Below are 45663 nucleotides of genomic sequence, written 5' to 3'. Positions count from 1 at the left end.
CGGCAGGGCGCCGAACCATTTGGAACTGGCCATGTACTCGGTCATGTGGAGCGAACATTGCTCGTACAAGTCGAGCCGCATACACCTCAAGCGCCTGCCGACCACTGGCGAACACGTGCTGGTCGGACCGGGGGAGAACGCCGGCGTGGTCGATGCAGGCGGTGGTCTTGCGGTCGCTCTCCGAATTGAAAGCCATAATCACCCATCCGCCATAGAGCCATATCAAGGTGCAGCGACAGGCGTCGGAGGAATTCTCCGGGACATCTTCACGATGGGTGCAAGGCCGATCGCTCTTATGGATCCGTTGCGGTTCGGCCCCCCCGACGACCCGCGTTCACGGTGGATAGCGACCGGCGTGATATCCGGTATATCTGGATATGGGAACTCGGTCGGCGTGCCGACAGTAGGCGGGGAGATCGCGTTCGACGAGTGCTACGCCGACAACCCGTTGGTCAACGTCTTGTGTTGCGGCGTCCTGCCCGTTGACCGGCTGGTTTTCGGCCGGGCGTGCGGCGACGGGAACCTCGCTGTGCTTCTCGGGAGCACGACCGGAAGGGACGGGATCGGCGGTGTCAGCGTGCTCGCTTCCGCCGGGTTCACAGATGATGAGGCGGCGGAGCAGGCGAAGCGGCCCAACGTGCAGGTCGGGGATCCCTTCGAGGAGAAGCGACTGATCGAGGCGTGCCTCCAGCTGCTGGACGAGTCTCTCGTGATCGGCATCCAGGACCTGGGGGGCGCCGGCCTTACCTGCGCGACGAGCGAGACGGCTTCACGCGGGGGTGCTGGGATGGACGTCGATGTGACGGCCGTGCCTGTTCGCGAACCGGGCATGGAGCCCTGGGAGATCATGACGAGCGAGAGCCAGGAGCGGATGCTCGCGATAGTCACGCCCGATTCGCTCGACCGGGTGCTCGAGATCTGCCTGCGCTGGGAAGTCCGAGCGTCGGTGGTCGGCCGGGTCAACTCGTCGGGGCGGCTGAGGATCCTCGACGGCTGGGAAGGGGAGGTCCTCGCCGACGTGCCGGCGTCGACGCTTCACGACGACGCACCGCTGTACGACAGGCCGATGTCACCTCCCGCGGACCTCGACGAGCGAGCCTTGGACGACCCGGCGAGGCTTTCGCCGCCCGCCGACTGCAGGGACGACCTGCTCTCGATGGTGCAGGACCCGTCTTGGATCTACCGGCAGTACGACCACCAACTGTTCCTCAACACGGTCGTAGCCCCGGGTGCCGACGCGGCCCTCCTCCGGCTCGCCGGCCCAGGCGTACCCCAACCCGCCGGCGGACGCAGCGGAATCGCCCTCTCCACCGACGGGAACGCCAGGTGGTGCGCGCTCGACCCCAGGCTCGGGACCGCGCTGATCGTCGCCGAGTCGGCGCTCAACGTCGCGTGCGTGGGTGCGACGCCGGTCGCAGTCGTCAACTGCCTCAACTTCGGGAACCCCGAGCACCCCGAGGTGATGTGGCAGCTTTCTGAGGCGATCGACGGGATGTCCGAGGCTTGCCGGGCCCTTGGGCTTCCGGTGATCGGCGGCAACGTCAGCCTTTACAACGAGAGCCGGGGGCGCGACATCGACCCGACGCCCGTCGTCGGGACGCTCGGGCTGGTGAAACGCCTGGAGACGGCGCCGGCGGGACCGGCGCTGACTCCCGGGAGCAGGATCGTGCTCCTAGGCTCGGTGGACGGCCCGGTGTCGCTGGCCGGATCGAAGTGGGCCGTCGAGCGCCGGGGGCACCGGGGCGGGAAGCTGGCAGGGATCGATTTCGAGTTCCACGCTCGCCTCGTAGCGCTCGTGGCCGATATCGCCGGAACCAGCGGGCTCGTCGACGGCATCCACGACGTCTCCGAAGGAGGCCTTGGTGTTGCGCTGACCGAGATGGCCGTGCGCAGCGGTGTCGGCTGCAGGGTGGCGGGGATACCCGACCACGTCGCACTGTTCGGAGAGGGTCCTTCCCGGGTGCTGCTCAGCGTCCCTTCCGGAACCCTTCAGCGGGTGCTCGACCTCGCGGAGTCTGCCGGCGTGCCTGCCTCCGTCCTCGGCGAGGCGGGAGGCGATCGGGTCGTCTTCGAGGGGCTGGCCGATATCGGGGTCGCCGAAACCACCCGTGCCTGGAAGGGCGCGCTGCCTCTCGCGTTGACCGGAACGGCGGGATGACGGGTCTGGCCCCCGGAACCGGCTCTCCGCGTGCGACAATGGGGCACGTGCCCGGGCCCGAGCAGTTGAGCGTGACCCACGAGCCTCCGCGGGAGGCCTGCGGCGTTTTCGCAGTGTGCTCGCCAGGCAGCGAGGTGGCACACATGACGTTCGACGGCCTGTACGCCCTCCAGCACCGCGGCCAGGAGTCCGCGGGAATGGCGGTGAGCGACGGCGCCGAGATGATGGTCGTCAAGGACATGGGCCTGGTGACCAACGTCTTCAACGAGTACAAGCTCGCCGGTTTGCAGGGCCACCTGGCCATCGGCCACACCAGGTACTCCACCACGGGTTCCTCGACGTGGCACAACGCCCAACCGGTGTACCGGATCACCGCGTCGAGCCCTGCTCGCCCCGACCCGCTCGCGTTCGCCCTCGGTCACAACGGGAATCTGACCAACACGGAATCCCTCGCTGAAGGGGCGGGAATGCTGCCCGGGACCGTCACGAGCGACAGCGACGTCATCGCGGAGATGGTGGTGCGCCACCTCGACTCCAATCCGGCCGACGACCTGGTCGCGGCGCTCATGGCAGTGCTTCCCTTGCTGCAGGGCGCCTTCTCCCTGGTCCTGCTCGACCGCGACAGGGTGATCGGTGTGCGGGACCCCCGTGGTTTCCGGCCGTTGTGCCTCGGCCGGCTTCCCGAGGGGTGGATCCTTGCTTCGGAGACGCCGGCCCTCGACGTGACCGGTGCCGAATTCGTGCGCGAGATCGAGCCTGGCGAGATGGTCGTGATCGACTCGGACGGTCCGGTTTCGATGCGCCCGTGGCCCGAAGGCGTCGCCGAACCCAAGCTGTGCCTGTTCGAGTTCGTGTACCTGGCCCGCCCCGACAGTCAGCTCTACGGACAGGAGTTGCACAGCGCGCGCATCCGGATGGGCGAGATGCTCGCGGACCAAGCCCCGGTGGACGCTGACATGGTGATGGGAGTACCTGACTCGGGTCTCCCCGCGGCGGAGGGGTACGCGCGCCGGAGCGGCATCCGCTACGGGCACGGTCTGGTGAAGAACCGCTACATCGGCCGGACCTTCATCGTCCCCGACCAGGCCCAGCGGGCCCAGGGCGTGAGGCGGAAGCTCAATCCGCTCAAAGGGGCGATCGAAGGGCGACGGCTGGTCGTCGTCGACGACTCGATCGTGCGGGGGACCACAACGAGGGCGATGGTGAAGATGCTCCGCGACGCCGGTGCGAAGCAAGTGCATCTCCGGATCTCGTCGCCTCCCTACCGCTGGCCCTGCTACTACGGCCTCGATACGGGCACCCGTTCCGAACTGATAGCCGCCCGCATGGACCAGGACGAGATCTGCGCCTACCTCGGCGCTGACAGCCTGGCCTACCTGACCCTCGACCGGCTCAAGGAAGCGACCGGCGCCCCCCAGGCGGGATTTTGCGACGCCTGCCTCACGGGCGACTACCCCGAGGACGTACCCGTGGTGTTGCGCACTGGGTTGCCGGCGGAGCGAGTCGGCCTTCCTGTTGGCTGAGGGCACATCGGCGCCGGGCGGGCTCACCTACGCCGGCTCAGGTGTCGACATCGAGGCGGCCGACGCGGCAATCGAGGCCATACGTGACCTGGTGCGATCCACTACGGGAGTACCGGGTGTCATCGGCGCCATCGGCGGGTTCGGCGGGATGTTCGAGGTGCCGGCCGGTTACCAGCGACCGGTGCTCGTCTCGAGCACCGACGGTGTGGGGACGAAGATGGCGGTTGCGATGGCAACCGGTCGTTTCGACACGGTTGGCATCGACCTGGTTGCCATGTGCGTGGACGACCTCGTCTGCTGCGGCGCCAAGCCGCTCTTCTTCCTCGATTACCAGCTCCTCGGGCGGGTCGACCCGGGACTGGTGTCAGAGGTCATGAAGGGGATCGCCGCCGGTTGCCGCCAGGCGGGTTGCGCCATCGTCGGGGGCGAGATGGCCGAGCACCCCGGGCTGATCGCGCCGGGGGAGCTGGATGTGGCCGGTTTCGCCGTCGGCATCGTCGAGCACGACCGGATCCTCGACGGACCGGCCCGAACCGTAGCAGGAGACATTCTCATCGGGCTCCCGTCGCCCGGTCTGCGTTCCAACGGTTACTCGCTCGCCCGCAAGGCGCTGCTCGAGACGGCCGGGCGGGGTCTCGACGAGCCGGCCTGGGACGGGGCGGGAAGCTGGAGCCTGGCAGACGAACTGTTGAGGCCATCGGTGATCTACACCCCAGCGGTCCTCGAGTTGCTGGGCGTCGCGGAGGTCCACGCAGTCGCGCACATAACCGGCGGTGGCCTCCCCGGGAACGTGCCGAGGGTCCTTGCCAGCGGCCTCGACGCCGTCTTCGATCTCGGCAGCTGGGAGGTACCGCGGATCTTTGCCGAGATCCAGCAGGCCGGCAGCGTCGAAAGCGGCGAGATGCACCGGGTGTTCAACATGGGCCTCGGAATGGTCGTCGCGGTGCCGCCCGCGGAGTCGCCCAAGACGGTGGAGGTCCTGCGCGGTGCGGGACACGAGGCGGTGGTCGTCGGCTCCGTTGTCGCCGGCGCCGGAAGCGTTCGCCTGATCCCAGGCCGCTGACTAGTCCGATTTGCGCCAACAAAATGGCCCGCACGTGTCATGTGCGGCATCCCGGTCTTCTCGTACGTTGAGTGCTGAAACGGACAGCTTGGAAGGAACCTGTAGAGATGGCCGAAGACACCCACGCCGACGCACTACTGACCCCTGCAGAGGTTGCAGCTCTGTTCCGCGTGAACCCGAAGACCGTTACCCGCTGGGCTCGTGCTGGCAAGATCACCGCGATCCGTACCCTCGGTGGACACCGCCGGTTCAGGGCCTCGGAGATCCGTCGTTGCCTAGAGCAGATGGAGAGTTCCGAGCTCGGCTGATTGCCGGTCGCGGGGGCTGGCAGCCGGGGAGGGTGAGGCCCAACGGTGGGTGGCAGCGCCGGGGCCCAACCAGGGGGACGGGGCGTGCGCGTGCGATGATCTCGGGGTGGACGTCGACGTGCAAGGGGAGCGCCCCGCCCGCCCCGGAGCTGCAGCGCGGGTAGAGCTTCCCGTCGGGTTCGTCGCTCAGACCGGCCACGCTGGGCTGCGCGACGAAGGTGACGACGTCAGCGTCGTCGTCTGCACGGGGCCCTGTGCGAGCGCAGGGGTGTTCACCCAGAGCCGATTCGCCGGCCCGAGCGTCTTCCTTAGCCGCGAACGGGTCGCTTCGGGAGCGGCGAGGGCCTTCGTGGTCGTCGCGAGGAACGCCAATGTCGCCAACGGCGAGCAGGGTGATCGCGATGCCGAGGAGGTGACGTCGCTCGTCGCCGACGCTGTCGGCCTGAGCCCCCACGAGGTGCTCGTGGCGAGTACCGGCGTGATAGGGCGCCCGTACCCGATGCCCCTGCTCCGCAGCTACCTGACGGCGTTGGGAGGGACGCCATTCGGCGCCGACGCGTCGGCGGTCGCTCGTGCGATCATGACCACCGACACGGTGCCCAAGACCGCCGTCCAGACTGCAGGAGGAGCGCGCGTCGTCGGGGTCGCGAAGGGTGTCGGCATGATCGAGCCGCACATGGCGACCATGCTCGCGTTCGTGTTGACCGACGCCGAGGTGGACCACGCGACCCTGGACCGCATGTGGCGCCGAGCGGTCGACGAGACTTTCAATTGCCTGAGCGTCGACACGGATACCTCCACCTCCGACACGGCCTTGGTCATGGCGAGCGGAGCGGCTGGCCCGGTGCCCGAGGCGGCCCTCGGGGTGGCGCTGCGTGAAGTGTGCCTTGACCTGACGCTCCAGCTCGCCCGGGACGGAGAGGGGGCGACAAAGCTGCTAACGGTCACGGCGCGCGCGGCACGCGACGTGGCACAGGCGCGTCGCGTCGCGAAGGCGATCGTCAACTCGCCTCTCGTCAAGACAGCAGTGCACGGAGCGGACCCCAACTGGGGCCGGGTCGCGATGGCGATAGGGAAGTGTGAGGAGGACACCGACATCCACCCGGGTTCGGTCGTCATCCGCTTCGGCGGCATGGAAACGTATCCCGAACTGCCGGACGCCGAGGGCCTGAAGCGTCTCACCAAGATCATGTCCGCGGACCACGTGGAGATCGAAGTGGAGCTCGGGACCGGCCAGGCCGAAGCGACGGTCTTCGGATGCGACCTCTCAGCCGGTTACGTCCGGATCAACGCCGACTACACGACCTGAAGAGGTTCTGCGAACCTCTTTGAGGTCAGGCGGTGCGCGACCCCTCCGGGTCGGTTAAATCCCCCAGGACCAGTTCCGCCCCAGCCCACCGCGTCTCCACGCGGCCGAACCTCCACACGAGTAGCGCTACCACCCAGGTGACCACGAACAGCCCCACGATGAAGAAGCCGGCTGTGTTGATGTTGAAGCGGGCGGCGTAATCCCACAGCCCGCCGGTCAGGCCGAACTCGGACTGAAGGACCGAGAACACTTCGATCGTGCCGATGACGAACGCGACCACGACTGAGAGTCCCGTGATCGTGATGTTGTAATAGACCTTCCGAACCGGGTTGGAGAAGGCCCACCCGTAGGCGAAGTTCATGAAAGACCCGTCGGCGGTGTCCAGGAGTGACATCCCTGCCGCGAACAGGATGGGAAGGCACAGCACCGCCCAGTACGGAAGGCCGGAGACGACGCTCGTGCCCGCCAGGACGAGCAGGGCGATCTCTGTCGCCGTGTCGAACCCCAGCCCGAATAGGAAACCGATCGGGTACATCTTCCACGCGGAGTCGACTCGCCTCGCCAGGGGCCCGAAGAAGCGGTTCATGAGACCTCGGGCATTGAGGCGGCGCTCCAGTTCATCGTGATCGAACTCGCCTCGGCGCAGAGCGAAGAAGATTCGCACGATCGATACCAGGATGATCAGGTTGAGCGCGGCGATCAGGTAGAGGAAGGTCCCCGAAACGATGGTGCCGACCACCCCGCTGACGTGGTGGATCTGGGAGTTCGGCTGGCTTATCCCGAGGTTGAGCGTCCTGACGCCGAATCCGAGCACCACGGCCATCAGGAACACGACGCTCGAGTGGCCCAGGGAGAACCAGAAGCCCACCGACAAGGGTCTTTTCCCCTCGGACATGAGCTTGCGTGTCGTGTTGTCGATCGCGGAGATGTGGTCGGCGTCGAACGCGTGTCGCATCCCCAGCGTGTAAGCGAGGAGGCCGGTTCCGATCCCGAAGGTGCGGGTCCGGTCGATGTGGAAATGTCTCGGCGCCGCGAGGAACAGCAGGAAGAAGCCGACCACGTGCAGCGCCAACACGAAGCCGCCCATCCCTGCGGCGCGGCGCCACTCGGCGGGGGTCATCGACCGACCGATCCGCTCGAGGCGTCCGGCTGGCTTTTCGATGCCGACCGTCATGCCCGAGAACTTACCGGCTACTCCGCGCTACGGCGGATGGCTACGGTTAGGTTCGAGTCCATGCGCCGAACCGCCCGGACACCGGTCGCCTTCACCGCCGTCGCGCTCATCGCCGCGGCCTGCAGTTCTTCGCCGTCGAAGCGGTCCACACCGCCTACGACCCCGGTTGCCACCACGCTTGCGCCTGGAAGTAATACGCAGCCATCCACCACCGGCGGAAGTGTCACCACCGCCCCCTCGACTTCTGCTGCGGGGCCGGGACGCTGCACGCCGGTGTCGTTGAAGGGCACTTTCTCCCTTGTGCCCGGGGGTGCATCCGCCGGCCACGTCGAAGCACGGTTGATACTCACCAACTCCGGCACCTCGCCTTGCCACATGTTCGGGTACGTGGGGATGCAGCTCCTCGATTCGTCGGGAGCGCCGCTCCCCACCAACGTGGTCCGTGTCCCCGGCACCGAGCAGGACGTCACGGTGGCCCCTGGCGCGTCGGCTTCGGCCCTGGCGCAGTTCAGCCCTGATGTGTCGAGCAACGGCGACTCGCCGACACCCCCTTGCCAGCCAGAGGCGACGAAGACCGAGGTAACCCCACCAGACGACACGCAGTTCCTCGTCGTACCCGGGCCGAATTCCTCGGTCTGCGGTGGGGGGACGATCCAGATCCAACCGCTCGAGGCCTACACCGGCAGCGGGCAGTGAGAACCGGCCCGTAAAGGGCGGCGTTTAAGTACAGCGGTAGGATCGAAGGACCATGCACGACGAGCGACCCCCCCGCCGTCGAGCGCTCCTGCTAGAGAACATCCACCCCGGGGCGGCGGAGGCCTTGACCGCCGCGGGCTTCGAGGTGGAGACGGTCAAAGGCGCGTTCGACGAGAGCCAGCTGGCAGACCGGATAGCCGACATCGACCTGCTCGGAATCAGGTCGCGTACCCACCTGACAGATGCGGTTCTCGACAAGTCCAGGCGCCTGCTCGCGGTCGGAGCCTTCTGCATCGGCACCAACCAGATCGACATCCCGGCCGCCACCCGCCGGGGCGTAGCCGTGTTCAACGCACCGTTCTCGAACACCCGAAGTGTCGTCGAGCTCGTGATCGCCGAGATCATCGCCTTGACCCGCCGGCTCACCGACAAGAACCGTGACATGCACGCAGGCGTCTGGTCGAAGTCGGCTGCCGGAGCGCACGAGGTTCGCGGCCGTAGGCTCGGGATCGTCGGGTACGGCAACATCGGGTCGCAGCTGTCGGTGCTGGCCGAGAACCTGGGGATGTCGGTTTCGTTCTACGACACCGCCGATCGCCTCGCGCTGGGGAATGCACGGCGGTGCGCGAGCCTCGAAGAGCTCCTCGGATGGGCGGACGTTGTGACGCTGCACGTAGACGGGCGCCCCGACAACCGCGGCCTGTTCGGAGCCGCCGAGTTCTCGGCCATGCGCGACGGAGCGCTCTTCCTCAACCTGAGCCGTGGCTTCGTGGTCGACCACGGTGCGCTGCGCCAGGAGATCCTCTCAGGGAGACTGGCCGGCGCCGCGGTCGACGTGTTCTTCGAGGAGCCGTCGGGGGACGACACGTCGTTTACCTCTCGCCTGCAGGGCCTGCCGAATGTGATCCTGACCCCGCACATCGGCGGCAGCACGGAAGAGGCCCAAGCCGACATCGGGAACTTCGTCGCCGGCAAGCTGATCTCGTATGCGTGCACTGGGAGCACGTCGCTGTCGGTCAACATGCCGAACGTCGACCTGGCCAGCAGGGCCGGTGCCCACGGACTGGTTCACATCCACCGCAACACGCCGGGGGTGCTCGCTGCGATCAACGCGATCTTCGCCGAGCACAGGGTCAACATCGAGGGCCAGTCGCTCGGGACCAAGGGCGACGTCGGCTATGTGATCACCGACATCGCCAGCGACTACACCGAGGACATGCTCAGCCGCCTGGCGCACATGGACGAGACGATCCGCCTCAGGGTGCTCTAACGCGACCGGGCGTTTCGGGATCGGCGGTAGCGTCGCGTACGTGGATCCGAACTATCCGCCCGAGGCCCAGGCCTACCGAGAGAAGATCCGCGCCTTCCTGGGTGAGCACCTGCCCCCGGGATGGAAGGGGCTAGGGGCGCTCGATCACGAGTCGGTCCGGACATTCACCTCCGAGTGGCGCGCAACTCTCTACGAGAACGGACTGCTGGCCCCTTCGTGGCCCAAGGAGTTCGGCGGGGGCGGTCTCACGCCGCTGGAGCAGGTCGTGGTGGCGGAGGAGTTCTACCGGGCCGGGGTCCCGACCGGAGGGACCAACGACACGTTCAGCATCCAGATGGTCGGCAACACCATCCTGCACTGGGGCACGGAGGAGCAGAAGCGGCACTTCCTACCCCGGATCCTCTCCGGCGAGGACGTGTGGTGCCAGGGGTACTCCGAACCGGGGGCCGGGTCGGACCTGGGCAACCTCGGCACCCGCGCGGTGCTCGACGGGGACGAGTGGGTGATCAACGGCCAGAAGATCTGGACCTCCGCGGCGCACCTCGCGAACTGGATCTTCGTCTTGGCCCGCACCGATCCCGACGCCCCCAAGCACAAGGGGATCACATTCCTGTTGGTGCCGATGGAACAGGCCGGGGTGGAGGTTCGTCCGATCAAGATGATGACCGGCCTGTCGGAGTTCAACGAGACATTCTTCACTGACGCCCGTACAGCTAGGGACAATGTCGTGGGAGCGGTGAACGCCGGTTGGGCGGTCGCCATGACCCTGCTCGGCTACGAGCGGGGCGAGGCGGCCGCGACCTTCCCGATCATGTTCCGCGCCGAGGTAGAACGGCTGATGGAGCTGGCACGCGCAAACGGAGCCGCCCGGGTCCCGCTGATCCGGCAACGTCTTGCCTGGTGCTACTCGAAGGTCGAGATCATGCGATACCTCGGCATGCGAACCCTGACCAAGTTCCTCGCGGGCGGCCAGCCGGGGCCCGCGGAGTCCACCTTCAAGCTTTTCTGGAGTGAGTACCACAAGGTGGTCACCGAACTCGGCGTGGACATCCTCGGGGCGGCGGCGCTCACTCCGACCGGTCGCATGTCGACAGGCTTCCAAGCGGACGACGTCGGGGCTCCCAACGACAGCGCCTCCTGGACAACGGCGTTCCTGATGAGCCGCGCCGGCAGCATCTACGCCGGGTCGTCGCAGATCCAGCGCAACATCATCGGCGAGATGGTCCTCGGATTGCCCAAGGAGCCAGCCGGTCAGATCCACGGGAAGAGCTGGAAGGAGCTGCAGTCACTCGCTCCGTCCTGAGCTATGACGCTCAGGAACCCTGCAACGACGCGGCGACGGTCTTGACGAGGGACCCGAGGCGCCAGTTGTCCGGCACCACCGGATCGATGATCCCCTCGTCGCGGGCGACCGAGGCGCAGACAGGGCCTATGCATCCGGCAACAGGGCGCATCTGACCGAACGCCTCGGCGAGCTTGGTCGAGTGGCCGTGTTCTTCTGCGATGACGAACAGGTTCCGGACCTGGGGCCCTGCAGTGAAGGTGATCGCGTCAATCTCGCCGGCGCAGGACCGTTCGATCAGTGCCAGCGCGGCGTCGGCACCGTGCCCGGCCGGAACGGACCACTCGTACACCGGGACCGGGATCACCGTCGCGCCAGCTGCCTCCAGGCCGGAGACGAACCCGGCTTGCTCGTCGCCGTGCAGCTGAAAGGCGATCCGCTTGCCGGCGACCCCCGTCTCGACGAGGTGACCGGCTACCTCCGTAAGCTGCTCCGTCGGCGAGCGCCACCACACCTTCAGCTTGGACGACGAGATCGCGCCGGCCGCCTTTGGGCCCCGCGCCGCGACCTTCGACCGGCGGAACGAGTCGACGAGTGCGCCTTGCATGCCCCATTCGGCCGCCGCTTCCATCCAGGTGCGGATCCCCATTCCGGTGTTCGCCACCAGAAAGTCCGGAGGCTCGTCGATCAGCTGGACGGTCACCCTCCGAAGTCCATCGGGATCTGCCAGTGGCCTGGTGTGCATCGTCGGGGCTAGCACGACGTCCGCGCCGAGCCGGCGGAACAGCAATGCTTGATCCTCCGCACGCCGCTCGGCGGTGATGCCGACGACGCGACCGGCAAGGGGCTGATCGCTGATCATGCAAGATGCTCGCAGGCCTGCATGGGGCATGTCCACAAAAGCGGAGGTCAGTCCCGAACGGCGGTATTCAGCTCATAAACCGCATTAGCTACCAACTGCTCTGATCACGAAGAATTGGCCTTCCTCTCAAGGTCATTTGGGCGTAGAGTCCCGCCCGCATCAGGGGGTAAATCGTTATGAGGTCGAAGCGGGCCGGGCTAGTAGCCGTCGTCGGCGCATGCATCGTTCTCGCTCTGCTCGCAGTCTTCGCGTTGGAACTCTCCGACACGCAGACCCGGAACAGGAACGAGGTCAAGGGTCAGGTTCACGACAGAGCCGTGCTGGCAGCCGCGCTCATCGACAGCCTCTTCCAAACGGTGCAGCAGCAAGTACCGACGGACGCGCAGACCTATGGAGGGCAGACCGTCCCGAACCAGGTCCTCGACGCCAAAGCGGGGCAGGACATCTACCTGGTACTGCTCGATTCGAACGGCGAGGTGCTCGCCAGCTCCCAGGGATTCGACGCCCAGGCGAGCAGCGAGCTTCCGTCTTCTACTGCCCTCGCTCTCCTACGGTCCGGCCATCTCTATGGCCTCGGCGACTACCTGCCTTACAAGCAGACAGGCGTCATCGACTTCGCGGTGTCTTTTCCCACCGGCTTCGGGACCAGAACCCTGGTTACGGGGTTCGCCCCTTCGGCACTCAGCACGTTCGTCAACAGCGAACTCAAGAACATTCCGGGCGTCAGGGGCAGCTTCAACTACCTGCTTGACGGCAACGGTGTCGTGCTTGCATCCACGAACCCGGCTTCGAAGGTGGGGCACCCGATCAACGCGCCGGGTGCCACGTCGGCGCTGAAGCACACCGCCGGCGACTCGGCAGGAACCTACTTTGATCAGGCCCACCTCAAGAATTCGACTTGGAGAGTCGTCCTTTCCTCACCGGACGGCCCCTTGTTCGCGACCGTCACCGGCTGGCGCCAGTTGGTCCCTTGGATCATCTTCGGCGCGTTCGCCGTCGTCGCCATCGTCGCGCTCCTCCTTGGCCTGCGCCTCGCTCTCTCAGCGGACGAGCTGCGCGTGGTGAACCTCCAGCTCGCCCGGGTCAATCAGGACCTCGTAGACGCCAACGCGTCGCTGGAGCGCCGGGCGGCCGAGTTGGCACGTTCCAACGAGGAGCTCGATCAGTTCGCGTCGATCGCCTCGCACGACCTGCAGGAGCCGCTGAGGAAGGTACGGACCTTCACCGAGCAGCTCGCCGTCATGGAATCCGACCATGTTTCGGAGCTGGGACGGGAGTACCTCCGGCGGGCCAACGCCGCAGCCGAGCGGATGCAGCGCTTGATCGAGGACTTGTTGAAGTTCTCGCGGGTGTCGACACAAGGCCGACCTTTCACGCAGGTCGACCTTGGCGACGTGGCGCATGAGGTCGTCTCGGACCTCGAGACCCAGATCGCGGACGCAGGGGCCCTCGTGCGGCTGCACGAGCTGCCCGTGATCGAAGCGGACGCCCTGCAGATGCAGCAGCTGCTCCAGAACCTCGTGTCCAACGCCGTCAAGTTTCGCAAGGAGGGGGTCCAGCCCGAGATATACGTCTCCGGTGAGATCGAGGGTGACATCGTCCGCCTCACGGTAAGAGACAACGGGATCGGCTTCGAGCCCCGCTACAGCCTGCGGATATTCCGGGTGTTCGAGCGCCTCCACGGCCGCAGCGAGTACTCCGGGACCGGTATCGGCCTCGCCCTGTGCAGGAAGATCGCAGACAGGCACGGCGGGACCATCGAAGCCGACAGCGAGCCGGGCGCCGGATCGACGTTCACGGTCCTCCTCCCCGTCCATCAGCGCGACAAGCGGCAGAACCTCACGCTCGACGTCTCGAGGGATCCGGTTGGTGGCGACGTGCCAGGCGAAGCCGTGTCCACTGCTGCCGGCGCAGGGAGCGGGGATAACCACTCGGAGGTGACAGCCGATGCCCGGTAGCGGAAGGCGCCCGGTCGTCATCCTCATGGCCGACGACGACGACGAAGACCGCGAGTTGACGCGCGACGCTCTGCAGAGCTCGCACCTCGCGAACGAGATGCGCTTCGCAGTCGACGGTCAGGACCTCATGGACTACCTGCGCCACGAAGGAAGGTACGCGGGCGACCCATCTAGCGCGCCCAGGCCCGGCATCATCCTCCTCGACTTGAACATGCCGAAAAAGGACGGCCGCGAAGCCCTGGCGGAGATCAAGGCCGACGAGTCGCTGCGGTCGATACCCGTGGTGGTTCTGACGACCTCCAAGGACGAGGAGGACGTCTTCAAGACCTACGACCTGGGCGTGAGCTCGTTCATCACGAAGCCGGTGACCTTCGCCGGGCTGGTCGAGGTCATGAAGACTTGGCAGCGGTACTGGTTCGAGCTCGTCGAGCTTCCCGAACCCAGACACCTCTCGCACGGAGAGCGGTGATGCAAAACCGCCCCGAGGCTGTCCAGGTCCTCCTGGTCGAAGACGACGAAGACGACTTCCTGATCACCCGCGACCTGCTCGAACGTCAGGAGCGTGCCAGGTTCAAGGTCGAATGGTGCTCGGACTACGAAGGTGCGCTCGAGGCGATCGCCGATGCCCGCCACGACGTCTACCTCATCGACTACCGGCTCGGGTCGCGCAACGGCCTCGACCTGGTCAGACAGGGCTTTGCGTCCCGACCGAAGGCCCCGGTCATAGTGCTGACGGGCCAAGCCGACTACGAGATCGACCTCGAAGCGTCGGCGCTCGGCGTGACCGACTTCATGCTCAAGCAGGAGCTGAACCCCTATTCACTCGAGCGCGCGCTCCGCTACGCCATCAACCATCACCGGGCGCTTCGGGACCTGGCGGTGAGCGAGGAGAGGTATGCGCTCGCCGCCTGCGCCGTCAACGACGGAATCTGGGACTGGGACCTCGGGACCGACCTCGTCTACTACTCCCCGAGGTGGCAGGCATTGCTCGGGCTCGACGAGGACGCGAGGCTCGTCGAGGCCGGGGTCCCCGATACGTGGTTCGACCTTGTGCACGAGGACGACCTGCCCGGCCTCCGTCTCGCCATAGAAGCCCACCTCAGCGGGCGGACGTCTCTTCTGCAGTCCAAGCATCGCATCCGCCACGCAGACGGCACCTGGAGGTGGGTGCTCACGAGAGGGATGGCGGTTCGCGACAGTGCCGGCGAGCCGACACGGATGGCAGGGAGCCTCTCCGACATAACGATCTCGCGCCGGACGGAGCGGCAACTCCAACACGACGCCCTCCACGACACTTTGACGGGGCTTCCCAACCGCGCACTGTTCATCGACCGCGTCGAGCGTTCGATGATGAGCTTCCGCCGGGAGCCTTCCAGGGGTTGCGCGGTCCTCTTCTTGGACATCGACCGCTTCAAGCTCGTCAACGACACCTTCAGCCACACCGTGGGAGACTGGCTGCTGATAGCGCTAGCGGCCCGGATAGTGAGCGAGATCGAACCAGAGGACACGGTCGCCCGCATGGCAGGAGACGAGTTCACGATCCTCCTCGACGGGCGCCCTTCGGCGAACCTGGAAGCCAGAGCTCTGGAGGTGGCCGCCCGGATCAACGAGATCCTGCGGGGCCCGTTCAACATCGACGGCCACCGGCTCTTCGTGACCGCAAGCATCGGGATCGGAGTCCCGGAGCCGGACATCTCTGCATCGGACCTGATCCGCAACGCCGACATCGCGATGTACGAGGCCAAGCACCGCGACCGCGGCGGCTGCATGGTCTACCACGACAGCATGCACCGCCGTATCTCCGATCGGCTGTTGAGGCAGAACGACCTCCGCGAGGTCATCGAACGGGGCCTGATCGAGGTCTACTACCAGCCGGTGCTGGACCTGGCTTCTGGCCGGATCCACGGTTTCGAGGCGCTCGCCCGATGGCCCGAGGGTTGGCCGGCGTTGTCGCCGTCGGAGTTCATTCCGATCGCCGAGGAGACGGGACTCATCACGCCCCTCGGGTTGCATGTCCTGCGCACCGCCTTGGGCACGCTCGCCGCGTGGCGCACCGATCGTCTCGTCGGCCCCGACGTCCGTATGAGCGTGAACGTCTCGGGCCGCCAGCTCGACGACCCCCGGTTCCCCGAAGACGTCATCGACGTGATCGCGGCGACCGGCTTGCCGGGCAGCGTGGTGCGCCTCGAGATCACCGAGGGCACACTCATGCGCGAACCGGAGAGGATTGCACGGATCGTGTCCGAGGTCTGCTCGACCGGGGTCGGGCTGGAGCTGGACGATTTCGGCACCGGCTATTCGTCCCTGGCCTCGCTCCACCAGTTCCCGGTGAACGCCTTGAAGATCGACCAGAGCTTCGTAGCGGCCCTGACAGCCGAAGAAGGTGAGGTCATCGTCCGGACGACGATTGCCCTTGCGCACAGCCTGGGCCTGGAGGTCATAGCCGAAGGGATCGAGCGGGAAGACCAGATGCAAAGGCTCAGGTCCCTCGGGTGCGAGCACGGTCAGGGGTTCCTCTTCTCTCCGCCCGTCCCGCGCCAAGCGGCGGAGAACCTGCTCCGGGGGTGGTCGTCGCCGACGGGTACCGGCGAAAAAACCCCGGGCCTGCGGCTCCACGAGCACTCCCCGGCCTGAACATTGAGATGCCCGGCGCCGGGGATCCCGGGGCTCTAAAATCCCGGCTCGTCATGGAAATGGAGGGGGCAGTGGGCGGGGAAGCCACACGGTGCCTATCCGTCGTTGTGCCCTGCTACAACGAGGAAGCGACGGTCAAGGAGCTCCTGGTCCGCGTCCTCGAATCTCCCTGGGTCGGGGAGGTCATAGTCGTCGACGACGGCTCGTCCGACGGGACCCTGGCAGCTGTCGGCTCGGTAGCCGATCCGCGGGTGAGGGTCTTCGTGCAGCCCCGCAACATGGGCAAGGGCGCCGCTCTGAGACGCGGGTTCCAGGAGGCCAACTCCGACTTCGTCATCATCCAGGACGCGGACCTCGAATACGACCCCACCGAATACGGGCGGATGCTCGAACCCCTGATCGACGGCAAGGCGGACGTCGTGTTCGGGTCCCGGTTCATCACCGACCGCCCGCACCGGGTGCTCTATTTCTGGCACTCGATGGGCAACCGGATCCTCACGACGGCGTCGAACGCGTTCACGAACCTCAACCTCACGGACATGGAGACCTGTTACAAGGCGTTCCGGCGCGAGGTCGTCCAAGGTCTCGACCTTCGCGAGAACCGCTTCGGGATCGAACCGGAGATCACCGCCAAGGTGGCCAAGGGCGGATGGCGGATCTATGAGGTGGGCATCAGCTACGCGGGCAGGACGTATGCGGAGGGCAAGAAGATCGGGTGGCGGGACGGGATCCACGCCGCACGGTGCATCCTCCGCTACTCCGCCCTGTGGGGTCGCCTGACCCGGGTGCCACGGGGCCGATGAGCCAGACCGAGGTGGCCATCATGGCCACCTCCGCTCCCGCCCTACCGGTGGAAGACCCGCCCATCGCTCCAGGGCGCCGCGGGGCGGGGCTGCCATTCGCCCTCGACGCCGCCCTCACCCTCTCCGTCTGGGTGGCCGGTGCGGCGATGTTCTTCCGCCAGCAGCTCGGCAGCGGCTTCGACAAGATGATGGGCAACGACGGCGATGCGCGCCTGGCCATATACATCTGCGAGCACTGGTTCGGTGTCATGCACGGGCGGTCGTCCTGGCTGTCCCCGCATTTCTTCCACCCGGTCAAGGGTCTCCTCGGCTGGAGCGACACGTTCTTGCTCTACGAGGTCTTCTACGCGCCGTTCCGTGAGCTCGGCTGCGATCCGTTCCTCGCGATGCAGCTCACCATCGTGGCCCTGAGCCTCGTGGGCTTCGTCTCCTTCGTATGTCTCGTCCGCGTCGCGCTCGGTGCCCCCCGGCTCATCGCCCTCGCGGGTGCTCTCGTGTTCACCTTCGCGAACGACCTGTTCCTGCACGCCGGGTCGTTCCAGTTCAGCGGTATCTACTTCGTGCCGCTCGTGCTTCTGCTGGGGGCCCTCGCCTTTAGGTCGAGGTCGGCCCGCCCGACTCGGTCCTTGCTGCTCGGAGGATCGTGTGGGCTCCTCGCCGCGCTGCTGTTCCTCAGCACCTACTACATATCGTGGTTCGCGGCCCTTGCCGGCGCGGTCGCGCTCGTCGTGCTCGTGGTCTGCGGCCGGGGCCGCCGGACCGTGCGGGCCGCCGGCGAGTCGCTAAGAGCCCTGGTCGGCGCAGGGGTCGGATTCGCGCTCGGCATCGTCCCGTTCCTGATCGTCTACTGGCCGACGCGCGGCCATCACCTGACATACGCCCAGATCATCGGCTACGGCGGCCGGATGCGCGACGTCGTCAACGTGGGTGGCGGGAACCTCGTCTGGAGCCGGTTGCTCCAGCACTTCGACCCGTCCATGGTCGTCGCGAGCGAGGTGAGCTACGCGGTGACCCCCTTTGTGATGCTGCTGGTCGTGGCCGGCGGGCTTGCAGGCCTCCGGCTACTCGTAACCCGGAGCGCGGCAGGAGAGGCGCGCGCCGTAACGGCGGTTGTGCTCGCGGTGACCGCGGTCGTGCTGTGCGTCCTGCCCCTGCGGACCCGTTTCGCGACGCCGTGGGCGTTCATCTGGCACCTGCCCGGCGCGACCCCGATCCGCGCCATCGACCGGCTCGAGCTCGTGACCAGTCTGGTGGCTGCACTGGTCATCGTGGCGTCGGCAACAGAGGTAGCAGCGAAAGTGCGTACAGCGAAGCTGCGTGGCGCTCGGCACACGGCCCTCCTTCGCGTTGCCGTCACCGCCGTGCTGGCGTTCGCCGTGATCGAGCAGGTCAACACCACGCCGGTCTCACAAGTGAACCGGCCCCAGCAGGTCGCCCTCCTCCGCTGGGTGAGGTCTCCTGGCCCGCGTTGCCGCAGCTTCTATGTCACCGACGCCAGCCGGGCGAACGGGCCCTTCTTCGAGTACCAGATCGACGCCATGCTCATCTCGCAGGAGTTGGGAATCCCGACGCTGAACGGGTACACCGCGTACAACCCTGCCGGCTGGAACCTCGAAAATCCCGGCGATCCGGCCTACCCCATGTACGTCGCCAGCTGGGTGGCCGCAAACGGGATCGGGGACGGGGTCTGCGGGCTGGACCTGGGGACGATGAAGTGGAGCCCCGGCTTGCCCGGGACCACTGCGTCAACCGCCGCTGCCGGCTAGGCAGCCCTTTTCGTCCGCGGAGGGGTCCGAGCGGTCGGAGCCGCTGTCGCGAGAGGCAGGGCCGAAAGTCACATACGAAGCAGTCCTGGACCGGTGGAGGACCAACGCCTCTATGCCAGAGAGCTCGCCGGAGAGTTCGATCGGACTCAAGACGGCTGGCATTCGAGCCTGGAGGAGTTATGAGGATCAAGGTCATCGCAGTCATCGCCACGATGATGGCCATCGCATTAGGGCTGATTCCGGTGGCACCAACTGTATTGAGATCCGCGAACGCTGCAGAGCTGCCAGAGATGTGCAACGGCCGCAGCGACCCCAATCTCGAAGTCGTGGCTCAGGCCAACGGACCTTCCGTGCCGGGGTACTTCCTCGCTATCACGACAGACGCTTCAGGACGGGGGTCCGGCACACTCATCTTCAATGTCGGTGCGCAGAGGTTGGTAGTGACAGATTGGTGCCGGGTGTGGCAGCACATACCGGGTCAGCCCTCGAACGGCAACTGTGGGATGACCTACCCAGAAGGAGCAATCACCGCGCATGCGGTCGGCGAGGCCAAGCTTGATGGTGAAGCGCTTCTCGTGCGTACCGATGTCCGGCAACTCGCGAGCGGGGCGATGCTCTTCCGCGTCCGATATCGCCCATTGGCAGCCGAAGAGTCCACGACAGGCGATGATTGCGAGACCGGTTGGACGAAATACCCGTCCGAGGGTTGGTACTCGCTCGACAGCTTGAAAGTGCAGACACCCGCCAACCCCGTGAGCTACCTGCTGGCGGGAGCCGATGGTGGGGTGTTCACTTTCGGGAGCGCTGCGTTCTACGGGTCTCTGGCGGGTAGGCATCTGAACGCACCGGTGGTGGGCATGGTCGAGGATCCGGTGTCCGGTGGCTACTGGCTGGTCGCGGCGGATGGTGGGGTGTTCGCTTTCGGGGGCGTTGCGTTCTACGGGTCTCTGGCGGGTAGGCATCTGAACGCACCGGTGGTGGGCATGGTCGAGGATCCGGTGTCTGGTGGCTACTGGCTGGTCGCGGCGGATGGTGGGGTGTTCACTTTCGGGGGCGCTGCGTTCTACGGGTCGCTTGCCGGAAGGAATCTGAACGCCCCGGTCGTGGGCATGGCCTCTACCCCGACCGGTGACGGCTACTCGCTCGTGGCGGCCGGTGGTGGTGTGTTCGCCTTCGGGGGCGCCGCGTTCTACGGGTCGCTGGCCGGGATGCATCTCAACGCGCCGGTGGTCGGTATGATCCCGACCCCGAGCGGAGACGGCTACTGGCTTGTGGCTGCCGACGGTGGAGTCTTCAACCGCGGCGCAGCGCCATTCCGTGGGTCGACGGCCAGCACGGCGCTGAACGGGCCGGTGGTCGGGATGGACTCGTTCCTGTAGTCCTGGGCCAACGCGGGTGTGGTTCCGTCATCGGAGTCGCCGGCAAGTATGGCGGCGGTGTGGGCCGACCGGCGCGCCCACCACTTGGTGGCTGGATCGTCGGTGGGACGCCGGGCCTGCCGGGCTGACCAGCGGCCGGCTTCGGTGCCTAGCCCGGTGAGGATGGCTCGGCGGTCCTGCTCGAGCATGGCCCGCAGTGCGAAGCGCCTCTCGCCCAGGCGGTACCCGGCTCCGGCTTGTTGGGCGATCCGGGCGAGACTGGTGCGGGTCAGGACGAAGCCGCTTCGGAGCGGACTGATCAGTGCGTCGAGCAGGTCCTCGGTGTGGCATCCGGGCTCGACGGCTGGGGGTGCGTCCCTCAAGGCGGCGGGGAGTAGGTGACCTCGGGGCTGGGAGCGTGCCTCACGCTGGAGGGCAGCACACGTCAGCTCGGCCCAGCCGCCGACCGTCTCGGTGCCGAGATCAGTGACCGAGTCGAGCCAGTTGGGCACCCACGACCACAGGTGTTCCCAGAGCAGCACGGCGCGGGCGTGGGCTAGTGCCTCTGCCGTCACGGCATGGCGGACGCTGGCGCCGGCCTCTCCTAGATGCGCGTAGAGGGCGAGGAGAGACGAGAGGTGATCCGGTTCGGCCGGCGGGTCGAGGCCGATGGCCCTCCAGAAGCCGGCGACCCGGTCGGCCCCCTCGCCGCCGATCCCTCCCTCCGCGCCGAGATGGATCGACGCGTACGGCGGGCAGTTGAGGACGAACACTTCGGTGTGCTCGGCCGGGTCGGGCACCGGTATCCCTAGCGCGCCGGCGGCTGTCCGCGCGTCCGCCGGATTGTCGGCGACAGCGGCCAGCGCCCGCCACAGCTCCCAGTTGCCGGTCGTCACTGCTCCACCGGCACGGGAGTCTGCGGAATCGCGAACGCGTCGGCCGAAGGTTTGAGCGGCCGCATCAACCACGCCGGCCGGCGGGTGTGGTCGGGGGACACGGCGCCGGCGGGGCGGGCCAACTCGAGCCAGCGCCTGTACACCTGTCGGGCGGCGTCGGTGTCGACGGAGATGTCGCCGTGGCGGTCGGACGGCTCGGCGGGCCGGACTCTGACCGCCTGGTGCCAGCAGTGCATGCCGGAGATCGGGTCGGGGTGGACCGGGAATGTCAGGTTCTGGTGCACGCCGGTGTCGAACCACCAGATTCGCCGGGTGTCGGCGTCGGTCGACGGGTAGGGCCCGGCGGTGGTCTCGGTTCGCATCTGCCATCTGCTGTCGGAGCGGTCGATGGCCACAGTGGCCATGAGACCCCCGGAGTTGAGCGGCTGGCCGGACAGCTTCCAGCGGCCCATGTGGTGACTACAGGCGACGACGCCGGGACGGATCCCCTCGGTGATCCACGCCTTGGCGACGAAGTAGCCGATCTCGGTCTCGACCCGCACCAGATCGCCGGTGCGGGCCACGCCGAAGCGGGCCGCGTCGGACGGGTGGATCCACACCGGGTTGGTGTGTGACAGCTCGTCGAGCCATTTGCTGTTGGCCGAGCGGGTGTGGATCTGCGTGGGTAGCCGGAAGGTGGAGAGCAGCACCACCTGGTCCGGCTCGAGACGGTCGGGGTGCACGTGGCTCTTGATGTATCCGGGGAGGGCGTGCTCGGGCCATCCCCAGGCGGCCAGTGTGGACGACCAGAACTCCAGCCGGCCCGAGGGGGTCGGGAAGCCGCGACGGGCCACCCCGTCGACCATGACCCCGACGGGCCGGCGGCCCGCGTCGTCAGGTGACGGCGCACCCATGGGGACGACGTTGGGGCTGTGCGGTTGGGGGGTGGCGGTGTACACGCGGCCGGTCGGGGAGATGCTGGTGTCGACCAGTTCCTCAGCCGGCACCTCCCTTGCGTGTACCGGACCGTCCGCGGCGGTGATCTCGAATGCCCCGTAGCGGCGCATCCACTCAAGAGGGGTCAGCCCTTCCGCTGCGGCCCGCTCGGGTAGCCCGGGCACGGAGTGTTCGAACATCCAGCCGTAGTACTCATCGACGGTCAGCTTGGTGCCGGGCCGGGCGACCGACTCGTGGTAGCGGCGGATGCCGAGGCTGCCGTCGGGATCGATGCGCCACGACAGCTCGATCCAGAACTCGTTCTCCTCCCATACCTCTCCGGGGTTCACCTGGCGGGTGTCGGTCACGGTCTCGCCGCCCCGCTGGCGGGCGGCGCGCAGCACGGGCTGGCGGAATCCGACCCACTGGCCGTTGTACTGCTCGTAGGAATGGGTGTCGTGCCGTTCGGAGGCGTGCCCCATGGGAAGGATCCAGTCGGCGAAGTAGGCCGACTCGTTCCAGGTGGGGGTGAGCGCTACGAAGCAGCCGACCTTGTCCTCGTCGGTGAGGACCTCCATCCACGACAGACCGTCGGGGTTGGTCCACACCGGGTTGTAGACCCGTATGAAGTAGGTGTCGAGCCGCCCCCGGCCGTCTTTCAGGAAATGCGGCAGGAGGAACGACATCTCGTTCTGGGAGAGCGGGTACTCGAGCGGCCAGGTCAGGTCCTGCCACATCTTCGGGTGAGGAGGCACGTGGATGGGGCGGGGGACGAACTTGTTCCAGGCGTTGGGGAAGGTGCCGCCCTCGGTGCCCACCGCCCCGAGCAGGGCGGCCAGGAAGAACACGGTGCGCGACACCTGCCAGCCGCCCAGGTTGCCCGCCGCCGCGGATCGCCACGAGTGGCATGAGAAGCGGTGGCCGGCGCCGGCCACCACCTCGGCCACCTCCTCCAGCACTGACACGTCGATCCCGGACTCGCGCGCCGCAAACTCGAACGTGAAGGGCTCGTACAGCTCGGCGAGGATGGACTGGAACGTCTCGAAGGTGGCCGGAAGTTCCGGGCGGCACTCGCGTAGGTACTCCTCCCAGTTCCACCACCGGCGCACGAAGGTGGCGTCGTAGCGGCCGGTGCGGATCAGGTGGTTGGCGATGGCCAGATTGATGGCCGCCTCGCTACCCGGCTGCGGGGACAGCCAGTAGTCGGCGTGAGTGGCCGTGTTGGACAGGCGGGTGTCGAGCACGATCACCTTCGCGCCGCGGGCACGGGCCTCGGTGATCCGCTGGGCGTGCGGGTTGAAGTAGTGGCCGGCCTCCAGATGCGAGCTGATCAGGTAGATGACCTCGGCGTTCTCGTGGTCCGGGCTGGGCCGGTCCATACCCGACCAGAACTGAAAGCCGGCCCGCCCGCCGCTCGAGCACACATTGGTATGGCTGTTGTGACCATCGACCCCCCAGCTCGCCAGCACCCGCTCGGTGAAGCCGTCCTCGCCAGGCCGGCCGATGTGAACCATGATCTCGTTGTGCCGGCCCTCGACCAGCGCGGCGCGGGTCCGCGCCGCCAGGGCGTCCAGGGCTTCGTCCCACGTGACGCGCTCCCACCTGCCCTCCCCCCGTGCCCCCACCCGGCGGAGCGGATAGAAAATGCGATCGGGATCGGTGATCTGATTGATGGTCGCCGGCCCCTTGGCGCAATTGCGGCCCCGCGACCCGGGATGCTCCGGGTTGCCCTCGAACTTGCGCACGCGGCCGGTCTCTTTGTCCACGTATGCCAGCAGGCCGCAGGCCGACTCGCAGTTGAAGCAGGTGGTGGGCACCAACATGTAGTGGTGCTCCTCCCGGACCGGCCAGGCCCTCGAGGACAGCTCCACCCAGTCGTCCCAACGCTCCTTCGGCGGGAAAGCCGCCAGGTGCACCCTGCTGGCCCCTTGGTAGAAGGTCTCGCCCCTGGACTCGACGGCGGCCCGGGCGGCCGAGACCCGCTCGCCCAGCCGGTCCAGATCCACCTCGCCAGACGACACCACCGGAACCTCCATCAAGCCAAGGGGATCAAGCCAACGGGACCGACTGGCCGGCCTGGACGTACGCGTGCTCGTGTGTCAGCAGGCCGACCAGCGCGAACGGAACCGCCGCCACCCCGATCCACGGGGCGGCCACCGCCACGGCCACCCCGGCGACTCCGGTCCAGAAGAATCCGGCGAACCGGCCCCTGATCATCTCCATGGTCGCCAGATGGGCGTGCGCGGTGGGGTGGGTCAGTGTGACTTCCCCGGCGACCGCCAGCAGGTGGGCGGCCGCCGCGCCGCACAACAATGCCTCGATGCCGACCACGGCCGAATGGGGAGCCTGCCACTCCGCCAGGGGCAGCATGGCGGCCGACCCGGCCAGCACCGCCTGGATGGCCAGGTGCGGCACCAGCAGCGGGTTTTGCCAGAGGTCGCGGGCCTTGGCCTGGGCGAACAGGTAGGCCGTGTAGCAGGCGGTGGCCAGGCCGAGAGGCAAGGCGAAGCCGGTGAGTACCTGGCGCACCCCCACCGATCCGACGATGGAGCCGAGCAGGTAGACGCCCAGGATGGCGGCGTAGGCACCTATCACCACCGCGCCCTTGACCAGCCAGGAGCTCCAGTGGTGGCGGGTGAGGATCAGGTAGAACCGGCTCGGGTGCTTGAGGTCCCAGATCAGGAGCAGACCGGTCAGGGCGAGGGAGGCTCCGGCGAGCAGCGGTGCCGACCACTGGGCCAGATCGTTCGACCACGGCAAGCGCCCCGCGATAGCCAGGATCAGCGGGACGAGCATGGCCCCTGCCGCTATCCCCTTGGTCCAGGTGTAGAGGCTCACCGGCCACCCCCACGGCGCATGGTGGGGGACGTCATATGACAGCAGTGCTGCCGCACTCGAGGCCGGTCGGCCGGGGTGGCCGGATACGACCAAAGTCGGGTCGAGGGGGTCGCCCTGGGTCGACCAGGCGAACAGCCCCCCGTCGGGCCGGCGGGCGGCCAGCGGGTCCAGCGTCGCCTGGTGGGCGCCCTTGTAGAACAGCTTCGGGCGGGTCTCCTTCTCCGGGCGGCGCACCGTGACGGGCTGGCGGCCGACGATCGAGGCCACCTTCGAGGTGGGGTCGTTCACGTCGCCGACCAGGATCGCCTCGGTCGGGCACACCGTCACGCAGGCCGGCTCCAACCCGACCTCCAGGCGGTGGGCGCAGAAGTTGCACTTCTCCGCCGAGTGGTCCTCCGGATTGATGAAGATGGCGTCGTAGGGGCAGGCCGCGATGCACGCCTTGCAGCCGATACAAATCCTCTTGTCGAAATCGACTATCCCGTCTGGACGGCGGTACATCGCTTCGGTCGGGCAGGCAGCCACGCATGGGGCGTCCTCGCACTGGTTGCACCGGGTCACCTGGAACGCCCGCCGCACTTGCGGGAACGACCCCACCTCCACCGACTTCACGTAGGTCCTGGTCACCCCCAGGGGAACCTCGTTCTCGCTCTTGCAGGCAGTCGTGCACGCATGGCAGCCGATACAGCGGGTCTGATCGAGGACCTTCACCCACACCGGCCGGCGGGACTCTGTGATGGCCTCGCTGACCGCTTCGCGCGCGACCGTGCTCATGGCGCGCCCCTTCGTTCGGGGTAGGACAGGGGCAGGCCCAGCTCGGCGGCCCGTGCCCAGTCGTCGTCGATGAGCACCGCCCGCCGACCGGCCCGGTCGAGCAGCGACACGGCGATCGACGCTCGGAACCCGCTGGCGCAGTACACCCACACCTCACCGGCCGGGATCTCGCCGACCCGGGATTCGATTTCCCAGAAGGGGATGTGGATCGCGCCAGAGAGGTGCCCGGCCCGCCACTCGTCGGGTCGGCGCACGTCCAGGATCACCCGGCCATCGTGGTCGCCGCCGTTGTAGAGGTCGTCGAAACGGCCCACCGGGTAGCTGGCGGTCAGGCCGCCGGCGAGCTGCCCGATGCCGCCGGTGGCGGCGCCGGCAAGGCGGTCGATGCCGATCCGGCTCAGCTGCCGCTGGGCCTCGGCGATCTGGTGGGGTGAGTCGGCGATCAGAGTGAGCGGGGTGTTCCAAGCAATGACCCAGCCGAGGAAAGTGGAGAACGAGTCTCCCAGCTCCACTGAGATCGTCCCGGCCACGTGGCGGCGGGCGAACGCCGTCCGATCCCGGAGGTCCACGACCCATTCCCGGGCGTCTATGCGACGCAGGAGCTCCGAGGCGTCGACGGGCACGGGCGGGGTGAGGTCGGCGGCGCCCGGCCCCTGACGGTTGAGGGGGGCCATGTGGGCGTAGTAGCGGGGGTAGGCCGCCAGGCCCTCCATCAGGGTCTTGACAAAGACGTCCTCGTCGTCGAGACGGACCGCGATGTTGGTGCGACACTCGTCGCCGATGGTCGAGGAGGTACCCGTGGTCTCCACCGCGGAACAGAAGCTTCCGAAGCCGTGGGTGGGGAATACCTGGGTGCCCGGCGGCAGAACCCGGGCCAGGTGACGAACCGAGTGGTACTGGTCCCTGGTCAGCGACTCCGTGAGCTCGGGGCCGACCAGGTCGGTTCGGCCCACGCTTCCGTAGAGCATGGAGCCCCCGGTGAACACCGCCTGCGGCTCGCTCCCATCGATGCCCGCCGTGTAGGACAGGTGGTAGGGAGTATGGCCGGGGGTGTGCATGGCGGTGATCGCCAGGCTCCCCGACTGGAAGCGCATGCCTTCGACGGCCGGCAGCCGGTCGAAGTCGACCTCCTCTCCGGCGGCGACCACGTACGACGCGCCGAGTTCCTCGGCGAGGGCCAGCCCGCCGGTGACGTAGTCGTTGTGAATGTGGGTCTCGAGGACGTGGGTCACCCTCACACGGGCCGACTCCGCCGCGGCGAGGGCCCGGTCGAGATCCCGCTGGGGATCGATCAGCACTCCCGCTTCCCCGTCGTGGGCCAGATAGCTCCTATCGCCCAGGGCGGGAGTCTCGATGGTTACCACGTGAAGGGTCACCCTGGCCGGTCTTCCCTTGGGTCTCCTTCCCTGCGGCTTCCAAGGCCAAAGTACATAAGTACGTACATTCAACTTCCGGGGGCGACATGGGTCAAGCTCTCCGATCGGGGTACCCATCGTCTCGACGTAGATGCGAAACGAGAACCGGCCGCATACTTGAAAGGTGGCTCTCGACCGCGCTAGCCCGATGCCTCTGTGGGCCCAGGTCCTGGACGATCTTCGCCGGCGCCTCGCGGAGGGGGAGTTCGCCCCCCGCTTCCCGGGGGACAACGAGCTCGCCGCGCACTACGCGGTCAGTCGGCACACCGTGCGCGAGGCGGTCCGCCACCTGCACAGCGAAGGTGTCGTCGAACGGGGCCGGGGGCGGGGAACGTTCGTACGCCAGCCGGTCATCGAGCAACCCCTTGGTACCCTTTACAGCCTTTTCCGCTCAGTGGAAGAACAGGGCTTCGTGCAGCGGAGCATCGTGCGGCATCTGGAGGAACGCCGAGACGAACAAGCCGCGAACGTGCTCGGCTGCGACCCCGACGACCCCCTTATATATCTGGAACGGCTCCGACTCGCCGACGAGCAGCCAATCGTCTTGGACTGCTCTTGGATGCCGGCCCGGCTGGCCCGTCCCCTGTTGCAAGTCGATTTCGGGCACACCGCCCTCTACCGCGAGCTGCAGGAGCGCTGTCGGGTCCGCATCGACTCGGGATGGGAGCGATTCCATCCTGTCCTGCCCAACGCCGAGCAGCGTCAGCTACTCGGCGTTGGCGCCCGCACCCCCGCCCTGGGCATCGAGCGCCTCGCCTATTCGAGCTCCGTACCGGTCGAATGGCGCCACGGCGTGGTACGCACCGACCGGTTCTCCTTCGTCACCCGCTGGTCCGCTACTCGGGTCGACGCGGCCTTCGAGCCGTACCAGTCCGGCATTGCGTTCCCCGTGGCTACCGAAGTACCCCTTTAACAGGGACTTCTTTGGTGGTCGGACGCGGTGTCGATCCGCGACCTCGCGCCTTTCAGGCGGGGTGCGGAGGGTTTCAGCCGATCCCCCTGAGTCGGCACGCCTTGGGTGCTGGCACGTTCGGGTCCCCGCGGCCGTTTGGGCGGCGCGGGGACCCTGTGATTACCGGACTTCTGTCTCGGTCGGTTGAATAGGTGCGGCCGGTCCGGCCATGGCGGTGCGTTGACTCGCGACGAGCGTCCCGCGATGTCCGTAGTGGCCGAAGCCGCCCCAACTCGCCCAGAACGCGATCGAGAGCACCGCTCCGACGGCACCGACGATCATCAGCACGATACCGGTGGTATGGACGTTGAACCCGTGTCCTTGCACGGTCACCGCGAAGCGCATGATCGCGCCGACGGCTATCAGCAACATGCTGGTGACGATACCCATGGTGGAACTCTCTTCCTGGTCTTGGTGGCCCGGCGGGCCTCACCAGTCACCGTACACCTGTTCGATAAAACTAGCAAGTCATTTCTAGTATTGAACCTCAAATGTAGTGGTGCGGGATCGTCGCTGACCTGACCGATGCGGGATATGTAGTCAAGGAGTAAGACGGTCGCCGCAATCGCTACCAGATCCAGGGAAGGAGCAAGCATGGCCCCTTCGACGCGAGAAAAGGCCCCTGAGAAGGGCCTTTTCGAGTGGTCGGACGCGGTGTCGATCCGCGGACCTCGCGCTTTTCAGGCGCGCGCTCTACCAGCTGAGCTATCCGACCGCGGTCCTGACGGGATTTGAACCCGCGGCCTCCGGCTTGACAGGCCGGCGTGCACTCCAAACTGCACCACAGGACCTTGCTTCGCCGGGTTTCCGGCGTCGCCGCAAGGGGCGAGGGAGCATCCTAGCAACGGGGCCGGAAGCCTGCGGAGGGCGTCCTACTCCTTGCGGGCCTTGTTGCGCCTTCCCAGGAACCGGATCGGGTCGTACTTGATGTCGGCGACCCGCTCCTTCATCGGGATGATGGCATTGTCCGTGATCTTGATGTGCTCCGGGCAGACCTCGGTGCAGCACTTGGTGATGTTGCACATCCCGAGGCCCCGCCCGTCCTGCGCGAGGGCACGCCGGTCGAGGGCGTCGTTGGGGTGCATGTCCAGTTCGGCGTATCGGAGGAAGAAGCGGGGGCCGGAGAAGGCCTCCTTGTTTTCCTCGTGGTCGCGGATCACGTGGCAGACGTTCTGGCACAAGAAGCACTCGATGCACTTGCGGAACTCCTGCGACCGCTCGACATCGACCTGCTGCATCCGGAAAGGTGCTTGCGGCTGGTCCTCCTTCGGCGTGAAGGCGGGTACCTGCGCGGCCTTCACGTAGTTGAAGCTCACGTCGGTCACGAGGTCACGGATCACCGGGAACGCACGCATGGGGGTGATCGTGATGGTCTCGTCAGGATCGAAGGTCGACAACCGCGTCATGCACATGAGCCGGGGGCGACCGTTGATCTCGGCGGAGCACGAGCCACACTTGCCCGCCTTGCAGTTCCAGCGGACGGACAGGTCGCCGGCGTGTATCGCCTGCACGTGATGCACGGCGTCGAGGACGACCTCCCCGTCGTCGACGGGAACCGTGTAGTCGACCAACTCGCCTCCGGCGGGGTCCCCTCTCCAGATACGCATCTTCAGGTCGTAGGTCAATGCTCGTCCTCCAAGAGAGCCGCCAGCTCTGGCGGGGGAACGGGAAGGGGTTGCTGCTTCACGGCCGGGCGGCCGCTACCATCCAGCTCGACGATGAGGTTGAGCTTGCCCCAGAAGTCGTAGTCGGTCATGGGGTAGTCGTCGCGGGTATGGCCGCCACGGCTCTCCTTGCGCTCGAGCGCCGCTCGCGCGACCGACTCCGAGACCAGCAACATGTTGTGAAGGTCGATAGCGAGATGCCATCCCGGGTTGTACTGGCGGTGGCCCTCGACGCTGACGGAACTCACCCGTTCCTCCAGCGAACGGATCCTTTCGAGCGCGGAGGTGAGCTCCTGCTCGTTGCGGATGATGCCGACGAGGTCCTGCATGACCCCTTGGAGCGCCTGGTGGACCGTGTAGGGGTTCTCGCCGCCTTCGCTTCCGAATGGAGCGAGCGCCGCCGCTGCAGCGACGTCCACGTCGGAGTCCGATACCAGCGGGCGACTCCCCGACAGCTCACGGACGTAGTCGGCAGCGTACTCGCCGGCGCGCTTGCCGAAGACCAGGAGGTCGCCCAGCGAGTTGCCCCCGAGCCGGTTGGCCCCGTGCATGCCGCCGGCGACCTCTCCCGCGGCGAACAGACCCGGCACCTTGGACATCGCGCTGTCCGGGTCGACCTCGACGCCGCCCATCACGTAGTGGCAGGTGGGGCCGATCTCCATCGGCTCCTTGGTGATGTCCACCTCGGCGAGCTCCATGAACTGGTGGTACATCGAGGGGAGCCGCTTCTTGATGTACTCGGGGCTACGCCGGCTGGCGATGTCGAGGAAGACCCCTCCGTGGGGTGAACCGCGGCCGGCCTTGATCTCCGTGTTGATAGCGCGGGCGACCTCGTCACGAGGCAGCAGCTCCGGCGGGCGGCGGTTGTTGCGCTTGTCGGTGTACCAGCGGTCCGCTTCCTCCTCGGTGTCAGCGGTCTCCGCCTTGAAGAACTCGGGGATGTAGTCGAACATGAAGCGCCGGCCCTCGGAGTTGCGCAGGATGCCCCCGTCGCCGCGGACCGATTCGGTGACCAGGATCCCCCGCACCGACGGCGGCCACACCATGCCGGTCGGGTGGAACTGGACGAACTCCATGTTGATCAGGCCGGCCCCCGCACGCAGCGCCAGGGCGTGGCCGTCGCCGGTGTACTCCCACGAGTTGGAGGTGACCTTCCAGGACTTTCCGATGCCGCCTGTCGCAAGGACGACCGCAGGCGCCTCGAACAGCACGAAGCGGCCGGACTCCCTCCAGTACCCGAACGCTCCCGACATCCGGTCACCTTCTTTGAGCAGGTGGGTGACCGTGCACTCCATGAACACGTCTACCCCGAGCGAAACGGTCCGCTGCTGGAGGGTCCGGATCATCTCGAGCCCCGTGCGGTCGCCGACGTGGGCGAGGCGGGCGTAGCGGTGGCCTCCGAAGTCGCGCTGGCTGATCAACCCGTCCGGTGTGCGGTCGAACAGCGCCCCCCACTGCTCGAGCTCCCAGACCCGCTCGGGTGCCTCCTTTGCGTGCAGCTCCGCCATGCGCCAGTGGTTGAGAAGCTTCCCGCCGCGCATGGTGTCCCGGAAGTGGACCTGCCAGTTGTCCTCCGGGTAGAGGTTGCCCATGGCCGCGGCGATCCCGCCTTCGGCCATCACGGTGTGTGCCTTGCCGAGCAGGCTCTTGCAGATGACGGCCGTCTTGGCTCCGGCGTCGTGCGCCGCGATAGCCGCTCTCAGGCCGGAGCCGCCGGCGCCTATGACGACGACGTCGTAGGAGTGGCGTTCGATCTCGTTCATCAGAAAAACCTCGGATCGGTGATGGTGCCGCTGGCGACCAGGCGTACGTAAACGTCCGCCAGGGCGACGACGACGAGGCTTATCCATGCCAGTTCCATGTGCCTGCGATTGAGCGCGGACACCCAACCCCACATGCGGAAGCGGAGCGGGTGCCTCGAGAAGTGCTTCAACCGGCCGCCGATAATGTGCCGGCAGGAGTGGCACGACACTGTGTAGAGGGTGAGCATCACCGCGTTGGCGACGAGCACGACGGTGCCGAAGCCCATGTGCCCCCACCGGTCGTGTGTGTCCCGGAACGCCACTACTGCGTCGTAGGCGTTGATCGCTGCGAAAAGGACCGCGATGTAGAAGAAGTACCGGTGGACGTTCTGCAGGATCAGCGGGAAACGACTCTCGCCGGTGTACTTCTTGCGCGGCTCGGCGACGGCACAGCCCGGCGGCGACAGCAGGAACGACCGGTAGTACGCCTTTCGGTAGTAGTAGCACGTGGCCCTGAACAGGCCGGGGAAGGCGAGGATGAGGATCGCCGCCGAGTACGGCCACCACGTTCCGACGATGCCGACGTTGGGCACGTGGATGTTGTGCTGTGCGCCAGACCTGGCATGGTTGCACAGGCTGGCGATGCACGGCGAGTACAGCGGCGATATGTAGGGCCGGGAAAAGTAGTCGGAGTTCTGCAGTGCCGCCCAGGTCGCGTACACGATGAAGGAGAAGAGCACCGCTCCCGACATGAGTGGGGAGACCCACCAGCGGTCCGTGCGCAGCGTCCGAGCGGCGATCGCGGCTCGGGCCTTGAGCGGGGTGGGCGAAGCCGGTGGGGGCGCTACGGGAGCTGCCATCGGTTCCTCTCGTTGTGTGCCGGTAGAACAGAGTTACGGTAAGGCCAGGGCGGCTACAGGTAAAGGACCCGTTTCCTCTGCCAGCTATAGGCGTCAGCTATAACTAGGGGGTGCAACTGAACCAGCTGCGCTACATGGTGTGCGTGGCCGAGGAGCGACGCTTCACCCGGGCCGCCACCCGGTTGCACGTTGCGCAGCCCTCGGTCAGCAGCGCTATCGCCGCGCTGGAGCAGGAGCTGGGCGCCGCCCTGTTCCACAGGGAGCGCACCGAGGTGACCCTCACCGGAGCAGGCGAGGTCTTCCTGCCGTGGGCGCGCCAGGTCCTGGCCGACTGCGAGGCGGGCACCGCCGCCGTGCGCGACCTCCTCGGCCTGCGGCGAGGTCGCCTGGCGCTCGGATCGACGCCGAGCCTCACGACCAACCTGCTCCCACCGGTGCTTGCGGCCTTTCATGCGACCCACCCGGGGCTGGACCTGACGCTGCACGAAGCAGGATCGCAGGATCTCGTCGATCGTCTGGAAAAAGGTGAGATGGACCTGGCAGTGGTCATCCTCCCGGTCGACCGGCCCTGGGTGGAGACGACCGAGCTGAAGCAAGAGGAGCTGGTGCTCGCCGTGCACCAGGGCCATGTGTTGGCACAGCGGCGCAGCGTTCGGGTGGCCGACCTCGAGCAGATCCCCCTCGTCATGTTCAAAGACGGTTACGACCTGCGGGAGGCGACCCTCGAGGCCTGCCGCCTAGCCGGGTTCGCCCCGACGCTGGTGATGCAGGGCTTGGAGATGGACGGTGCGCTGGCGCTCGCCGCGGCCGGGGTGGGGGCTGCCGTGGTGCCCGAATCGGTCGTCGGCGGAACCGGTCCACTGGTCGCCGTCAGGTTCAGAAACGCGGCGCTCCGGCGGACCATCGGACTCGCGTCCAGGCGGGACCGGCCTTTCTCGCCGGCTGCACATGCTTTCGTCGACGCGCTGCGGGAGCATCTACGTTTGGCGGCATGAACGAATGGGGCCCTCTTGCAGCGCTCGCCGGAACCTGGGAAGGCACCGACGGGCTCGATGTTTCCTACCACAACGTCAATGGCTCGATCGGCGAGACGCGATACCTCGAGAAGGTTCAGTTGAAGCCGTTCGGTCCGGTCGACAACGGCAAGCAGAGCCTCTACGGCCTCGATTACCGCATGGCGGCGTGGCGCCACGGCGAGGAGGACCAGAACCCGTTCCACACGGAGGTCGGCTACTGGCTGTGGGACGCTGCCGACGGGCAGGTGATGCGCTGTTTCATGGTTCCGCGCGGTGCGGTCCTCATCGCAGGAGCGGCGTGCGAAGCGGACGCGAAGTCTTTCACCCTTCAAGCAGATCCGGGCGTGGCGACCTACGGCATCCTCGAGAACGTCTACCTCGCCTCCCGTGCAAGCACCCGCCATTACGAATGCACGGTGACTGTCCTCGACGACGGAACCTGGAAGTACGAGTCGGACACCGTCGTGAGGCTCGAGATGCTCGGTGGCGACGAGATGCACCACACCGACCGCAACACCCTCCGCAAGGTTGCCGACGAGTAGCCCCGCCCCACCCCTCGCGCGCGCGTCGGCTCCCGTGCGCACCTGTGACATCGGCGGGTGGACCGACACCTGGTTCGGCGGCCCCGGGCGTGTCCTCAACGTCGCGGTGTCGCCGGGCATCGAGGTGGCGCTGACACGGGCCGGTGCATCAACGGGCCGTGCTGGTAACCGGCTCATCGAGGCCGCGCTGAACGAGTACCCGGCCGGGGTCGCTCTTGACGTTCTCGTGTCCTCCGGGGCCCCTGCCGGCAGCGCCCTCGGAACGTCGTCAGCGGTTGCGGTCGCGTTGATCGGGGCGCTCCTCACGCTGCGAGGCGACGAACCGGCCCCTGAGCTGGTCGCGCGGGCGGCCCACCGGCTGGAGTCCGAGGTGCTCGGCGATGAGTGCGGAGTGCAGGACCAGCTGTCCGCCGCGTTCGGCGGGATCAGCTACATCACAGTCGAGCGCTATCCCGACGCGGACGTCGAGCCGTTGCCGGGCTGGCCGGAGTTGAGCGACTTGTTGAGCACGGTGTTCCTCGGTGCGCCCCACGTTTCGTCTGCGGTTCACCGTGAGGTGATCGCCTCCGGCGACAGGGCCGCGCTCGACCGGTTACGAGACGCGGCCGAAGCGGCGCGCGAGGCCGTTTTGAACCGGGATCTCGACGCGCTCGCGTCAGCGATGAGGGACAACACGCGAGCCCAGCGGGAATTGCACTCCCAGACAGTTGGGGCGGCGGCCGGCGGAGTGATCGATCTGGCCCGGTCCGCAGGAGCTATCGGTTGGAAGGTGAACGGCGCCGGCGGAGAGGGTGGGTCGGTTGCGGTCCTGCACGCTTCTCTGCCGGAGCGGCTGTCGTTCGAGGAAGAGGTCGATAAGACAGGCCGTTGGCGCGTTTTACCCCTGCGCCCGTGTGAGCGGGGACTCGAAGTCACCCTTGCAGGAAGCTGAACCGAACCGTGCGACTGTGATTGTCGGGGTTGGTGTCCACGAGGCAGACGGATTGCCATGTGCCCAGTTGCATCCGACCGGCGAGCACCGGGATCGTGATCGACGGGGCGACGAGAGCGGGCAGGACGTGGTCCCTTCCGTGGCCCGGCGAGCCGTGGCGGTGACGCCACCGCTCGTCGGCCGGCAAGAGGGTGTCGAGCAGCTCGAGGAGGTCGCCATCACTGCCGGCACCGGTCTCGATCAGGGCCAACCCGGCGGTCGCGTGCGGCACGAACACGTTGAGCATGCCATCGTCCGCACCGGCCGATGACAAGAAGCGCTCACAGTCGGCGGTGATCTCGAAGACTCCCGGCTTGGAGCCGGTCGTGATACCTACCGTCTCGCTACGCACGCTCTCGAGCCGACTGCCCCGTCGGAGAGGCGAAAAGAGCAACCCGGAAACCGTCATCTTCGACGACGGTATCGACGCGGTCGAAGATCCTGCGGCTCAGCCACAGGCCATAGCCGGACGTCGAACCCAGAGGGGGTGGCTGGAAGCCGACCTGCGGCTCCGCACCAGCTCCGTGGTCGCTGACGACGCAAGTGAGCCCGGTAGGGTCCGCCCACAACTGCATCAGGCCGGGGCCCCGGCCATGTGTGAGTGCGTTGGTGGCGATCTCGTTGACGGCCAGCGTCAACTCTTCGGTGCGGTCAGGATCGAATCCGGCGGACACCGTGACGGCCGAGAACAGCCGTCTCGCATCGCGCAGGGAACGGGAGAGGGGCATCTCGAAGTCCGGCGCGCGCTCGGGGACCTCCACGGTGGCGGGCAACGACGAGAGGATCAGGTCTGGTTCGCTGTAGGCGTAGCTGGCGTGGCGGCCGGCACCGTCGACCACGAAGGGATGGGTTCGTAGGGCGTCCTCGACGACCCCGGGGGGCAACTTCCTGCGGTCGTAAGGGCAGACGACGTTCGCGTCGTAGGTCGACAGAGCTGTGTTGAGCAGCGCCTCGTAGCGGGTCCACGACGTCCAGTCCCCAGGATGGTCGCCGAACTGAACCTCGCCGATCAGGACCGTCCGTCTCCCTGCGGGCGTCTCCCTCAGGCGAGCCTCGTAGGCGGAGATGGTCCCGACCGGGTGCATGTACCAGCTTTCGGCGCTCACGAACTCCACGCGGGCGGCGTGGTGGCCGAGCGCCTTCGCAAGAAGTGACGCCTTGGGCGACGACACCACGGCGACGGCGACCTCTCCGCTCTCGAGTGCGCCGTGGAGCAGAGGCACCAGGGCCGCGACATATCCCTCGTCGGTGTCGTGGACGAAGGCGTCGTGGTCAAATCTGCGCGGGGGGGACGCGACAGTCACTCCAAGATTCCTTACCCGATTTCAGATCTGAGTCCCTGAATGACCCGCGAAGTCTATGCCCCGCCGGGACCTAGCCTTCTCGCGGTGCCAAAACGACCCAAGATGGCAGGGGTGGACGACGTCCACGAGCTCGCTCTGGGCATGCCCCACGTCACCGTCGTCCACCACGGCCGGACAGAGAGCCCGGTGTACCAGGTGGGGGGGAAGTCGTTTGTCTACTTCCGCAATCCACGCCCCGACGCCGTCGACCCCGACACCGGCGAGCGCTACCAGGATGTGATCATCTTCTGGGTCGCCTCGGAGGCCGACAAGGAGGCGCTCATCCAGGATCCGTCGTCACCGTTCTTCACAACCCCTCACTTCAGCGGTCATCCGTCTGTTCTGGTGAGGGCCAGCAGGCTCGGCGAGATGACCCGCGACGAGCTGGCTGAGGTGGTTCAAGACGCATGGCTCGCGCAGGCCTCACCGAGACGAGCGAAGGCATGGCTGACGTCCCGCGGGCTGGCACCCCCAACGGGATTCGAGCCCGTGCTGCCGCCTTGAAAGGGCGACTGAGCAGCTTCGAATACCAGGGATGCAACTCCAAAAAGCCTGGTGGAGCGCTGACGGCAGAGGTTGCGTCCGTACCGCGGAGGGGAGCAGGTCGTACTCGGCTCTGGTCTTCAGGGGGATGGAGGGCTGCAGGTGCCGCGTCGGCTGCTTGCCTTCCGGGCCGGCGTCAACCGGTTCGTCTCTGCACCCAGCCGCCGCGTGGCCGCACGAAGCCGCCTACGCTGGGGGCCAACAAGTTCGTACCGGGGTTTCCCAGATCGGGAGCCGGCCTTCGAGCGAACGAGGAAGGATGGGGTATGAACCCGTCCGGCAAGTGTCGCGTTGACGACTGCGACCGCCGCGCAGCGGCATCCGTAATCCGAGATTCCCTTCCCGGACCCCTCCCTCTCTGTGCAACTCACACAGAGGACTTCCGGATGAACGGCGCAGGATGGACCATTGTTTGGGAACACTTGTCGGCGGACCCGACTTCAGTCAAGGCCGCTGCTGTGGCCCCCGTAGGGCTCAGCGGCCCTCGTTCTGAGGACGGTCGCAAATCCCAGACTTCGCCTCGGAGGGGGATTCGATCGCGTCTGGAAGCCTGGCAAGGTAGACGCTCCTAGCTTGTGGCGCCCACAGCACGGGCCCGACTCCCGCGGCCCCGTGTCGTTGGGATTGCATGCCGCTGCGTGCTCAAGGTCGCCGAGTCGGCTCGCATCGTCGGTCACCGCCCGCCCACAGGGTGTGACCGTTGGACGCTCTACCTTGTCGCGTGTGAGCGAGAGCGCGCTCGACGTGTTGGTCCGGGAGCACCGGAACCTCCAAGAGCACTTCGCGCAGGTCCGCGACCCCGACGCCGACCGACGGGCGGCGTGGCTGGAGTTTGTGAAGTTGATGTCCGCGCACGTGGCCGTCGAGCGAAGCTTCGTCTACCCGCTCGTGAAGCGACGCCGACTCGGCGGTACGCACCTAGCTGATCTACTTCGATACGAGTACCGCTCCATGGAGCATCTCGTGGTCCTCACGGAGCGGAGGAAGATCAACTCGCCCGACATGCCCGAGCTGGTCACCAAGCTGCTCGACGTATTCGAGGAGCACTTGGCGCGCTGCGAGAGCGAACTCCTACCAGCGTTGCGCGACGCGCTCGATCAGGCCCAACTCGACGAACTGGGAGCCAAGATGCACGCCGCCGAGTCGGTGATCGTCTCCCATCCCCACCCCCACCTTCTGGCCCTCGGGCCCTTATATCGTCTGACCACCCGGATCGCATCGTGGTGGGATCGGACCCGGGATCGGTCGGTCCGCAACCGCTAGTAACTTTTGGGTGGGGCGATACAGCGAGCGGCAAATGTCGACAACCCCAGCCCAGCGGTTGGGTGTGGGTGAGGCTCTCGTTACTGGGATCATCCCGCTCGACGGGCGAGTTCGAGGGGCTAGAGGTGGCGTCGGGCGGCTCGGCTGGACTCAGAGGTTTCGTCGTTGTTGGCGCTGGCTTCTAGAGCAAGGCGGTGGGCGACGGTGACTGCGGTTGTCGCCGGCGCGTAATGGTCCGGTTGGACGCCGACGGCCTCCCAGTTGGTGCCGGTGATGGGGTTGTGGGACCGGGCGACGGGTAGGCGCAGCTCGATCTGTTCAGCGATTGACACGACCTCTGAGGGGTGCGCGCCGCCGCGTGTTGTCTCGCCGACGATGGTCGCCCGGTCGAGGTAGCGTGGCGCGGGTAGGTGGGCATAGGTCCAGTATTGGCGGGGTGGACCGTTCGGGCCTTCGATGATGTCGCTGAGGTGGACGTCGCCGTCAGGGAAGAAGAAGCTGGACAGGAAGGCGCCACCGTCGGGGGCGCCCCCTCGCGTTTCTCGCAGGTCGAGAATGAGCGCGTCGGTGTCTTGTACCAGTTGCATCATGGCCGCAAGCTTCGTTGCGCCAGTAGCAGCAGGTGGGATGATCGTGAGGGCGATCAGGCCCACATTTCCAGGCAGTAGCTCGACGCTGTGGATGCCGTGGTTCTCGCGGCGGAAAGTCTCATGTAGCGCGTCGACGAGTTCGGTCTCATCGCGGCTTGACTCGACCGAATCGTGCCAGAGCAGCCGCAAGTGCTTGTCGGCGCACGCTTCGAAGAGGTCAGCGGAGAGACGCTCGCAGAGGACTGAACCGGCGGGGAGATCGTATGCGCCGTCGGCGAGCCGGGCTTGTAGCAGGCTGGCGGCGCGAGCTGAGCGGTCCGGGAAGATGTACGACGCAGTGAGTCGCTCGATCACCGTGTTGACCAGCACCGCCGATCCGTCCGGAGTGCTCATGACCCCGCCACAGTGACCGGGAAACCGAACGCGAAGACCCTCACCGGTAACGCGTCTACGGGGGCGTCTTCGGCGTCGGCACGTCGGAGTGGCGCGAGCAGACTCTCGATCGCACAACGCAGAGCGTCGAGTTCTTTCGAGGTGAGGCATAGCGAGCGCGACTGGAGAAACGCAGCATCGTCCCAGTCGTCAGAGCGCGGCTGTTCGCTCAGGAACCGGTCGAGTGCCTGCGCCTCATGGGTGAGGAGTGCCGCGGCTACTGCTCGACCGCCGGTCTCGTCGTCGGCGCCTGCGGGGACTGAGACCTTTCGCTCCCGGTAACGCCACCAGCGCTCACGCCCGCCGCTTTGCTCGACTTCCTCGACGAAGCCGTACCGGGCGAGTTGCCGCAGGTGATAGCTGGTCGCACCGCTCGACTCGTTCAAACGACCTGCAAGCAGCGTTGCGGTCGACGGGCCGCCGAAACGCAATACATCAAGCAACTCTAAGCGCAACGGGTGGGCCAACGCCCGGACACCCTCGACGCCGCTTGCCGTGCCCGGTATCGTCTCTCCCATAACGCAAAGATATCTTTGCAAAGTATCCTTTGTCAATCCGGGAGCGAGCCGAATCCGGCGTCCGTGGATGAGCGCGAACGTCGTTCCTCTGCTCGCTCCGCCTCCGGAGCGGCACCTTGGAGCCGTTGTCGCTTCTAGCGAGCCGTAGCCAACGACGCCGTCAGATGCCCCACTGCCGATTCCGCGCCGGCCGCCTTTGAGCGCCTCGCCTTGCCCTGGCGTTGTGCTGTACTCGCACGGATCGCGAATGCCCCCGGACGGTCACCCTGGTGGCGCGAAGAACTCCAGTGCGATGTTGTCAGGATCGCGGAACGACAGACCCGAGCCGTATGGCGCATCGACGATGCCGCCGTTTTCGATGCCGAGGTCATCCAACCTTGCCTTCCACTGTTCCAGTTCGGACCGGTTGGGGCAGGCGAAGGCGAGATGATCGAGCCCAGGCCGCCGCTCGTCAAAGGGTTCGCTTCCATGGAGATCAGGGAACTGATGGATGCCTACCAGGGTTTGGCTCCCGAGAAGCCACACGACGTGATGGAAGGGACCGGTGTCCTCGTCGATCACCGGCTTGGTCCCGAACAACTTTTCGTACCAGGGTCGACTGCGTTCGAGATCGGTGACAGTGAGCGCCACATGAGTGACGCTTGGGAAATCGGCCATGTTCCCCTCCTTCTACGTAACCGTTGCACCGTATCTCCCCGCCTCCCGCCCGTCAGACAAGACTGCCGAATCGTGCAAGGTCGAGGGCGACACATCACCTCCGGGCTGACCGAGTCTTTGGCGATTCCTGCCGTTTCTGAGTGCGGATCGACGGGACTGGACAAGAATCGCTGACGTCGGCCTCACCCAGCTCCGCAAGATGCTTCTAGGGAAGTCAAGGGGTCATTTCGATTTCTCTCGGGTTGGCTGCCGACGGGGGGGCAAGACAGGGATGGCCAGTTTGGGCAGACAAGGCGGCGGCAGTCGTGCAGATCAGAGGACGCGAAGTCACGCCTGCAGAGTTAGGTCACGTTCAGGTCGCGAATGACGTCGCGAACGGAAAAACCCAGCACCCCCAACGGGATTCGAACCCGTGCTGCCGCCTTGAAAGGGCGGCCCAGACGAGCTTTCCGAACAGGTGTTCCCGGGCAATTAGGCCCCTGACCAGCACTTTCGCGTTCGGGGGGTGCCGGCGGGTGTCGCCAAATTCCGGCCCGTTCGCGCACGGATCGCGCACGGATCGCGCACGCCGACGTTGCGAGCGTTCTGGTCGCTCGTTCTGTCTCGTCCAGGTCGCTTACGGCTGCGACCCGAGCCGTCGTTCGGAGCGGGTCCCCGCTGGCCCCACTCGGCATGACGGCGAGCGCAGATGAAAGAATCGGGCGTCGTGGCGGACCTTCCGACGTTCCACTCTCCGAAGGACTACCTCGACTTCGTAGCCTCGGAAGGGGTTACTCCGGAACATCTTCGAGCGTTGGCCCAGTGCCCCTATGACTTCGTAGTGGTCCAAGTTGCAGGACACCCGCTAACTCCCCCTGATGTGCTGGTGGCGCTGATGCCGCGGGAACTCCGTACCTGGAATGACAGCGCCCGCCTGATCGCTCTCATCCGGAACCCCTCGATGCCCCCGGAGGAACTCAACTCCGCGCCCGAGCTCATCCTGCCGAGGCTTCACGTCCGAGACGACCACAAGGCGTTCGAGGCGGGCGTAGCCCTATCGCAAAGGTCCGGCGTTCACGAAGACGTGCTGATTCGGCTGGTGAGCGACCCGAGGGCGACCACCGAGTTCCGCAAGGTGTTAGCACGCGACTCCTCCCACCACGCGCTCCGCGAACGGCTGGCGTCGGACCGGAGCGAGCGGGTGCGTCGAGCTGCCGAACGTTCCCCGGTCTCCGACACCTAACCGATGCAGAATGAACCATCCCGCCTCGCCGAGTACCGGAGCCAGAGGTAGTGCATACGCCCGGGATTCGGCGTTAGGGATTCAATCTCTTCCCAGTGCTTGCTTGCCCACGTGGGCCACGTACTCAATCACGGTCATGAACAACACGGACCAAATCGTGATGCCTGCAAAGAGGGCGGCCAGGATAATTAGGACGACTCGGACGGTTCCAGCCGTCAAGTAGGCACCAACCCCCAAGGCCGCTGCGATGGTCGCGTAGCCCAGGTAGAACCACCACGCTTTTCCCCTATCAGCGTCGGTCTCGACATCGCCCTCGTCACCAGTCGTCATGTCATCCACCACGTCCGCCACGATGGTCCGTCGCCGTAGGTACTGCAGAACACCGGCGCAAGAGGGTACTGAACAGAGGGGTGAGGGCGCTCGTACTCGGCGATAGGCGCTCTATCGAAGTTCGGCCTTCGCGGCTTCGTACATCACATGAGCCAAGTCGTCCCGGCGTTGGGTCGCTTCAGCATTCACCCGTCCGCCCGAATAAAGCGGACGGTCCAGCAGCCCGCCCATCCCGTGAGTGAACATCGCTAGGACTCGCCGCGGGAGACCGTCGGGCGCCCCCTGGATGAGTCCGTCGAGGGCGCGTGCGAGATCCGGTTCGCCATACGTTCGGAAGTGGTCAGCCAGGTCCTGAACGGCATCCACGAGCACACCGGAAATGCTCGCACAGCCCGTGCCGAACGATCCATACCGAGCGACTCGCAACGCACTCGGCCCCCCGCCAACGGCGCGAGAATCGGCATGGAGAATGAAGGGGTGCTCCTGACCACCATCCCGATCAGTCAGCTGGTGGGGTCGTATGGTCGGGAGTCCTGGGTCTCGGTCTGACCTGCGAACCGGTTGACGCCGGCTGGCTGTCTTGTGATCGATCCGTCGACCGGGACCCAGGGATATCCCGGCATCCACCGGTGACACCGTTCTGATCCGCCCGTCCTGATCTAGAGGTCGGGGTTCACAGGGATCGGTCGGCCAGCGGGTGCGTTCCACCCCTCAACCTTGAAAGGGATGGCCTTGACCATCGTAGAGACAGCCACCGTCACTGGCGGTGTGGACACCCACGCCGACGCCCACGTCGCCGCCGCGCTGAACCACATCGGCGGACTGCTCGGCACCCAGAGCTTCCCGACCACCCCGGCCGGCTACGCCCGGCTCCTCAGCTGGCTGCAAAGCCTCGGACCTGTCGCCCTGGTCGGGGTGGAAGGTACCGGCAGCTACGGTGCCGGCCTAACCCGACATTTGGTGGCCGCCGGGGTGAAGGTGGTGGAGGTGGACCGCTCCGATCGCCAGGCCCGCTACCGCTCAGGCAAGTCCGATCCTCTCGACGCCGAGAGCGCAGCGCGCGCCGCGCTGTCAGGCAAGGCCAAAGGGGCGCCGAGAGGCCGGGACAACACGGTCGAGGCGATCAGGGCGTTGATGGTGGCCAAACGCTCCGCCCGAGGAGAGCGGACCAGGTCGATCAATCAGGCCAGATCCCTTGTCGTTACTGGCCCCGACGACCTCCGCGCCCGCTTCGAACGTCACTCCACCGACAGTCTGCCGGCCGAGCTGGCCGGACTGCGCCCCCGCCCCGGCGACACCGTCGGATACGCCACCCGCATCGCTTTGCGAGAACTGGGACGTCGGGCTGAGTTCCTGGCTGATCAGATCGACTACCTCGATCAGCTCCTGCTTCCGCTGATCGAACTACAAGCTCCCAGCCTCCTCGAGACGTACGGAATCGGACCGCACGTCGCCGCCATCCTGATCATCGCAGCCGGCGATCACCCCGACCGGCTGAGATCCGAGGCAGCCTGGGCGCATCTCTGCGGGGCCGCGCCGATCCCCGCCGGGTCGGGCAAGACCACCGGCAGATACCGGCTCAACCCCGGCGGTGACCGCCAAGCCAACCACGCTCTCTGGCGGATCGTGTTCAGCCGCATGGGCCACCACCTACCCACCCAGGCCTACGTCGAACGACGCCTCAAAGAAGGCAAAACCAAACCCGAGATCATCCGCTGCCTGAAGCGTTTCGTCGCCCGCGAGGTCTACCACCACCTCCTCTGGACGCCCGACTGAAGCACCCTTCTCGGGGACGGTCTGACCCACGAATCGGCTGTCGCCACTGGCTGACCTGCGATCGACCCGTCGGCCGTCCCCGAGCAACACCCTCTGCTAGCGAGACCTAATAAGAGTTTGCCCTCCCCACCGGAGTGGCCCATCCATGTCGTGTCCGCGCCAGCAGAAACTGCCCCTTGACAACCATAGGAGTGTCGATCTCGGAAGGTTCGAGTCCTTGGGACCGGGGATACTCGGACACTCAGAATGTTCCGGGCCCAGGCCGGTGTCGGCAGGATTCGGTATCCTGGAGGTGTGAGTCAGGCCGAGCGCATCGTGGCCGAGAAGCTCCTTGAGGACCTGCCCTCGGAGGAGCGTGCCTGGCTCGATGAGCAGGTAGTTACCTACCGGGAACTGCTCGCTTACCTCCACGACCATTGATACGGCCGACCCTGGAACTGGCTGTCGCGTTCAATCGTCTCGCCCGCCAAGACGATGAATGGTTCGACGAGCCCGACGAGTTCGACCGGCTGCAACGGGCTCTCGAGGTCCTAGACAGCATTGACGACCCGATCACCGCGGCGGCGGTCGTCGCTTATCGGGTAGCCAAGGCACAGGCGTTCGGCGAGGGCAACAAGAGGACGGGTTTCTTGCTCGCCAAGTGGATCTTGGACCGCAACGGCGAAGACGGTGCCGCTTTGCTGCCGCCCGATGACCGCGAGTTCGCGGCGCTCCTGGTGAGAGCCGCCTCCGGTGTTGACGTAGAAGCGGAGATGGTCGAAGTTCTGCGTCGTCGCCACGGCTGATCTATCCATGGACGCCGAATATTCCGTACGGCGCTCCTGCAGGAGAATGGCGCTGCGCCTTGACAGACGCCGAATCGGCGTTCGGCGTGGCCCGCCCGCGGCTCGCTGCGCCGTTCCGGTAGACGCATAATCTCGGTCAGCGCTAGCAACGGAGCACCGAACATTATGCTCGCGGCCCGCGGGCTCGGGTGGGTTCCAGCACGTGTTCCCGAACGCCGATTCGGCATCTGTCAAGTGGGTGTCTGATCGGCGAGCTTGTGAAGAGCGGCTCGATGTTCTGCGCTAGCGGTACACGTCTCGGCGGTGCCCGAGTGTGACGACCACGATGAGGAGCACGTCATCGTGGATCGTGTAGATGATCCGGTAGTCACCGACTCGGACTCGGTATCCGTCTCGGCCGGTTAGTGGCCGCGATGCTGGAGGTCGAGGGTCTTCCGCCAATAGGGCAATGGCCCCCTCGATGCGGGGCCGCGTCTTCGGGTCGATTTTGCGCAGTGCTCGCACCGCGGCTGGGCGGACTTCGACCCGATATCGACTCACGACCAGCCGAGGTCGGCTTTGACCTTGTCCCAGGGGATGTTGTCGCCTGCTTCGGCCATCGCCGCATCGAACGCCGTGATGTCCTCGGCCTCTTCAAGCGCGTCGAGGAGCTGTTCGTATCGCTCCATGCTCACCAACACTGCGGCCGGCCGGCCGTAGCGTTCGAGGACCACCGCTTCAGACTGAGCCGCGTCAATGGCCTCGGCGAGCTTCTCTCGGGCCTCGCTGACGTTCATCGTGGACATGACAGTAATGTACAAGATCGGAGCAGAGTTGTACAATATTTCTCGTCCCCGGGCCGACGATCTGTACAACTTTCGGTTCCGTGAGCCAGCCTCGGGAGCTGCTCGTGATCGAATCTCGCGTCGGCGACATCTTGACGACAAGCTGCCAGGGATGACCGAGTCGGAGCATTATGGGCGCATGGGAATCACGGAAAAGGATGTGATCACTGAGATCATCGCCGGACTCGGTGACGGTCCTCTCCTTCGAGACGCCACGGACCTCTGTGTGACCCGATTAGGAAGCAACGACGCCAGCGTCGAGGTTGGAGGCCAGACCTTCGTCGTCATCGTCGAGGAAGCTCGACCTCAGGCGTCCCGCGACTAAGGCCCAGATCGCCGACTACGAGCGCCCCATAGCCATCGGGCTGTAATCAGTTGCGTCGTTGTCTGGGCGGCCAGGGGCGGATGTCGTCCGGGTGCCCCGAGTCGAACGGGGCTACTTCCGCCGAGATGGCGGCTGGCCCACCGGGGAGCCCGGACAATGGTCAGGGTAGCCGGAGATCTTTGACGCCGATCGCCGATTCTCGCGCCGTTGGCGGGGGGCCGAGTGCGTTGCGAGTCGCTCGGTATGGATCGTTCGGCACGGGCTGTGCGAGCATTTCCGGTGTGCTCGTGGATGCCGTTCAGGACCT

At 66.5% G+C, this 45663-nt stretch carries 43 protein-coding genes and 4 tRNA genes; 24 read left to right on the top strand and 23 right to left on the bottom strand.

Annotated features, from left to right (window positions below; genetic code table 11):
• The 5 genes from purL to argJ all read left to right on the top strand — a co-directional run.
• Positions 1-2158: phosphoribosylformylglycinamidine synthase subunit PurL (purL, locus tag VNF71_04710; protein HVA73844.1), on the top strand; the 2158-nt coding region annotated here is incomplete at its 5' end.
• Positions 2159-2196: 38 nt separating this feature from the next.
• Entirely contained in the window at positions 2197-3681 is a 1485-nt protein-coding gene (gene purF / locus VNF71_04705; GenBank protein ID HVA73843.1) for an amidophosphoribosyltransferase, read from the top strand.
• On the top strand, positions 3674-4744 hold the full coding sequence (gene purM, locus VNF71_04700) for a phosphoribosylformylglycinamidine cyclo-ligase (protein HVA73842.1): 1071 nt from the start codon (positions 3674-3676) through the stop codon (positions 4742-4744). The genes purF and purM overlap by 8 nt, the downstream gene beginning before the upstream one ends.
• Before the next feature lie 107 nt (positions 4745-4851).
• Complete coding sequence (locus tag VNF71_04695; protein ID HVA73841.1) at positions 4852-5052, top strand: BldC family transcriptional regulator; 201 nt, start codon at positions 4852-4854, stop codon at positions 5050-5052.
• Positions 5053-5101: 49 nt separating this feature from the next.
• Entirely contained in the window at positions 5102-6361 is a 1260-nt protein-coding gene (gene argJ, locus VNF71_04690; GenBank protein ID HVA73840.1) for a bifunctional glutamate N-acetyltransferase/amino-acid acetyltransferase ArgJ, read from the top strand.
• A gap of 25 nt (positions 6362-6386) precedes the next feature.
• On the opposite strand, the gene VNF71_04685 is transcribed toward argJ, so the two are convergent.
• On the bottom strand, positions 6387-7535 hold the full coding sequence (locus VNF71_04685) for a HoxN/HupN/NixA family nickel/cobalt transporter (GenBank protein HVA73839.1): 1149 nt from the start codon (positions 7533-7535) through the stop codon (positions 6387-6389).
• Positions 7536-7552: 17 nt separating this feature from the next.
• Positions 7553-7885 (bottom strand): hypothetical protein, encoded by a 333-nt coding sequence (locus tag VNF71_04680; GenBank protein ID HVA73838.1) that lies wholly within the window; start codon positions 7883-7885, stop codon positions 7553-7555.
• Here VNF71_04680 and VNF71_04675 point away from each other — a divergent pair.
• Genes VNF71_04675 through VNF71_04665 form a run of 3 tightly spaced genes read left to right on the top strand, consistent with a single transcriptional unit; the run spans position 7809 to position 10804 of the window.
• The gene (locus VNF71_04675; protein HVA73837.1) at positions 7809-8231 is read left to right on the top strand and encodes a DUF4232 domain-containing protein; all 423 of its coding nucleotides are present in this window, start codon (positions 7809-7811) and stop codon (positions 8229-8231) included. The genes VNF71_04680 and VNF71_04675 overlap by 77 nt on opposite strands.
• A gap of 52 nt (positions 8232-8283) precedes the next feature.
• On the top strand, positions 8284-9501 hold the full coding sequence (gene serA / locus VNF71_04670) for a phosphoglycerate dehydrogenase (protein ID HVA73836.1): 1218 nt from the start codon (positions 8284-8286) through the stop codon (positions 9499-9501).
• Positions 9502-9541: 40 nt separating this feature from the next.
• A complete protein-coding gene (locus VNF71_04665; GenBank protein HVA73835.1) occupies positions 9542-10804 on the top strand; it encodes an acyl-CoA dehydrogenase family protein in 1263 nt (420 codons plus the stop codon).
• A gap of 10 nt (positions 10805-10814) precedes the next feature.
• On the opposite strand, the gene VNF71_04660 is transcribed toward VNF71_04665, so the two are convergent.
• Positions 10815-11645, bottom strand: a complete 831-nt coding sequence (locus VNF71_04660; protein HVA73834.1) for a uroporphyrinogen-III synthase — start codon at positions 11643-11645, stop codon at positions 10815-10817.
• A 176-nt stretch (positions 11646-11821) separates the two neighbouring features.
• On the opposite strand from VNF71_04660, the gene VNF71_04655 reads away from it, so the two are divergent.
• The 6 genes from VNF71_04655 (at position 11822) to VNF71_04630 (ending at position 20185) form a co-directional block, all read left to right on the top strand.
• Positions 11822-13603 carry an ATP-binding protein gene (locus VNF71_04655; GenBank protein ID HVA73833.1) on the top strand — a complete coding sequence of 594 codons (1782 nt, stop codon included), beginning with the start codon at positions 11822-11824 and terminating at the stop codon, positions 13601-13603.
• Positions 13593-14072, top strand: a complete 480-nt coding sequence (locus VNF71_04650) for a response regulator (GenBank protein HVA73832.1) — start codon at positions 13593-13595, stop codon at positions 14070-14072. The genes VNF71_04655 and VNF71_04650 overlap by 11 nt, the downstream gene beginning before the upstream one ends.
• Positions 14072-16237, top strand: a complete 2166-nt coding sequence (locus tag VNF71_04645; protein ID HVA73831.1) for an EAL domain-containing protein — start codon at positions 14072-14074, stop codon at positions 16235-16237. Before VNF71_04650 ends, VNF71_04645 begins: the two co-directional genes overlap by 1 nt.
• A 53-nt stretch (positions 16238-16290) precedes the next feature.
• Positions 16291-17040 carry a glycosyltransferase family 2 protein gene (locus tag VNF71_04640; GenBank protein ID HVA73830.1) on the top strand — a complete coding sequence of 250 codons (750 nt, stop codon included), beginning with the start codon at positions 16291-16293 and terminating at the stop codon, positions 17038-17040.
• A 20-nt stretch (positions 17041-17060) separates the two neighbouring features.
• Positions 17061-18806 (top strand): hypothetical protein, encoded by a 1746-nt coding sequence (locus VNF71_04635; GenBank protein HVA73829.1) that lies wholly within the window; start codon positions 17061-17063, stop codon positions 18804-18806.
• A gap of 179 nt (positions 18807-18985) precedes the next feature.
• Positions 18986-20185, top strand: a complete 1200-nt coding sequence (locus tag VNF71_04630) for a hypothetical protein (protein HVA73828.1) — start codon at positions 18986-18988, stop codon at positions 20183-20185.
• Here the strand turns inward: VNF71_04630 and VNF71_04625 are convergent.
• Genes VNF71_04625 through VNF71_04610 form a run of 4 tightly spaced genes read right to left on the bottom strand, consistent with a single transcriptional unit; the run spans position 20068 to position 26963 of the window.
• Positions 20068-21060 (bottom strand): molecular chaperone TorD family protein, encoded by a 993-nt coding sequence (locus VNF71_04625; protein HVA73827.1) that lies wholly within the window; start codon positions 21058-21060, stop codon positions 20068-20070. The two genes, VNF71_04630 and VNF71_04625, sit on opposite strands and share 118 nt — an antisense overlap.
• A complete protein-coding gene (locus VNF71_04620; protein HVA73826.1) occupies positions 21057-24011 on the bottom strand; it encodes a molybdopterin-dependent oxidoreductase in 2955 nt (984 codons plus the stop codon). The genes VNF71_04625 and VNF71_04620 overlap by 4 nt, the downstream gene beginning before the upstream one ends.
• A gap of 13 nt (positions 24012-24024) precedes the next feature.
• Entirely contained in the window at positions 24025-25587 is a 1563-nt protein-coding gene (locus VNF71_04615; protein ID HVA73825.1) for a 4Fe-4S dicluster domain-containing protein, read from the bottom strand.
• On the bottom strand, positions 25584-26963 hold the full coding sequence (locus VNF71_04610; protein ID HVA73824.1) for an MBL fold metallo-hydrolase: 1380 nt from the start codon (positions 26961-26963) through the stop codon (positions 25584-25586). Before VNF71_04610 ends, VNF71_04615 begins: the two co-directional genes overlap by 4 nt.
• Positions 26964-27126: 163 nt before the next feature.
• On the opposite strand from VNF71_04610, the gene VNF71_04605 reads away from it, so the two are divergent.
• Positions 27127-27915, top strand: coding sequence for a GntR family transcriptional regulator (locus VNF71_04605; protein HVA73823.1), 789 nt, complete (start codon positions 27127-27129; stop codon positions 27913-27915).
• 159 nt (positions 27916-28074) lie between these two features.
• Here VNF71_04605 and VNF71_04600 read toward each other — a convergent pair whose 3' ends face one another.
• From VNF71_04600 to VNF71_04575, 6 genes are all read right to left on the bottom strand, one after another.
• Positions 28075-28326, bottom strand: a complete 252-nt coding sequence (locus tag VNF71_04600; GenBank protein ID HVA73822.1) for a hypothetical protein — start codon at positions 28324-28326, stop codon at positions 28075-28077.
• 270 nt (positions 28327-28596) lie between these two features.
• A tRNA-Phe gene (locus tag VNF71_04595) sits at positions 28597-28669 on the bottom strand.
• Position 28670: 1 nt separating this feature from the next.
• A tRNA-Asp gene (locus tag VNF71_04590) sits at positions 28671-28745 on the bottom strand.
• An 81-nt stretch (positions 28746-28826) separates the two neighbouring features.
• Complete coding sequence (locus tag VNF71_04585; GenBank protein ID HVA73821.1) at positions 28827-29579, bottom strand: succinate dehydrogenase/fumarate reductase iron-sulfur subunit; 753 nt, start codon at positions 29577-29579, stop codon at positions 28827-28829.
• Entirely contained in the window at positions 29576-31381 is a 1806-nt protein-coding gene (locus VNF71_04580) for a fumarate reductase/succinate dehydrogenase flavoprotein subunit (protein ID HVA73820.1), read from the bottom strand. Before VNF71_04580 ends, VNF71_04585 begins: the two co-directional genes overlap by 4 nt.
• Positions 31381-32220: a hypothetical protein gene (locus tag VNF71_04575; GenBank protein ID HVA73819.1), complete on the bottom strand. Its 840-nt coding sequence runs from the start codon at positions 32218-32220 to the stop codon at positions 31381-31383. Before VNF71_04575 ends, VNF71_04580 begins: the two co-directional genes overlap by 1 nt.
• 110 nt (positions 32221-32330) lie before the next feature.
• Here VNF71_04575 and VNF71_04570 point away from each other — a divergent pair, with 110 nt between their 5' ends.
• Genes VNF71_04570 through VNF71_04560 form a run of 3 tightly spaced genes read left to right on the top strand, consistent with a single transcriptional unit; the run spans position 32331 to position 34709 of the window.
• Positions 32331-33215, top strand: coding sequence for a LysR substrate-binding domain-containing protein (locus VNF71_04570; protein ID HVA73818.1), 885 nt, complete (start codon positions 32331-32333; stop codon positions 33213-33215).
• Complete coding sequence (locus VNF71_04565) at positions 33212-33778, top strand: heme-binding beta-barrel domain-containing protein (GenBank protein ID HVA73817.1); 567 nt, start codon at positions 33212-33214, stop codon at positions 33776-33778. The genes VNF71_04570 and VNF71_04565 overlap by 4 nt, the downstream gene beginning before the upstream one ends.
• A 34-nt stretch (positions 33779-33812) precedes the next feature.
• Positions 33813-34709 carry a hypothetical protein gene (locus tag VNF71_04560; GenBank protein ID HVA73816.1) on the top strand — a complete coding sequence of 299 codons (897 nt, stop codon included), beginning with the start codon at positions 33813-33815 and terminating at the stop codon, positions 34707-34709.
• On the opposite strand, the gene VNF71_04555 is transcribed toward VNF71_04560, so the two are convergent.
• The 3 genes from VNF71_04555 to VNF71_04545 form a co-directional block, all read right to left on the bottom strand.
• Positions 34690-35100 (bottom strand): secondary thiamine-phosphate synthase enzyme YjbQ, encoded by a 411-nt coding sequence (locus VNF71_04555; GenBank protein HVA73815.1) that lies wholly within the window; start codon positions 35098-35100, stop codon positions 34690-34692. The two genes, VNF71_04560 and VNF71_04555, sit on opposite strands and share 20 nt — an antisense overlap.
• Positions 35093-36052: a sensor histidine kinase gene (locus VNF71_04550; protein ID HVA73814.1), complete on the bottom strand. Its 960-nt coding sequence runs from the start codon at positions 36050-36052 to the stop codon at positions 35093-35095. The genes VNF71_04555 and VNF71_04550 overlap by 8 nt, the downstream gene beginning before the upstream one ends.
• A 502-nt stretch (positions 36053-36554) precedes the next feature.
• Positions 36555-36628, bottom strand: a tRNA-OTHER gene (locus VNF71_04545).
• 729 nt (positions 36629-37357) lie between these two features.
• On the opposite strand from VNF71_04545, the gene VNF71_04540 reads away from it, so the two are divergent.
• On the top strand, positions 37358-37897 hold the full coding sequence (locus VNF71_04540; GenBank protein ID HVA73813.1) for a hemerythrin domain-containing protein: 540 nt from the start codon (positions 37358-37360) through the stop codon (positions 37895-37897).
• 119 nt (positions 37898-38016) lie between these two features.
• On the opposite strand, the gene VNF71_04535 is transcribed toward VNF71_04540, so the two are convergent.
• The 4 genes from VNF71_04535 to VNF71_04520 all read right to left on the bottom strand — a co-directional run bounded on the left by VNF71_04535 (position 38017) and on the right by VNF71_04520 (position 40555).
• Complete coding sequence (locus VNF71_04535) at positions 38017-38880, bottom strand: S41 family peptidase (GenBank protein HVA73812.1); 864 nt, start codon at positions 38878-38880, stop codon at positions 38017-38019.
• Positions 38877-39437 carry a helix-turn-helix domain-containing protein gene (locus VNF71_04530; GenBank protein ID HVA73811.1) on the bottom strand — a complete coding sequence of 187 codons (561 nt, stop codon included), beginning with the start codon at positions 39435-39437 and terminating at the stop codon, positions 38877-38879. The genes VNF71_04535 and VNF71_04530 overlap by 4 nt, the downstream gene beginning before the upstream one ends.
• Positions 39438-39698: 261 nt before the next feature.
• Positions 39699-40094, bottom strand: coding sequence for a VOC family protein (locus tag VNF71_04525; protein ID HVA73810.1), 396 nt, complete (start codon positions 40092-40094; stop codon positions 39699-39701).
• 389 nt (positions 40095-40483) lie between these two features.
• A tRNA-Glu gene (locus tag VNF71_04520) sits at positions 40484-40555 on the bottom strand.
• 227 nt (positions 40556-40782) lie between these two features.
• Between VNF71_04520 and VNF71_04515 the strand changes: the two genes are divergently transcribed.
• On the top strand, positions 40783-41316 hold the full coding sequence (locus VNF71_04515; GenBank protein ID HVA73809.1) for a hypothetical protein: 534 nt from the start codon (positions 40783-40785) through the stop codon (positions 41314-41316).
• Between the two features lie 81 nt (positions 41317-41397).
• On the opposite strand, the gene VNF71_04510 is transcribed toward VNF71_04515, so the two are convergent.
• Positions 41398-41667, bottom strand: coding sequence for a hypothetical protein (locus tag VNF71_04510; GenBank protein ID HVA73808.1), 270 nt, complete (start codon positions 41665-41667; stop codon positions 41398-41400).
• Positions 41668-42372: 705 nt separating this feature from the next.
• Between VNF71_04510 and VNF71_04505 the strand changes: the two genes are divergently transcribed.
• The 3 genes from VNF71_04505 (at position 42373) to VNF71_04495 (ending at position 44207) form a co-directional block, all read left to right on the top strand.
• Positions 42373-43422, top strand: a complete 1050-nt coding sequence (locus VNF71_04505; GenBank protein ID HVA73807.1) for an IS110 family transposase — start codon at positions 42373-42375, stop codon at positions 43420-43422.
• A gap of 294 nt (positions 43423-43716) precedes the next feature.
• Entirely contained in the window at positions 43717-43842 is a 126-nt protein-coding gene (locus tag VNF71_04500; GenBank protein HVA73806.1) for a hypothetical protein, read from the top strand.
• Positions 43839-44207, top strand: a complete 369-nt coding sequence (locus VNF71_04495; protein ID HVA73805.1) for a Fic family protein — start codon at positions 43839-43841, stop codon at positions 44205-44207. Before VNF71_04500 ends, VNF71_04495 begins: the two co-directional genes overlap by 4 nt.
• Before the next feature lie 282 nt (positions 44208-44489).
• On the opposite strand, the gene VNF71_04490 is transcribed toward VNF71_04495, so the two are convergent.
• Together VNF71_04490 and VNF71_04485 are read right to left on the bottom strand one after the other, a co-directional pair.
• Positions 44490-44747 carry a type II toxin-antitoxin system RelE/ParE family toxin gene (locus tag VNF71_04490; protein ID HVA73804.1) on the bottom strand — a complete coding sequence of 86 codons (258 nt, stop codon included), beginning with the start codon at positions 44745-44747 and terminating at the stop codon, positions 44490-44492.
• Entirely contained in the window at positions 44744-44992 is a 249-nt protein-coding gene (locus VNF71_04485) for a type II toxin-antitoxin system Phd/YefM family antitoxin (GenBank protein HVA73803.1), read from the bottom strand. The genes VNF71_04490 and VNF71_04485 overlap by 4 nt, the downstream gene beginning before the upstream one ends.
• Before the next feature lie 151 nt (positions 44993-45143).
• On the opposite strand from VNF71_04485, the gene VNF71_04480 reads away from it, so the two are divergent.
• The gene (locus VNF71_04480) at positions 45144-45356 is read left to right on the top strand and encodes a hypothetical protein (protein HVA73802.1); all 213 of its coding nucleotides are present in this window, start codon (positions 45144-45146) and stop codon (positions 45354-45356) included.
• Positions 45357-45663: the final 307 nt, after the last annotated feature.

It is taken from the genome of Acidimicrobiales bacterium, from assembly GCA_035533095.1.
In the GTDB taxonomy this organism is placed as follows: domain Bacteria; phylum Actinomycetota; class Acidimicrobiia; order Acidimicrobiales; family Palsa-688; genus DATLUM01.
The sequence above is the reverse complement of the archived record's forward strand: the minus strand, read 5'-3'. Positions and strand labels throughout refer to the sequence as shown.

Coding starts and splice junctions, on each gene's coding strand:
- purF (HVA73843.1), top strand. CDS start 2,197: ATGGGGCACGTGCCCGGGCCCGAGCAGTTGAGCGTGACCCACGAGCCT.
- VNF71_04695 (HVA73841.1), top strand. CDS start 4,852: ATGGCCGAAGACACCCACGCCGACGCACTACTGACCCCTGCAGAGGTT.
- VNF71_04685 (HVA73839.1), bottom strand. CDS start 7,535: ATGACGGTCGGCATCGAAAAGCCAGCCGGACGCCTCGAGCGGATCGGT.
- serA (HVA73836.1), top strand. CDS start 8,284: ATGCACGACGAGCGACCCCCCCGCCGTCGAGCGCTCCTGCTAGAGAAC.
- VNF71_04660 (HVA73834.1), bottom strand. CDS start 11,645: ATGATCAGCGATCAGCCCCTTGCCGGTCGCGTCGTCGGCATCACCGCC.
- VNF71_04655 (HVA73833.1), top strand. CDS start 11,822: ATGAGGTCGAAGCGGGCCGGGCTAGTAGCCGTCGTCGGCGCATGCATC.
- VNF71_04650 (HVA73832.1), top strand. CDS start 13,593: ATGCCCGGTAGCGGAAGGCGCCCGGTCGTCATCCTCATGGCCGACGAC.
- VNF71_04645 (HVA73831.1), top strand. CDS start 14,072: ATGCAAAACCGCCCCGAGGCTGTCCAGGTCCTCCTGGTCGAAGACGAC.
- VNF71_04640 (HVA73830.1), top strand. CDS start 16,291: ATGGAAATGGAGGGGGCAGTGGGCGGGGAAGCCACACGGTGCCTATCC.
- VNF71_04635 (HVA73829.1), top strand. CDS start 17,061: ATGGCCACCTCCGCTCCCGCCCTACCGGTGGAAGACCCGCCCATCGCT.
- VNF71_04630 (HVA73828.1), top strand. CDS start 18,986: ATGAGGATCAAGGTCATCGCAGTCATCGCCACGATGATGGCCATCGCA.
- VNF71_04620 (HVA73826.1), bottom strand. CDS start 24,011: ATGGAGGTTCCGGTGGTGTCGTCTGGCGAGGTGGATCTGGACCGGCTG.
- VNF71_04615 (HVA73825.1), bottom strand. CDS start 25,587: ATGAGCACGGTCGCGCGCGAAGCGGTCAGCGAGGCCATCACAGAGTCC.
- VNF71_04600 (HVA73822.1), bottom strand. CDS start 28,326: ATGTTGCTGATAGCCGTCGGCGCGATCATGCGCTTCGCGGTGACCGTG.
- VNF71_04580 (HVA73820.1), bottom strand. CDS start 31,381: ATGAACGAGATCGAACGCCACTCCTACGACGTCGTCGTCATAGGCGCC.
- VNF71_04575 (HVA73819.1), bottom strand. CDS start 32,220: ATGGCAGCTCCCGTAGCGCCCCCACCGGCTTCGCCCACCCCGCTCAAG.
- VNF71_04565 (HVA73817.1), top strand. CDS start 33,212: ATGAACGAATGGGGCCCTCTTGCAGCGCTCGCCGGAACCTGGGAAGGC.
- VNF71_04535 (HVA73812.1), bottom strand. CDS start 38,880: ATGAGCACTCCGGACGGATCGGCGGTGCTGGTCAACACGGTGATCGAG.
- VNF71_04530 (HVA73811.1), bottom strand. CDS start 39,437: ATGGGAGAGACGATACCGGGCACGGCAAGCGGCGTCGAGGGTGTCCGG.
- VNF71_04525 (HVA73810.1), bottom strand. CDS start 40,094: ATGGCCGATTTCCCAAGCGTCACTCATGTGGCGCTCACTGTCACCGAT.
- VNF71_04515 (HVA73809.1), top strand. CDS start 40,783: ATGAAAGAATCGGGCGTCGTGGCGGACCTTCCGACGTTCCACTCTCCG.
- VNF71_04505 (HVA73807.1), top strand. CDS start 42,373: ATGGCCTTGACCATCGTAGAGACAGCCACCGTCACTGGCGGTGTGGAC.
- VNF71_04485 (HVA73803.1), bottom strand. CDS start 44,992: ATGTCCACGATGAACGTCAGCGAGGCCCGAGAGAAGCTCGCCGAGGCC.
- VNF71_04480 (HVA73802.1), top strand. CDS start 45,144: ATGACCGAGTCGGAGCATTATGGGCGCATGGGAATCACGGAAAAGGAT.